Raw genomic sequence first — 57,671 nt, forward strand, 5'->3', positions numbered from 1 at the left:
TTTAACAAAACTAATTCAATTGCTCGTTTCCTTGAAATAGAAACAGATGGAGAATTCATTTTTCAACAATTCTAATTAATATTTTAGAATAAAATAATTTGTATAAGTGATCTTTAATAAAGTTGTCAAAAAATTTATAATGGAGATTCACAAATCGCTTCAATTGTCCATTTCAACGCAACGAGAACAGATGGAGAATTAATTTTCAACAATTCTAATAAGAGCTCTTCCAAAATGCGGAAACTCATACAATATAACGGCTTTTGTAGGAGCTCACGCATTTTGTTAAAGACTTTAAGGTTTTGGAACAAACTTATAACATACCAAAACGAACCTTCTAAATTTTATTCGGTCGGTTCTAATTGTTTTATCCCATTCTGCTCGTGTCTGTATTTTGCGATCGTTTCATATGCAACTTTTCGAATACGATTGATTCCTCCTAGAGGTCGGTGTTCCGCCAAAGAATGCCAAGGATTTAATGAAAGATTTTCACAAAAACGATCCTGCTCCGGAATTGCAAACTCTTGTTTAGGGATTTCTATTTTAGCGACCGCAATAAAAGGAGAATCTTTTTCGTTCCAATGAACAGCCGGATCTTCAATCGGCATAGAGATCGGATTTCCCTGTTTCTGAATCATAAATTCAAAACAAGCGGATTTCTCTTTAAGATGAGAAATCATTGTTTGGCGAAGATAATCGTCCTCGGGATTTTTGGGGATTTCCAAATTTTTAGTTTCGCAGGGTATCGCGGAATATTTCACAGCACTGGTTTCATTTCCCAAACGATACGGAGTTGTACTCCAATAACGAATTTCTAAAACATCTGGAATTTTCTTTCTTCGAATCGAAATCGATTCCTGCAAAGCAGTCAACTTCCAGTTCCAAGGCATTCCTCCCAAAAAGTAAGACATAGGCTTTTTAGCAAACGCTGCTTGAAACAAAGCCAGATACTCATCCGGTGCGCCCACGGGAAGAACGGGATGATTGATCAATAAAAAATCCTGGGTTTTATTTTCATCCGCAGACAACTTAGGTCCGTCCACACCTAAAAGTTTAATTCCCATTCCCCTAATATCCCCTTCTTGATCCGTTTTTTTTGTAATGGAACCGTTTGAAAATCGAATCCAAGCAGGATACGTTTTAGGAGATTTGAATATTCCAAATTTAAATTCTTCTGGAATAGAAGAAGAAACCGTAAAACTCGCTTTAACACAACCGTGTGCAAACGGATGTGCGTCCCGTTTTACTCCACCGGGTTGGTATTTTTCTTTGAGGGAAGAAATCAAAAGAGAAAGAGTCTCTTCGGTGATCTTTTCCTCTCCAGGAAAAACAAATTCCGCCCCAGGCTTTATATCCTTGGGTATAGAAACCCTAGGACCTTGTCCGACCCAATAAACTAACAATAGTAAAAGTAAAATTCCAAGCGCGACATATCCGATTTTTTTTCCCATCATTGGCACCTCGATTGATCTTAAAGACTCAAACCCTAATTTTTAAAAAATTCTTCCGTTTTATTTTTATAAAATAAGAATTCAAGCTCTTTATCTTATTACTCGTATATATCAAAAATTAATGATCTATTTTACCAAAGACGCGAAAGTTCTCAAAAATTACTTCTAACTCAGAATTGTTGTTGTTTTGAAAAAAATCCACATTCTAATTTTGAAAATGGAGTTGTTGAAAAATTTCATAGTTCAATTAGCAAAACTGCTTTAATCGACCGTTTCCATGAAATAAAAACAAATGGAGAATTCATTTTCCAACAATTCTAACAAGTCATTATAATATTATCTTTATATACCTAAATGCAAATTTTAAATTGAATTTAGAAACTATCATTTAAAATACAAAAAACCTTATTATTATATTCTGAAACTATAAATCTTTTTTCTTTTACTAGTCCTTAAGATTTTACTGATTTCTATAAAATTGAGATCTTAAATTTTTTTACAAAACCCAGTTTGAACGTAAATCTGTGGGAACTACTGCAAATTCGAATTTTACAGATAAATTCTGATGTGGGAATTTATTCGGAAATTGTGTGATCCAAATGAGACAAAATCTGTGGGAACTCTCACAAATTTAAATTTTACAGTAAAACTTTAAAATGTGGGAACTACCACCAAATCGCGATTTTACGAACAAATTGTAAAATTGTGGGAACTCATATTTTTAAAAAATTCTTTCTCATTTTTTTGCGTCGAATTTCTCATATTATTCTATAGTTCTGAGTAAGTTCAAAAACTTCAGAACCACAAACCATCCAAAAATCCGGTAAAAAAGCACATCTGAAACTATGTTTTAATTTGAAATTTGCGTCTCTTGCAAATAGCAAAAATTTTTCGTGAAAAAGTAGCAGTTCCTACAATTCGGTTCAAAGAAAAAGATAGATTTTCGCAGTTTTAAAATTCGATAAAATCCAAAAAGAAAAAAGATAAACTTTGGCAAAAATGAAGATTTTATCCTTTAGGGAAGGCCAAATTCCCAAAAAACGCATCAAAATCCGATTCCGAACCTATTTTTTGGTTGAAAAACCGTACTCAAACAGCCAAAGAAGTAACGAACAACTATGGAAATAACTGTACAAGACGATATTCATATTATAAAAATTGCAGGATCCATTCTTCAATCCGATAGTGAGGAATTAGACCGTAACCTAAGCGAACATAATTTTGATCCAAGTCCTAAGATCATTATCGATCTGACAGAAGTGAATCACATCTGTTCTACCGCGTTAGGCATTATTGTTTCTTATAAAAAGAAATTTAAAAGCGCGGAAGGCGATATTATTATCGTAATCAACGATGAAGATCTGTTACAGCTTTTCGAAATCACGATGTTGGACAAGGTTTTTAAAATAGTTCCGAATATCGAAGATGCATTCGATGAGTTTAAACTGAACCCTTGAAGCGGCGATTCGCTCTCGCCACAAACAACCCAAACAAAGTAAAAGAAGTAGGCTCCATTCTCATGGAGCTAGGAATTCAAATCCTTACGCCAAAGGATCTGAAAGTTTCTTTTAATCCTGAAGAAACAGGTTCAACATTTAAAGAAAATGCTCTTATCAAAGCGAAAGAATTATTTCGTTTAACTAGAATTCCTTCAATTGCGGACGACTCTGGAATTTGTGTTTCTGCCCTCAAAGGTGAACCCGGAGTTTATTCGGCTAGATTTGGAGGTCCGGAACTGAATGACGAAGGTAGGGCACTTCTTCTTTTAGAAAAACTGAAAGGAAATCAAAATCGCGAGGCCTATTATGCTTGTGCGATCGCTTATGTGGACGAATCTACTGAACAAAATTTCGAAGGCAGATGTGAAGGATTTATCTCAGAAGAATATGATAGAATTGGAATATACGGTTTTGGATACGATCCTATTTTCATTTTCCCACCACTTCAAAAGCCTTTTTCACAAATCCAAGAAAAAACAAAGAACTCAGTTTCTCATAGAAAGAAAGCTCTAGACGAACTTTTGAAATTTCTTAAAACGAAATCATAAAAATCTATTTGAATCCAAAACCTAAAAAACTTAGGGACTCTTGTCAATGCAAAAGGATATTCAAAAATATCTCCGCTACTGCTCGTACGCATAAAAATATTAACAAAAGTTAACAGGCTATTTTACCGAAGATGACGCAAAAGGAATTGATGTGAGGGAACTTTAGCAGAACGCTCTTATCATAACCTTACCCACAAGTATTTGGATCTTAATATTAAATCTGTGGGAATTACGACAAATCCTCTGTAAAACTGAGTTCCCACCCCACAACGCGATCCATAGAGAGCGTTGTGCTTTAGTTTTCCCTATTTTTGGGTGGGGCAACTCAATGAATTGCTTCCCATGGGTCGCAATTCAGGTGGAGAAATTCGGAAGACTTTTCTCTATCAGAAAAACATGCTTTTTGCAAGTAAAAAGACTCATTCTTGTCGGAACACTTGAAAAATGTGCGTTTTTGAGCCTTATGATTCTAAAATCCTATTCAACTTGTGGGGTTGATTATGGCTCTCTATGGATTGCGTTTGAACTCAGCAGAACGCTCTCTATGGATTGCGTTTGAACTCAGCAGAACGCTCTCTATGGATTGCGTTTGAACTCAGCAGAACGCTCTCTATGGATTGCGTTTGAACTCAGCAGAACGCTCTCTATGGATCGCGTTTGAACTCAGCAAAACGCTCTCCTAAGGGTCGCGTTTTATATTAAAACTAAAGATGATATAGTGCATTACGTTTCTTTCATACAATTGATTCACCAGAGGCTGAGCCTGGTCCGGTTACCGTGGCAAGCCGGATTTACCAAATTTTCTTACGCCGAACCCACGTTAAGATACAAAAGTGTTCAAAAATTGAGTCTGACCCAGAATTGTTAGCTTTTTGAAGTAGGTTCTACATTCTAAGTTTTTTAAACAAACTCAACGTAGTATTATTTTTATACGTACAAGTTACTCATAACTATATAATAAAGTACCTAATATTTTGTATGGAACCAGTGTTTTGTGATAAAATTAACGGTACTCAATTTTATAGAGATCAGCAGTAAAAGAAATAATCTATGGCAACTGTACGTTTTGGCTCAGGCTAAACGTATCGTAAAGATCAAATATTTGCGTAAAACCACCGTTTGGCGAATGTAATTAAATTTACTTAATAGAAATTCATTTTATAAAACTCTTAAAAAGATCCAAAAATAAAGTCCGTTTGAAAACAGTTTATGATTTTTTCGAGAAATGTTCCCGGCTAAATTTAAAATCCTGGAACACAAAAGTTAAGATTATAAGAGTGATCATTTCCATTGACTTTAGAGAAATTCTTTTTTAACTTGGATGAGGGAATTGTTATGAGCAAAGAAGAAAAACTGAAAAGACTGGGGCTGATGCAATCCGAAGTTTCTGCATGTAAACTCTGCAAACTCGAAACTACTCGTACTCAAACTGTTTTTGGAGAAGGAAATCCAGATGCGGAATTAGTTTTTATTGGAGAAGGTCCCGGTAAACAAGAAGATCTCACCGGTCGTCCTTTTGTGGGAAAAGCGGGTGAACTTTTGACAAGGATCATAGAAAAAGGAATGGGAGTTCCTAGAGAATCCGTTTACATCGCCAATATCGTAAAATGCAGACCAACCGTGGATATGAAGTTTGAAAAGGATAGGCCTCCCGAAGAAGAGGAGACTAGAGCTTGTGCTCCGTATCTTTTAAGACAGCTCGAAATCATTCAACCGAAAGCAATCGTTACTTTAGGAAATCCTTCTACAAGATTTATCTTAAATACTAAAGAAGGAATTACTAAACTCAGAGGAACCTGGGGATCTTTTTTCGGAATTCCTGTGATGCCTACGTATCATCCTAGTTTTGTGATTCGAAACGGAGGAGAGAATAGTCCTCTCAAACGAGACGTCTGGGAGGATATTAAAAAGGTTATGGATTTGTTGGGTTGGAAAAGACCTTCGTAGTTTCTTTTAACCAATCTGCAATCTTTTGATAAATATCGGAAGGCGCGTCTTCGTAAGCAAAAAGTCCTAGATGATCATAATCGATTGAAGTTCCGTTGTCCCTCCCCGCTTCCCAGTATTCTTTTTTTCCTTTTTTTCTTTGATAGACCGGATAAATACTTTCGGTAGGAGACACATTGTCGATTCTACCTCCAATAAAAAGTGTAGGAAAATTCGATGTCTCGAACGGCTCCCAGGCCTTCGGGTTTTCCTCCAAAGTCGGCAAATAGTTAAAAAGATTCTGATATACGAATAGAGTTGTAGGATCGTCCTCGTCCAAAGAGATAAAACGTCTACAGAAATTATCCTTGTTTTTACAGGAAGCGCTTAAGTCGGTTCCCAGTCTTTTTTCCGATTTCATCCTTTCCAGAAAACTATCGTTGTATTTGTAGTCCATTCCAGTTCCTAAAAAGAACACTTTGGAAACATCTGTAACTTTTTTCGCTTTCAAAGAATTTAATATAGCTTGGCCTCCCAAGGAAACTCCGCCCAGAAAAAATTCTTTTTTACCGGTGACTTTTTGGATTTTTGCAATAACTTCGGGAATTAGATTTTCTCCCACTTCTTTTAAATTTACGGATTTATAATCTTCGAAGTGTAATAGCCAGACCGAAAATCCGTTTCCGTTTAACACGCCGATCAGTCCGGATTTACTTCCGAGATAGAGGGCCTTTTTGTTGATAAACACAGGATCTATTAAAAGTATAGGAGGATGAGAGGAATTTTCATACGAGAACGTTGTCAAAAATACGTTTGGTCCTAGGTTTGCGGTTTGTGAAACAAATTTTTGTTCTGTAATAACCACATAACGTGTACAGTTCAAAAAAGTGATTAGGTAGAATAAGATTGATAGTTTTTTTGTAAGTTTCATTTTTAAATCCAAAATAAAATTATAAATTCGTTTTAAGATGAGTTTAGAGTAAGTTCTATAACTTTTCAATTTTTTTGTTTTTGAGTTTGTTACCTCCATCTAGATTTTTGCTCTGACTTATGATTCAATCAAAACTTTCAGATTTTTTGTGTGAACTCCTACAATTGAAATTTTGATTCGAATTTTCTCTTTGATTTTAAGTTTCCTAAACTATATTATATGATTCTAATTTCTTTTATCCAACCAATTAGCAATAGGAACAAAAATATCCTTATCCGCGTTTTTACCGACGATCAAATCCGTGTGACCGTAATCTTCAGAATGGTTGTTTGCTTTGGAGATGATAAAAAGTGTTTTGTCTTCTGAGGAAATTTTATCGTAAACGTACCGGATCGAATAAGTCGTTCCTAGTTTATCTCTTCTTCCGGAAACTAACAAAGTAGGAATTTTAATATTTTTGAGTCCGTTCGAATAGGAAATTTTACGATCCAAACTTCGGATCTCTCCGTTTTCTACAAGTTCTTGAAATTGAAGGACTTCTTTTTCGGTTGCCGGATTGATCGAAGTCGTTTTTACTCCGGAAAGAATCGAAGGGTCTATATTTTCTTTGTGCCATAAAAGTTCTTCCAAGGATTTTTGTGGAAGAAATGGTATTCCAGTACCTCCTTGTATACCGATCCAAGTTTCTGCCGGAACTACCGGCCAAAGATTACTCAACCAAGCAAGCGAAGCCAAATTTTTGATAGAAGCACTTGGAGAATCTAAAATTCCAGATGATCCGATTGTGACTAAGTTTGCGATTCTTGTTTCTCCCAAACTTCCAATTCTTGCATAAGCGATCATCCCACCCATACTATGACCGATCCAATTTACTTTATCTTTTCCCGTAGCATTTAACACGTGTTTGATGGCTGTATCCGCATCGTATTGGATGTAGTCGTCCATTCCGTAAGTAAATTTTTTATCTCCAAAAAATAAGGAAGGATAACCTGCATCCCTTCTTCCTCTTAGATCCAATAACCAGACATCGTAACCTTCCTTCTGAAGTCTTCCGACAATCGAACTCTTTTCGTTGATCTTCAAATAGGTCCTATTAGCCATCCATCCGTGACAGAGTATGATCGGATATTTTTTAGAAGGAGCACCTAACGCAGGTGGAAAATGTTCTAAGGTCAAATCCCAATCATCCGACGTTTTAGGATGATGAATTTCTCCTTGGAGTTGTATAACCGTCTTACATTGAAAGAGGAAAAACCCCAAAACAAAAATCTGGAACGCTCTTCGAATGTTTGTATTCATTAGTAAATCAGATTATAGATTTTTTTGGAAAGGATCAAGTAGAAATTCATAATATAAATTAGAAGCCGTCGTAAAAATACTTTATCTTTGTTTAAAACATCTATTTTAAATCTTTTTATGAATCCCTAGAAAATAGAGTATCATAAATTTTGAGATCAATTATAGTTTAGAAGCAGACCTTTAAACACTTCTATTTTAGAATTCTGAGTAAAATGTTTTTTAAGACGGTTTTTAATTTGCGCTTTTGACTTTAAAACCGGTTTTGAGATATTTTTCGATTTTAGGTTTGATCACATAATGACAGTAAGACTGTTCTGGGGGTTGGTTCTGAAGTAATTTTGATGATAATTTTCGGCAGGATAAAATTCTTTCAGTTCTTCCACTTGAGTTATAATTGGATCTAAAAAACGTTCTTCCGTTTTTCGGATGGACTCTTCAGCTTGTACTTTTTGTTCTTTAGAATGATAAAGAATGACAGATCGGTATTGGGTTCCTATATCATTTCCTTGCCGATTGAGTGTAGTAGGATCATGACTGATCCAAAAAACTTCTAGGATTTCGGGATAACTGATGATTTTGGGATCAAAAGAAATTTGAATCACTTCCGCGTGCCCAGTAGTACCGGAACATACGGAGCGATAATCCGGATTTTTTGTCCTTCCTGCCGCATAACCAGAAGTTACCGACTCTACTCCTTCCACCATTTGATATACCGCTTCGAGACACCAAAAACAACCGCCGCCTAATGTTGCTTGTTCCATAGGAGACGATTCGAGCTTAGAATCGAAAGGTTGCAAGTAGTTTTGAGAAATGTTTTTTTAAAAGTGGTAGTTCCCACAGATTACGTCTCTTAGAAATAGTTACTGTTTTGTAACAATCTATTTCGCAATTTGATTTTTGTAATAGTTCCCAGGTTGTTTTGGATAAATCTCCGTGATTCTCAAACTCAAGTCAGATAAGAATTGTCTAAATTTTAAATGGAAATGTTTCCGCATTTTCAAAGTTTAGAAAAATCTTATACTTTTTAAAAATGGTAGTTCCCACAGGTTTCAAAACATGGATTATATTTTAACCGAAACCGCAAAAACGATAAACTTTTCCTCTTTGGATTTGGATCGATCTCGATCAAAAACAGCGTCGTAAGAACGAAAATATCTTCCTTCCAGCCGAACCAAGGCACTTTCGTTTGGAATATAATCCAAAGTAATCGTGGCACCCGAAGTTAAAAATCCATTTTTAGAACCAGTTTGAATGATCGTTTGTTCAGGATCAAACATCCTTTCTAAACGTAAAGAAGTTCTGAACTTTTCGACCGGCCTCCAAGTAATCCAAAACGTTCCATGATACCATTGTCTATAAGCTTGAATGCCTGGATCTGGAACTCTTTGGATTCCTACGTCTCCAGAACCTGCGATAATAAAATGTTTTGTAAAATGATATTGAAGAATTAAATTATTATAATATCTTGTTTGGCGAGCCTGACTATCAGGAGCCTCGTTTCCTACGAAAGTATTGTGAGTAATTTTAAGTTTATCGGTGATTTTATAGTCAATTTGAGATCCAACCGCCTTATCTTTGTTAGTTTCCGTAATGTTGGACCAACCGTTCATTAGATGAAGTTGAAAGGAAAGTTTTTCCGAATATTGAAACGAAAGTCTAAAACCGCTCGAGTAATAAGGCACGTAATCCAGAGCGAGCGCCCTGGAATAATTCCAGTTGTTGTGAGAGATCCAACTTTCAAGTCCAATATTGCCAAAATAAATTCCTCCGTCTAACCATAGATTTTTTGCGAGTTTGATTCCGGCATAAGCTTCTTGGATATTTCTAACCGAAATTTCGTTAGAATTTTTTTCCGAACTGACTTCGTTTTTATAATTCGAATTTACAGAATTTCCAAATTGGAAGGCAACTCTACCTCTATATTGATCCGTTTCGATCTTACCGTCGACGTAAGCAAGGTTGACGTTGATTTCATCCCAACGTGCGGGTTGAGTGAGATAACGATTATCCCTTGAACTGGAACGATAAGGATTGTGAGCGTAATAAGAGTCGATAAAGAAGCCGAATTTAGGAACCTGTTTGTTTTCTTCCGGAGTTTCTTTGGAAGAAGAATCGTTTTTAGAATGATCATTTTTTTCGATCTCGTCTTTGGATTGAAAATCGTCGTTTTGTATCTGTGAAGAATCCTTATCGATTGATTTTTCATTCGTTGGCGATTGAAGATTTGTCAAAAAGGTATGAGAAGAATTTAGAACTTTTTCTTTTGTTTGAGTCGTGGATGAATCTGATTTTTGAGAATCCGCAGATAGAGAAAAAATAGAAATACAAGAATATAGGATTGTAAAAATATATTTCTGAAAAACGAACTTGTTCAATAAGTTTTTTATTAAGAAATCCGAACCGAAATTAATTTGAGTCCGTCTTTTAGAACATTCTAATTTTTGAAAATTCCGTTTTTGTGTCATGATAAAAGTATATAAAATTGAACTCTTGTAGACAAGCCCTGGAACTACAATTTGGAATTAGAATTTTCTTTTAGAAGTTAAGAAATGATTAAGAGAACGTTCTATAAACACCTAAAGAAAACGATTCTACTTATCGATTTCTATAAAATAGACTATGGTAAATTTTGATTGCAAAACCCTATTTCAGCGTAAAACACTGGTTACTTTATTTTATAATTCCGAATGAAATCCTAAAATAGAACGTTCAAAATTCTGTCTCTAAAACCGGAACCTCCGTCTTAAAAATCCTGAAAACACTAATTCTGTAGGGATCAAAATTCTGCATAAGATTACAATTCATCAAATTAAAAATTCATTTTATAGAAATTTACTTAAGAAAATTTTTCAAGTTATGGATTTTGAATTTGTTTCGTTTTTAAAAAAGGTTTAAAGACTTCTATTCTTTTTAAGTTCGTTTTTTACTTCTCTTTGTCTTTCTGTTCTTTTATACTGACTGATTCAAGGGAGAATACAATGATTCAAAATAATTATTTTTCAGACAATCAGGACATCCAAGATCATTTTATAAACATTCTACCTTGGACAGAAATTATACTCGATTACGAAAACGATTTTTCCGGTGTTGCAGAGGGAGGCCCCTCTAATCCTTCCGAAGCAAAAGAATATTATAAAACCGTGTTGGAAACAGTCGGAGACTTGGCCGGGAATATACTTTCTCCTCACGTTGCCGATTTGGATCGAGAGGGTTTAAAATTCAAAGACGGAAAAGTAGAATTTCCTCCCAAAATGCTCGAATTGGTTTCTAAAGTCGTAGAGGCAGGAGTTCAGGCCTACGGATTTTCTAGAACATACGGAGGATTAGGAATTCCTTGGACGGTAAAGTCCTTTATATCGGAAATTTTCTATAGAGTGGACGCGTCACTCGCCATTGCCATTGGATGTGTAAATCTTGCAGAAATTTTAGAACGTCATGCGACTGAGGAAATGAAGAACGACTGGATACCAATTCTTGCCAATGGAAAATTTGTTTGTGCGATGGGACTCACAGAACCGGACCACGGTTCCGATCTTTCCAATTTAAGAACCAAAGCCACAAAAGATAAAAATGGAAATTGGAGATTAAACGGAACCAAACGTTTTATTACACATGGTTGTGGGTTCGGAGATCTTCCCGCGGTTTTATTGACCCTGGCTCGTTCGGGCGAAGTAAATTCCGGTGCAAGGGGACTTTCTTTTTTTCTAGTCCAGAGTACGGATGTACAAATTGCAGGAATCGAAAATAAACTTGGGCTTCATTGTTCTCCCACTTGTGAGGTGGTTTTTGAAAATTCTCCCGGACTTTTGATCGGTGAAGAAGGATACGGACTTATAAAATATACGATGGGAATGTTAAACGGAGCTAGAATGGGGATCGCACAACAATCCACGGGTCTTGCAACTGCAGCATATTATGAAGCCCTAAAATACGCAAAAGAAAGAATTCAATTCGGAAGAGCTTTGATAGAAATCCCCGCGGTGAAAAAGATATTGGATCGAATCGAAAGAGAAACATATGCTATGAGATGCCTGACTCTAGAAGGATCCAGGGTGATGGATCGTTATTATTGGAGAGCGATTCGACTTGAAAAACAAGGAGCTACAGAAAAGGAAATTAAAAACGATACAGTGGTTCGTTATTGGGAGAAAATCGCAAACATTCTTACACCGATCAGTAAGTTTTATTGTTCCGAATCTTGTTTAAAAACGGTCAGTGACGCCCTTCAAATTCATGGCGGTTCCGGTTATACAGAAGATTATGATATTTCTAGAATTTATAGAGACGCAAGAATCGTTACGATCTATGACGGAACTTCACAGATTCAAATCAATGCGTGTATCGGAGGAATCACTTCCGGTTTAACTCATACGTTTGGGGAATACGTATCCGAATTGATAAGCCGATCCGATTCTTCTTTGGCTCATAAGCTATTTAACGGATTTCAAGAATTAGTAAAACTTTATAAGGAACTTCCGGAAAAAGAAATGAAAGATACGTATGCAGAGGAGATCGTATTGACCTGTTCCAGACTTTTAGCGGGAATTTTATTTGAACTTTCTTGTAAAAGACTTCCGGAAGAAAAAAAGTCGATTCGACTCAAACACGTAAAAGATTATCATATAGATACTCTATCCGTTTTGGAAGGTAATCTCGCAAAATTAAGAGAAGTAAATAAAATTAAGATTTTATAATAAATTACTCATAATTATATAATTAAAGTACCTAATATTTTGCATAGAATCAGTATTTTGTGATAAAATTAACGGTACTCAATTTTATAGGCATCAGTAATAATATATATGAGTAAAAAAGAATATTCTAAAAAAAATACGGAACAAATCGATATACTAAAAAAATTTCAGACTTTGCCCGGAGTAGGTAAATCTGTCTCGATGGATTATTGGAATTTAGGTTTTAAAAGTTTGGAAGAAATCCGGATAGCAGATCCGGAAGAATTGTATGTCCGTTGTTGTAAGTTACACGGAGGATATGTGGATCGATGTATGCTCTATGTATTCCGTTGTGTTCATTATTCCTTAAATACTAAAAAGCCAAATTCAGAAAAGCTAAAGTGGTGGAATTGGAAAGATACCGAAAGAAATCAAAAATCCAAACGATAATTAACTCCGACTTGAACATAAGTTAAAATTGTTTTAGATTCGTATAACATAGGAATCAAAATTTTCGGGCCGAAAATTTTCAATGCAAGTTGATCAGGATCTCCTTCGTTTTCGGTGATATAACCGTTTTGAAGTGTGTTCTTTAAATTCATGTTGCTCGTTTCTAAGAACAAACTCCAGTTTCCTTTTAACTTTGTGGAAAACCTAAGATTGATTTCGGTTCCAACGGATTTCCATCGGTAATCCAAACCGAATTGATTTAAGCTGAGCATTTGATTAGAACTATCTATTCTATATTCATTATTTCTAAAAGAAGAAGGGCTTTTCATATCTAGATGGAGAATTTGACCTTGTAGTGTAAATCGTTTCAAAAAATTCCATTCAAATCCGATTCCAAGACTATATCCCTTGTGATGACTAGAATATTCGCGAAAGCTAATACGACTCGGATCGATTCCACTCCCAGTTTTTTGACCGATACTATCTACTTCTTGACTGGTTCTAGTCCAGATTCTTTCGATTCCTCCCAGAATTTGCAAATCTAAAGTCGGATGTGGATAAGGAGTAAAACCGACACGAGAAGAAACTTTTTGAAATTTAGTGTTCATCTCTCCTAAGATAGCATTAACCGTTCTTTCTCCGGAAGATTCTGATTCGGAACTAGTTCCGAATGCAAGAGTCTGAAATCCGTTTACGTCTATATTTCGTTTTGCTTCCGTTCCTCGTAGTTCTAACGTTAACCGATTCCAAGCATATCGAAGTCGAGTCGTAGAACCACTGTTAGGTGTTTTATAAGGATTGGTGAGGATTTCCGCCTGCCCCGAACTGCTAAAGGCCAAACCGGCATATTGAATGGTTTGGTAAAAAGGTCTCAACTCTGATTGTTCGGTGCCATCTCCAATTCCAAAAGAAACATCCAGATAATGTCTTTTTGAATCAATCAGTTCTTGTTCTCTTTTTTTAGAATTTTCTAATTTGGATTTTCGTTTTTCGGCTAACTCGGCGAGTTCTTTTGATTTTCTCTTTTTTTCTTCCTCTTTATTTTTAGTTTCTTCTTTTTTAGAAATAGGCTCCGTGATTTTCGAAAAAGATATTTTTTGAATGTTCGATTTCTGAAAAACTTTTGTGGTTCCGTCTGAAAGCCTAAACGTGACCGTTTCTTTATCTTGGTTTAGTATATTTCCTTCAATTTTTTTTCCGGATTTTAAAAGAACGGTTTCGCTTTGAAGTGAAACCGTTGTGGTTAGAAATATTATGATCGAATAAGAAATAAATTTTTTCATAAAATTTATTTTTACAAATAAGGTATCGGGAATCATAACACATTGTTTGAATCCTGCAATACGATTTAGTTTTCTTAAAATGAATTTTAACGAAAAAGAGCTTAAAACTTTTCGTTTTTTTTGATTTTACAGATGATTTATGAAAAATGATGAGTCACTTTTTTATAACCGTGAGGATAGAATAGAGACAATTTCTATCGTCTAACAGAGTTTTAAAATAAAGAATCAATTTTTATAATACTTTTACTTATAACTATATAACAGGCATCAATATTTGGCGTTCAACTACGTATTTGTCACAGAGTTTATGATACTCAATTTGATAGAGATCAGTAGTATTATAGTTTTCAAAAAATTCCATAGTGAAGATTGGCAAAACTGCTTCAACTGTTCGTTTCAATGGAACGGAAACAGATGAGAATCCATTTTTCAACAATTCTATTATATCTTTTTCAATATTGATTGCTGCTACTTTTCGGAGGAAGAGAATTTGCCAGTTCTGTTCTTGGAACCTGCCGAATATAGTTTTCTTATGTATTATAATTTATGAATATGTTTAAAAAATTAGAATATTTTTGAAGAGATTTTCTTTTGTATAAAAGAGATTAATTTTTCTTCTTTATCTAACTTACTTTTTAAAAGAAGAATTCTTAATTTCTTTGGCGGATTAGAAATTTTAACTAGATCTTTTTCAGTACAAACTAGGAAGTCGAAATTTTTTGCGATCGAGTTGAAAACGTTTTCATCTTCTATCGTATAAGAATAGTGATCTCGAAAGGTTCTCGTTTCTAACTTTAGCGGTTGAAACTTACGGATCATCGAAAAAAAAACTTCTGGATTTCCGATTCCAGTAAACGCATATACTTTTTTACCGGATAATATTTTAGGAGAATCAGATTCTAAATTAGGAGATAAAAGTTTATCCGGTTCCAAAATAAAACGAAGGATTTCTTTGGAAAATTGATTTTGAATATTTTGAACGATCCTTTCGACGGAAGGTTCATATTTAGAAAATACGATCTGGTCGGCTTTTGTTAAAGAAGAGATAGGTTCTCTCAAATTTCCCGCAGGAATTAAAAAACGTTCTTTAGAAATTTTACTCGAGTCCAATAAAACAAGATCGACATCTTTTTCTAAAACGTGATGTTGAAAACCGTCGTCTAAAATTACGATCGAATTTTCTTGTATCTTTAACTCTTCTCTAAAGTGAATATAAGAAGAATACCTGTCTTTTCCAATCCAAACTTCAGCAAACGGAAGATGTTTTTTTAATAGAAGAGGTTCGTCCCCTGCCTCCATCGGAGTTGAATGTTGTCCTACACGATGTCCTCGTCGAGAACCTTTAGCGCCGTAACCTCGGGATAAGATGATGATTTTATGATCTGGAAATTTTTTATGAATTAGTTTTGCAAGAAAAATGGAAAACGGAGTTTTTCCGGTTCCTCCCATGGAAAGGTTTCCAACACTAATTACAAAAGCGCCCGGAAGTTTTTTCTTTTTTGTAAGTTTCTGATCGAGTAAAAAAAGACCTCTATATAAAAAAGAAAATATATATAAAATTGGAAAAAGTATAATTTGTAATATAGATAGAGTAGAAAAAGAGTTCATAAGAATATTAAGATTCTCTTTAGTTATGCGTTTTCCGAAAATTGTATGTCGTAAAGTTTTTTATATTTCCCGTCCAGTTGAAGTAATTCCATATGAGTTCCGGATTCTACAATCTTTCCGTCTTCCATCGTAAAAATACGGTTTGCGATTTGTACCGTAGAAAGTCTATGCGCAATGATGATCACGGTTCTGTTTTTATAAAGAGACTCTAAGGCTTCTTGTACTAATCTTTCCGATTCTGTGTCAAGTGCGGATGTCGCTTCGTCCAAAATCAAAATTTCAGGATTGAGTAATAAGGCACGTGCGATCGCAATCCTTTGTCTTTGACCTCCGGAAAGCATGACTCCTCTTTCGCCCACGATCGTGTCTAGACCCTCTTCGAATGATAAAATAAATTCCATCGCAAAAGCCTGTTCGCAAGCGGTTCGAAGTTGTTCTTCAGTTACGTTTTGATTTCCGTAGCAGATATTTTCTCGAATGCTTCCGTTAAACAAAAAGACTTGTTGAGATACGATTCCGATTTTTTTTCTAAGATTACTTAGATCTAGATCTCGAATATCAATTCCGTCTATGAGAACCTTACCTTCCTGAGGATCTATCAATCTAGGCACAAGATCAACTAACGTGGATTTGCCAGCTCCGGAGGCTCCCACCAATGCGATTGTTTCTCCTTTGGGGATCTCTAAATTGATTTCTTGAATGGCAGGATTTTTGGCACCGGGATACATATAAGTGACGTTGTTAAATGATAATCCTGTTTCCATTTTTTTAAGGAACTTGGGATTTGCCGGATTTCTAATATCCGTTTCCTGATCCAATAACTCGAACACCCGATCCCCCGCCGAGATTGCGCTTTGGATCGAATTGGAGAGCATGCTCATCTGTTTAAAAGGTCGCATTAAAAAAATCAGCGTTAAAAAGAAGGCCATAAACATACCACGGGAGAATGTTCCGTCTTCCATTAAATAAGCGCCGAAACTTAAAAAGATCACGGCTACAATCGAGCTAAACAACTCGGTTAACGAAGGACCCACCTGGTGATAAAAATGTCCTTTGAAGGTTTTGTCCGAAAGGTCTTGGTTAAATTCCCAGAATCTTTTTGCTTCCGTTTTTTCCATGGAAAAGGCGCGGATCACTCTGATTCCGGAGATTACTTCCTGAAGATGTCCGTTTAACAAAGAAAGACGTTCCTGTTGATTGCGTGTTGCTCTGCGAATTTTGTCGGCAAACGCGGATACCGGACCCATCACGATCGGAACGATTATAAAAACCGCAAGAAACATCTTCCAACTTAAATAAAGAAGAAGAAGTAAATGTGTGACGATATAAAAAAAATCAGTGATCGCGTCCTTCAAGTCCGAGCTAATCAATTTTCCTAGAACTTCTACGTCATTGATGATTCTACTCATCAGAATTCCCGTTTTTTCTTGTACGAAATGATTGAGAGGAAGAATCTGAGCTTTTGTGTACAATTCCAATCTAAGATCTCGAATCGCTAGATAACCCGCCGAGTTGATACAATACACCGCGGCGGCTAGAAAGATTAGTTTTAAAAGATAAACGGGGAAAACGATAAAACAAAAAAGTAGAACAAGTTCGTCGTGGCTCATCTTCTTTAGAGAAGAGTTGAGTTGTATCTTCCACTGAGCGAGTTTGAGTTCAATGGATTCAACACTTGTAAAAGGTTCTTTTTCTTCTAAACGTTGTAAAAGTATTTTATCCTTTTTAGTCAGAGAAATTTCGAAGTTCGTTTTTTCTCCTGTTCCTAAAGAATCAAAGATAGGAATCAAAGAAGTAAGAGAGGCTCCGTTTAAAATCGAAACGAGGAAGGACAGTACGATTCCCAAAGTCAATCTATATTTGTACTTGAAGGAATACTTTAGGAGCCGTTTATATATGTTCATTGGACGGGTTTAGTCTTTTGAATACTTATCTAACCTTTTTTGCAGGAATCCTCGTTTTGTCCCTTCTTTTTTCCGGTTGTAAATCTAGAGAGGAAGATCCTGAAGAATTAATTCTCTCCATTCCATCTGACCCGATCAGTTTGGATCCGCTTTTCTCTACCGATTTATCTTCTCGCACTCTCGGAAAATTTTTATATCCGTTTTTATTCCAAAAAGTGCAGAACGGTAAACCTAACTATCAACTTGTGGAATCGTTTCAATTGGTAGGCGCCGGAAAAATTCGTTCTCTTAGACTCAAGCTTAGAACATATACTTTGTCTAATGGAGAAGAATTAAAAGCGGAACAGGTTCAAGAATCTTTGGATCGTTTGGTGAATACTCCTGGTCCTAAAAAAAACCAATACTCTTTTATTAAAGAAATCAACGTTCTTTCGGAAAAAGAAATAGAACTAAAAATTACGGGTGGACTTAGGCAGGCGGTGGATTTACTTTCCTTGCCACCTGCCGGAATCGTTTGTTGCAAAACCGCAGATTCCAAAACATTGGAACCTGAATCGTTTGAAACATTAGAAAAAAAGAATGTATTAGAGATTCCTAAGGCCGGAAAATATATTCTGAGAGAATGGAAAAAAAATAATTATATACTTCTAGAAAAAAATCCTTATGTAAACGAAAACCTTCCCAAAAAGATCCGTTTGAGAATTTTGGCTTCCGCTTCCACGGGTGTGTTTCTTTTTTCCAAGGGAAAAATGGATCTGATGCGTATCCCTAACTTCTTATTAAAAAATCCTCATATTCAAAAAGAGGATCTTCGGTTTAGAAAAGGGGGAGGTATTCAATACATAGCGATCAATGCGAACGAACCTTGTTTCGATTTGAACTTTAGAAAAGCCTTAAATACTTCCGTAGATGCTGATCTCGTAATCCGAAAACTATTAGAAGGCAATGCGGATTTAACCTTCGGTCCGGTTCCTTCGGGGACTGTCGGACCATCTGAAATTCGAAAGATTGTAGAGGAAAATCCGGAAATTCTTTCGATCCAAAGTCATTCTCAAGAGAAAGCGAATGAATATCTGAAAAAATCTTCTTGTTATCCGAAAATTTTAGAAAGGGAAATCGATTTTAGAATGAGAGGAGACGAGGAGAATAACGCGAACGGTTTGGCTTTGGTTAGTTTTTTGAACAAACTAGGACTAAAGGTTAAAATTCATCCTATGGAAAAAACGACCCTTTATAAAGAAAATTCAGAAGGAAAAGGAGATCTAACGTTACTTTTTTGGTACGCAGATTTACCGGGAGCTTGGAACTTTATAGATCCCTTATTTTCCGGCAGAGACAAGGGAAACGGCGGAAACAGGGCGCACTATGAAAATCGGGAACTTGAAAATTTACTTTCCAAAGTTAGAAATTCCGATTCCTTGAACTCGGAAACGACCCAGGCTTTGAGGATACTTCTCAGAGAAAATCCTTGGATCTTTCTCTGGTCACCGTATGAGGTTTTTCTAATATCCGAAAAAGCAAAACGTTATTCTAATTTGGAGGATTATCTGTAGTTTCCGGAAGTTCTAGTTCTACGGAATCCCCGTCTCCGTCTTCTGCTTGAGGAAAGTTTGTGGTAGTTCCGGGTTCTTGTATTGTAGTAGTTTCCGGAATCGTAGACCCAGTTGGTTGTTCTCCGATGTAATAATATTGACCGTACAAAGGATACATACAAGGAACGGAGGAATGTAATTGTAAACCGGTTTCTCCGCAGACGTCCACCTGCACAAAATCGCCGTTAAACGGTTTGATCAGCGTATCCGAAAATCCTATATTCTTTGCGATATAATTTACGTAACGAAACCAGATGTTTCCGCTGATCGCGGAACCGGAACCTTCAAACGGAGCCCCCACGTCATTTCCGATCCAAACGGTTGTGACTAAATCTGGATTGATTCCCGCAAACCAAGCGTCTCTCACTCCTTTGCGCGTTCCCCATTTTTTACGGGCTTCTTTGGGAGATTGTACTGTTCCGGTTTTGCCTCCCATAGGAAAAGAATCTTCCCCTTTCAGTTTGAGCTTCATCGTTCCTTGTTCGCTTAACACCGCTTCTAAAAGATTGATCGTTTCTGCGCAGGCAACAGGATCTAAAATCTGAACCGCTTCATTCAGATCTTTGAGAGGAGCGGAGAACATTTCGCTACCTTCAAAATCCGTAATTCTAAGAATTTGAATCGGAGAAACTTTTTTGCCTCCGTTTGCAATCGTTGCGTAAATCAAAGCGAGTTCCATAGGAGACAATTCCCCCGAACCTAACGCCAAAGAAAGGTTGGGTTGAAATCTTTTTTCAAGAGTCGACTTGTCTATGTCTAAGATCATTGAAATTTTTTCTAAAAATTCATTCACACCGAATTCGTTTAACAATTTGACCGCGATTGTGTTGATCGATTGTGCGAAAGCGATTCTTGCTGTAACTTCTCCCTTGTAACCTTTATACCAATTTTTAGGAGAATAACCTCGGATGTTAATTGTTTCATCCATTACCATAGAAGAGGGAGTTATAATTCTATTTTCGAAAGCGATTGCGTAGACCAAAGCCTTGATCGTAGAACCCGGCTGTCTGAGCGCCGAAACGGCTCTATTCAGCCTAAATATATTAGAAATTTTGTAACTGCCTACCATCGCTTCTATATAACCGTTTCCCGGATTGATTGAAATCAAGGAACCGTTCATATTGTCTATGATCGATTGTTGGATTCTTGTTTCCTCAGAATTTCCTTTTTTAGAGTAGAAAGCTTTTGTTTCATTCAGCTTTTTGCGAACAGATTCGATACCTTCTCTTAAAGATTTTTCAGCAGCTTCTTGTTTATCATAGTCCAGAGTTGTATAAACGTTCATTCCTCTCGTTTCAATGTCTATTTCGGAGAACGTATCTAAAATATGCTGACGAATTCCATAATTAAAATCGGGCGCAAGATTTACGGTGAAGTCTTTATCGAAACCGTATCTAGCAATATCAGAAGAATAAAATTCTTTTTCGCCGTCTTTAGTGATTTCCACATTGTAGAAGGATTTGAATTTTTTCAGATTCGAATCTATCTTACGAGGGAAATTTTTATCGATGTTTGAGGGATTGGGATGTAGATGTTGATTTTGTGCCATCGGAGCCAAAACGAGCTTTTGTCTTTTCAAAGCGGTTTTTAAACTTCGAACCGGGTTATAATTGGAAGGAGCCGGAATGATACCCACGAGCATAGCCGCTTCTTCCGGAGTCAGTTCCGTAGCGGCCTTGTTGAAATAATAACGGCTCGCTTCTTCTACTCCGGTGTTCCCTTCTCCTAAAAAGATTCGATTGAGATACATGGAAAGAATCGTGTTCTTATCGAACTGGCTTTCGAGATAAAAAGTACAGTAGAATTCCGTAATTTTGTTAAATATGTTTCGTGCTCCCAGATCCAAGGTAAGTTTTGCAAGTTGTTGAGTGATCGTGGAACCACCTTGTTTTTGAAATGTGGTCAAATTGATAAAGATTGCTCTTAGAAGGGCGGTGTAATTGATTCCGTGATGGTTGTAAAATTCCCTATCTTCGGAAGAAAGAAGCGCCCAGATGATGTTCCCGTGTTCGGTGAGATTGTCCGTGCGAATCGGTTTAAATTTTCTTCTGGAAAATTCTCCGATCAATTTACCGTTTCTATCTAAAATTCGAATTGGACGAATCTGGCTGACTTCGTAATAATTTGTGACCTCGTTTTTAAACTTATCTAGATTGGAAACGACTTCATCTTTTTTGGATAACCAAACCACATAAGAACCGCCGATTAAAAAAGAAGTGACCGAAATCGTTACAATGATCGCATAACGTAAAATTTTTCTCCAATGATTTTTTGAAAAATGGAGAATCTTTATAAAACTTTTTTGGATTGGATTGAACACTTTCTCATTACCGGATGTCATCGTTTCCTCTTATTATCCATTTGGATCTTAGAGAAAGACAATAGAAACGATACGATCTTTGTAAAGTATTAGAAATCTTTTCCGTTTAATTTTGAAGCGGATCAAAAGACTATTTAAAGTAAAAAACTCGTCCTAAATCGGAACAGAGTTGGTCCTAGCAAGATGAATTGTTGAATTTACACATTTGATAAAACAAAGTAAAACTTGGGGAATGCAGATCAAAGTTATCCTATAACTAGTTTAACCTTGTATGTAAAATAAGACTCTAACGAACCTTCCATTTTAAATATACCTTGTGTTATTAGGACTCGCAGGCGATATTCCCAAAATCTGTCTTGTATCAGTTGTTCGTAATTACCTAGGGCTGTTCCAATCAATCGAATCGCATCACAAAAAGAGTTTTGAGCATCTAATTTTTTTGCACATTCGATTATAAATGAATCCAAATGATTTTCTTCGGCTGAAACGACTCGATCTCCTTTCCGAATTCGAAGTAAATTTGTACTGTTTAAAAACGTTTCCCATTCTTTTTTTAAATCTGTTTTTTCAAGATCCGTTAAAAATGGAATTTCTTTTGACTTTTCGTAAATTTTTGAAATTTCTTCAAGTGATAATTGTCCCGTTCTGAAAACTTCGTATTCTTTATGGAACAATTCTTTGTAAACTTTCGAAGCGTGAATGACGCGGATTTGGTTTTGTCCTTCTAATAATGAAAGTATAAAACAAAATCCAAGATGATCCCCTGCACAATCTCCTTTCCATATAGTCATTGGTAAATCTTTAGGAATAGAATCGATTTCTTTCAAACATTGCGTAAAGTCTGAAAAATAATCTTCTTCCTTATAATAATCGGAACTTATATTTTTAAAAAGCCATTGTTGTCTCTTTTGTTGCCCAACTTCCGTATTGATTTGATAAATAGGACCTATGGAAAGATCATCCCAACAAAATGTGGTTACTTTCTGATTGAGTCGTTTTAAATCGTAGGTAGTTGTTTCGGAAAAAGAAATTTGAATTTCTGAATATTCTGTTTTTTTCATGTTTTAGGGGTGAGTCATTGTATTATAAGAGTTAGAAGGGAATTTTTACGCACTGATCTGAGCTGCATAATAAAGTATCCAATCCGATAGTCTACACTAAATAATGCGAATTCTGCGTAAGAAAGTTTAGGCGAATCCGGCTTTGCAGGACCGTGCTTTTGGCTCCAGTCAATAAATTTCATAAAAGAAACCTAATACAATATCTCGTCTTTTATTTGAGAGAACGTTCTGCTAAAGTTCCCTCGTATCGATTTCGCGTCCAGAGGATAGAAGCTACTAAACCTTTCCTATTTCTGGTCTCAAAAATGTGGGAACTCATACAAATCGTGGATTTACCAGTAGTTCCACACTTGAATACGATAAGTTATAAACTTCTATTTTTTAAATTGTGGTAGTTCCTACAGATTACGTCTCTTTTTATCTTTTTTGCGATTTTAAATCATACTTTTCCGAACGAAATTTTGCAGTAGTTCCTACATTTAAAGAATCGATCTACAAAGTCCAGATCCCAACTTTTTCAAAATTATAGTTGTTGAAAAAAATTCCATAGTGGCGTTTAACAAAACTATTTCAATTGCTCGTTTCCATGAAATAGAAACAGATCAAGAATTCATTTTTCAACAACTTTATTCTAGATTGGCTTCAATTTGTCCTTTCTCTCCTTTTAAAGAAGAGAAAGAACCCTTCCAAAATGCAGTTATGGAAGAATTCGAAAATGGTTTCAATCCACTCTCCTTTTAAAGAAGAGAAAGAACTGGTGACAAAGTATTTTCCGGATGAGCAAGATAGGTTTCAATCCACTCTCCTTTTAAAGAAGAGAAAGAACAGCGGCTTGATAGGTAGAAAAATTATATATTATAAAAGCTTTATTGGCTTTTATAGACATAATAATTGCGAACCTACTTTTGCCATGCTGAACAAATACTAAGCGAAACCGTTCAATCGCCAAACAGAGAATCAATACAAGGGTGCGAAAGGTTCGTGATTGATCGGGAGAAACAGGTTCGCAGAAGCGTTTTCATTATAAATGATCGGCTTTTAAAAATCTATAATATAGTTAAAGAAAGAATAGAATTAGAAATTTATAACTATCTAAAGAGACGTAATTATGAAAACCACTGTGTTTCGTATTTTGAATTATAGAGTTGTTGGAAAATTAATTCTTGATCTGATTGGAATGGACAATTGAAGCAATTTTACGAATCGCCACTATGGAATTTTTCAACAACTCTATTAAATATCTAAAATATAGAAAAGTTTTACTTACTTTTCTTCAGAATGGTAAAATTGACCCTTCTATTTTTTTTACGTGCTTCTTCGGAATCATTTTTACTCAAAGGAACGCTGTCCCCAAAACCTTTGGTTTGGATTCTTGCCTTAGAAATAGAATGTTTTTGAAAAAGATATTCTGCGACCGCCGCCGCTCTTTTTTCGGAAAGAATTAGATTATCCTTTTTTTTACCAACGTTGTCAGTATGACCTTCTATCTGAATTTCAATATCTGGATTTTCCTTTACGATTTCCGCGAGACGATCCAGTTCTGGAGCGGATTCCGGGGCGATCTGAAAACTCTTGGATTCAAAAAATAAATTATTGATTTGAATGGAACCTCTATCCCGGATCGGAGGAAGTTGTAAAATTACTTCCACTTTTTCGGAGAATTTCTTTTTAGAGGTTAGATTCAAATTTTGTGATACTGGCAGATAACCTTTTTTTTGGGCGTAAAAACCGTAATTTTCACCGAAGGGGAGAATGATCGAAAAATTACCGTTAGACGGATCGCTTTTGGCACTACCGATCTTCTCGTGAGACTTTAAAGATTCATAATGTATGTCAGCGGAAAGAGGATTACCATCCGTATCTAAAACCTTACCGTTTACAACCACAACCTTTTCGGGACGCATTTCTTTAGGAAGATAAGCCATAAACAATCGGCCGTCTTTGCTGATATAAGCCCAGTCGCTATTTGCGGGAATGGAAAAGAAATTCACACCTTTTAGATTTTCGGAGACTTCCACAGGTTTGGTCCACTGATCCCAACCTTCTCCGATTCTTTTTGTCATATAAATAGAAAGTCCCTTATGACCGTCGCTGGAAAAATAAAGGGTTCTATCATCGCTTGCTAAAAAAGGAGCCATCTCTTCATGAGTTGTGTTGATCACTTCTCCTAAGTTTGTTCCTAAAGGAAAAGATCCGTCGTTTAACATTTTGCTGACATAAAGATCCAATCTTCCTTTAGAGTCCTTGTGTTGAGAAGAATAGATTAAAATTCTCCCGGAAGAAGAAAGAGTGGATCCACCGAAAATTTCTTGGCTTGAATCGTTTCTTTTTCTATAAAGATTATAAAAATCAGGAAATTTTAATATACTCGGTTTAGACCAGGAATCTTTTTCTCTAAAACTTTTATAAAGAGGAACCCTGCTTGAAATTTGTTTCGTTTTTTCGTCATATTCCGCTCTCAGTTCTTCTATTTTTTTTCTATATTCGTTTGAATTTTTAGAAGAACGAGCGGCCAAGTCAACCTTCGTTTCGAAATTTTTACTGAGTTCGTCTAAAAGTTCTTTTTCGCCAAACGTCCCAAAGACGAAAAGTTCGTTACCGCCAGGGAGTGCAGAGATAACAGCGGAAGGCATTTCATTATTTAAAGGAGCGCTCATCTCCTTGCCATCTTCCCAAAGACCCTTTTCGTCTAGTTTAGAATACCAAATCTTTTGAGTTCCGGATTTACCTCGTTTGACATAAGCGGTCCAAAAAAGATATTTACCGTCCGGAGAAACTGTGGGATTGAATGCAAAAATATTATGATTTACGTAATCAGGAATTTTTTTGATCGTCCAAGGTTTGATTTCTTTAGAATCCAAAAAGGGATAAATTCCATAACGTATAGGGTTGCAGGTCGAACCTTTCATACTGCATAAAATTCTTACGGTCTTGTCGTTAAGTAGAGAAAGTTCGGAAGTGATTTCGTTGGACTCGATGGGGACGTATGCGTTTTCAGAATTGAGTAATTTTCCGAACTGAAGAATTTTTCCAGTTAATAATTTATAGCCAATCTCTAGTTTGAATGTTTCGTTATGAGAAACGTTTTTTAATTTTTCTCTTTGTGATGCGAGTTGAGTAAAATTCTCTTTAGGAATCCAAGAAGCGGAGTCACTTAGTTTTTTTGAGGAAGAATTTTTATCCTCAGACTGAAGACCGGAGAAAAGCAAAAGGCTTAAGATCAAGGTCAGCAGAGTTTGTAAGATACGCATACGTTTTCAACTTCGGTAGAATTTCAAAAGTACTTAATTCTACTTTTTATTGGCAAAAAACCCTATTTTGAAAATCATGGTCATCAGGCAGGTATCCTAAATGATCAGCACTTCCGGATTGACTCTAAACTTTGGTAAAAAGATACTTTTTGAGAATGTTACCGTAAAGTTTAAGGAAAATTGCAGATACGGATTGATCGGAGCAAACGGTTCTGGTAAATCCACGTTTATGAAAATTCTCGCTGGAATGGAACAAGCGGCGAGCGGTTCTATTTCTATAGACGCGGGTTTAAAACTAGGATACTTAAAACAAGATCACTACGAGTATGAAAACGAAACCGTTTTGAATACGGTCATCATGGGAGACAAAGAACTTTGGGAAGTTTCTCAAGAAAGAGATGCGATCTATTCTAAACCTGAGATGTCCGATGAAGATGGAATCAGAGTTTCCGAGTTAGAAGAAAAATACGGAGAACTAGGCGGATACGAAGCGGAAAGTACCGCAGGGGAATTGTTAGAAGGATTAGGAATTCCTACATCAAGTCATACTCAAACTCTCGCATATTTAACGGGAGGATTTAAACTCAGGGTTCTTTTGGCTCAGGTATTATTTCAAAAACCGGATATACTTCTTTTGGACGAACCTACCAACCACTTGGATATTAAGACCATTCATTGGTTAGAGGAGTTTTTAACCAACTATCGCGGAGTAGTGATCGTAATTTCTCACGACCGTCACTTTATCAATTCGATAGCGACTCATATTGCGGATTTAGATTATCAATCATTGACAGTTTATCCGGGCAACTACGATGACTTTATGGAAGCTTCCACGATGGCCCGCGAACGTTTGTTAGACGAAAACAAACGTAAGAAAGAAAAGATCGCCGAACTACAAGATTTCGTAAATCGATTTAGTGCAAACGCGAGTAAGTCTAAACAAGCTACTTCCAGACAAAAACAGATAGAAAAAATCAAGTTAGACGACGTTAAACCCTCTTCCAGGGTTTCACCTTATATTCGTTTTAAGATGAAAAAGACACTCGGAAAGGACGTGATCCTAGCAGAAAATATTTCCAAGTCTTATGATAGACCCATTTTCAAGGATTTTACGATCAACATTACTAAAGGTGAGAAGATTGCAATCATTGGAACTAACGGCGTCGGAAAGACCACTCTTTTAAAAACGTTGATGAAACAGATTGAACCGGATACAGGAAAGGTGGCGATGGGAGATTCGGTCACTTCTTCCATTTTTCCACAGGATCATAGAGAAGGTATATTAGAAGATGCTGATACACTTGTGGACTGGCTTTACAGATACGCCGATCCAGGAACCGAGATGGAGGAAATCAGGGCGATATTAGGAAGAATGTTGTTCAGTGGGGATATGGCCAAAAAACCAACGAATGTACTTTCTGGAGGAGAAAAATCCAGACTGATCATCGGAAGGATGATCATTTCCGGAGATAACCTTTTGGCCCTGGACGAACCTACAAACCATTTGGATTTGGAGACGATAGAAGCTCTGAACTATGCGCTTTCCATATTTGAAGGAACTGTAATATTCGTTTCTCATGATAGAGAATTCGTGTCTTCACTCGCGACCCGTGTGATCGAGGTTTCCACTGAAGGAATCCGTGATTTTAAAGGAACTTATGAAGACTTTTTAGAAAGAGAAGGGGCTGAGTTTTATAAACGTTTATCCGGTGGTCCCGTTTTAGCTGAGACTTAAGAATCTGTCCCAAAACTGTCGAACTACCTAAAACGCTTTCGTAAAAAGCGTTTTGCTGAGTTTCAACGCTTTCGTAAAAAGCGTTTTGCTTTAGTTTCAATGCTTTCGTAAAAAGCGTTTTATATTAAAACAAAGACGATATTTTATATTACGTTTTCTACATGCAATTTATTGACCAGGCTAAGGAGCCCGGTCCAGGTACCTGTGGCAAGCCGGATTCGCCTCGATTTCTTACGCGAACTCACGTTAAATTACTTAATTCTATAAAAATCTGTAAGATCATTCTTTCTGGATTTTATAGAAGTTTTCATAATTTCCAATCAAACTGAAAAATAAAAAAATTTGAATATTCTCGTGGTTCGATCGAGCAGATTATTGTATAAGAACCAAGGATCAATAAAATCTAATTTTAGTCGAACTTCATACGTTTGATCGTTTTTAAAATTAACTTAGAATGAAGTTTACAAGCTTCTTCCAACCCTTGATACAAAAGAAAACTTTTTTTAGCGATTCCTAATCTTTCATTTTTCTTTTCTTCCAAAGTCAAACCACCTTCATAACCCTCCGTGATCATCAAAACGGTTCTTTGAATACTTAAACCTAAAATTTCAGTAAGTCCTTTACGGGAAGAAACTTCTTCATCAATACGGTCCATCTCTTTTAAATTTTTCAGAATCTGATCTTTAAAACGGTTTTCTTCTTTTACTTGAAAATACAGACGCTCCGAAAGAATTCTACCTTGAGTTACTTTTTCAATAAAACCCTTTAATTGATCAGATAACACATTCAATTCGGAAAGAATTTTTTTCTTCGATATAAATCGGGAAAAGTTTTGTGCAACATCGTCTTCGTTTTTTGAAAATGAATTTGTTTCGCTAACATACGCTTGTGAGAAATGGGATTTATAGTTTAAAAAATCAGATTCGAGTCGTTCTTTTTCGGAGATAAAAAGAATTTGGTTCCGGATCGATTCCACAAACTTCAAATCACATTCATTTTCTTGAATGTATTTTGAAAAGTCCATATTAGGAATTCCATCTAAAACAACTCCGTCTTTTCCGAAATTGAACCAAGGGCTTTTTTTAGGATGTTCCTCGAACCATTTTTTGAAAATAAGAAGTTTTTCATTAGTCCTAATTTCTCCACCTCGAATCGAAACCGCTTTTTTTACGGGAAGAGCGGTCATCTGTTTATGATTATGATATTCCCTTCTCAGTTTTCTGGATTCTACATGATTAAGTCTCTCTTCTAAAACGGCACCCTTACAATGTGCAAGTTTATTTGGAAAAGAAAGATCCTGACCCACAAGAAGAATATTCCTTGCTTTCATCTTTTCCGCAAGACTGACAGCGTTAGTCGAAACAGATCCTCCAAAATCCACAACTCCAATTTCTTCTTCTGGTTTAGAAGAAAGAATTCGAATCAAAGGAAACGGAGAAGAAGTAAAAAAACCGTTTTTAAATTCACCGGGTAGTCTCAAAGAATGATACGAAGAAGTAGGATCGAAAACGATCTTAGCATTGCCGTTATAACCTTCCAAATATTTCGTATTAAGAACCTGAGGATCGACAGAAAAAACCAGATCCGGATCAATTCCAAAATTCCAAAGAACCATCAACGCGGTATCCACAGCGATTAAAATCAAATTCTTTTTATAAGTTTTAATATCATTCAAAGAAAGAATCAAAGAAGGTCCGGCCCCACAAACGAGAATGTCCGCCTTACCTTTACAAATTCCGAATAAAGAACGTATCGGCTGCATCGATGTAAGTTGAGGAAGATTGGAAATAAAATTCCGAGTCCAGATCTTTTCAAAACGAGTTAAAGTGGAAATATTTACGTCCTTTTTATGGAAAAAACTTTCAGAGATAAAACGTAGTTCTTCGTATGAATCTTTTTTCCATCGATTACTTCCTCGATGCGGAATAAAACTGATCGGAAAACCCGAAATCCCTCTAAAAGCGGAATAAAGATCTTCTTCTAAAATAGGAGACAATAAAATCCTAAGTCTACCGGATTCTAAAAAATCTGAGTAATCAAAAATAGAAAGCGCATAACGTAAAACTTCAGGAACAACTTCCATCCAAACGGCAGTTACATTCTTAAACTTTAAACTTTCTTGAACTACATAACCGATTCCGGCACCAAAAAAAAGAAAAACTCTTTCCTCATCCTCTTTTTTTAAACCTTCCAGAAGACGTTTGGATTCAGTGATCGGATCCATTAAACTGTGAAGCGCGATACCTTCTGCAATTAAAACGGGATGTCCGGTTTTGGAAGTTTTGATTTCTAGAGAAGAACTAAAAGTTGAAACCTGAGAAATGGAAAATACCGGAGAAGCTGAAGTGTCAGTTCCTTCTAACTGGGATACATTCGAAGAAGAAGTTGCAATCGATTTAAGAATTTTTTCCCGTATCAAAGGGAAAACAATGGATAAACTTTTTAAGTTTTTTTCAAGAACCGACGAAGTCGAATAGATCATAATTTTAGAATATACTATTTATTTGAAATATAAATTAAGTCTTCTATCTCCGGTCTTTTTTCCAGGAGCGGGTTCCTGCTCGTAACAAAATCCGCTTCCATGAAATTTAACCGAAATTCCGAGAGGTCTTACTATTTCTAAAACTTCTCGTTTGCTTTTTCCAATTAGATCCGGAATCCCATCAACATTAGTCTCCTTTATGTTCTTCCTTTGAAAACGTTTGAGAGAAACGTTTAAGGTTCGTTCTCCTTGTTCAATAATTGGAATGATATTTTCCACAACTTCTTTAAAAACCGGAGCGGCCAACCCTCCTCCGGAATGAGTTCCACCTTTCGGTTCGTCAAAAAGAATCAAACCCACAATCTTAGGTCGTTCCGCCGGAAAAAATCCTAAAAAAGAAGCGGACCACAAACCTTCCACATAACCCTTTCCGGAGACGGCTTTTTGACCGGTTCCAGTTTTGCCAGCGATCGAATATTCCTGAATGTAAGCGTTTTTTCCGGTTCCGGATTGAACCACTCTAGTCATCGCTCTGAGAATTTTTTCCGTAGTGTAGTCTCTAATTCCAATCGGAGTTTCTTGAGTTTTAAACTCGTGAAGAATTTCTCCGTAAGAATCGCTGAAATGAGAAACCACTCTAGGAGTTAACATCCTTCCTCCATTGACAACGGAAGCCGCCGAAGCAACCAATTGAATCGGTGTCACCGAAATTCCTTGACCGATCGCCATAAACATAGAAGTAGCGGGAGTCCATTTTTTCAAAGGAGGAAAATAACCCGCGGATTCGTTCGGTAGAAATCCTGTTTTTTCTCCAAATTGAAACTTCTTCATATAATCATAAAGTAATGTTTCCGGGATTTTTTGAGAAGCCTTGATGATTCCAACGTTGCAGGAATATTGAAGGATTTCCTCTAAGTTCAAATGTCCGTGAGCTTCCGTACATTTGATTTTTGTTTTTCCAAGTTCCACATATCCGGGACAGTGAAACTTCTCGTCCGAACGTATTAGATTTTCATTGAATAGTACGGATGCCAAAAAAATTTTCATCGTAGAACCCGGTTCGTAGACGTGACGAATCGCCCAATTTGTATGGGAATCTTCTCCCGATTCGTTATATTGATTTGGATCGAATGCAGGAAAGGAAGCAGATGCAAGAATCTTTCCGGTATTGATCTCCATTAAAATTCCGATGGCTTTTTTAGAACCGGTTTCTTCGAATCTTTTTCCGAGAGCCTTTTCAAGTTTATACTGGATCAAACCATCAATAGTCAGATGTAAATTACTACCTCTAGACGAATCAGATTCAGTTGGAGTCATTAAGTCTTGATTGTATTGAACTTCCAAACCGGAAAGTGCCCGGTCGTCGTCCATTCCTGTAAAACCGATCAAACTGGAAGCGAGATTGCCATGTGGATAAACTCGTTTATATTCCTTTTCTCTTCTTACACCTGGAAGTGCAAGATCCATAATTTTGTTACCAAGAGATTCGTCGATTTCTCTCTTTAAAAGAAAATAACGACTCTTTTCTCGAATCATAGCTTCGATTTTTTCGGCAGACATATCCAAGTAAGGAGCCAATTGAACTGCTGTAAAATTTGGATCGTAGATATTTGCTGGATAAATTCCGATCGTTGCCGAATCCACGGTCATAGCGAGTTCGATTCCTCTTCGATCGTAGATCGCTCCTCTCATGATTCTATCTCCAGTTTTTAGAACCACTTCTCGTTCATTCCAAAACGTGAGGAAGATAACTCTTCCGGTTAGTACACAAAATAAAATACAAAGAAAAGAAAATAGAATCGTGAGTCTGGTTTTACGGGAATTCATTCTCTTTGTACAAGATCGGCCAAAACTTAAATTTTGAAAAGAGCTGTTTTAAAGTTGTAATGAAATCATTTAGATTATTACTCAGAACTACATAATAGAGCATCTACTCGGACGCATGATAATAATTCTATTCTTAAGTCTATTTCAAAACTTAAAATGTGGGATCTCACACAAAAAAGCCAACGATTCTAGGTTTAGCACAATTTCGAGAAGGTTTCTTTTAAAAAAAATCCCCGTTAATTTTAGGTACTATTTTTATGCTTCCAATTACTGATCTCTATAAAATTGAGTACCGTTAATTTATCACAAAACACTAATTCCATGCAATATTTTAACGTGAGTTCGGCGTAAGAAAACCGGGGCGAATCCGGCTTGCCACAGGCAGCCGGCCGGGCTCTTTAGCTCTGGTGAATAAATTGCATACAGGAAACATAATACAACAATCGTCTTTAGATTCAATTTAAAACGCGATCCGTCGAGCGCCAATAGAAGCGAGACGCTTTAGTTTGAGAGAGCGTTTTGCTTTAGTTACTTCGAACGCATCGATCCCTTTCGCGTTACGCCCTGCTCACGTTATATTAAGTACTTTATTATATAGTTATGAGTAACGTGGATTCGTTTTATAGAAATCTGATTTTTTATAAAAAATATTAGAAACTAAAGCACAACGCTTTCCTCAATGCCGATCCTTAGAGAGGCATTCGCTGAGTTTCTTGAATCGCGTTGGAAACTCAGTTTTACAGAGGATTTGTCGTAATTCCGACAGATCTATATTGAAATCTAAATATTTGTGGGGTTGGTTATGGTAGAGAGAGTTTTTACTGAGTTCATTCACCGATCCCTTTCGCACTAACCGTATTCACGCTAAATAGCCAGCTAATTTATCATTATAACTTAATGGTGAGAGTTTCCACGTCCATGTTACAAAATTTTATCGTAAAATCGTGGTTTGCATGCAGTAGTTCCCACATTTTAGAAATAGATCTACAAAACTCAGATTCCAAGTTTTTTCAGAAAAGTGAATCTGGCTGAACCCACGTTTGATTTCACAGTAAAACTTTGAATGTGGGAACACATACAAATCTCACCCAAACTACCCTCTTTAATACCCAAATAAGAATATTATGTCACTTCTATCGGAATTTTTCCGGCACTCTCCCCTTTTTAATGCTAAAAAAAATAGGATTTTAAATCCAAAATGGGATCAGATTACTTTCTTCCTTGACATTTTTAAAAGGAATTCAGAAACTAAATGTATAAATTAGCACTCTAACATTCAGAGTGCCAAAACCAATGGATTTAACAGAACGCCATAAAAGAATTCTAAAAGCACTTGTAGACGAGTTTATCCAAGAGAATCGGCCCGTAGGTTCTAAAACACTTTTTGATAAACACGATATAGGGCTATCACCCGCTTCAATTCGAACCGTATTGAAGGACTTAGAAGACTTCGGTTATCTTGCGTCCAAACATACTTCGGGTGGAAGAATTCCGACAGAAAGAGGTTATCGTTTTTATGTCGATTCTCTTGTAATTTTATACGAGTTGACTCTGAAAGAAAAACAAAGAATCCAACAAGAATACCTGAAGATGCAATTTAAACTCGATCAGATATTAAAGGCAACCGCTTCGGTACTTTCCTCTTTATCGAACGCCGCGGGAATTGTAATCGGACCCGCAAAAAATTTAGATACTCTGAAACATATAGAACTCATACACGTTCGTGGAGACGAAATTCTAATGATACTCGTAATGAGATCGGGAACCGTATTACACAGAAATATTTTCGTGGATCAAAATTATTCTCAAGAAGCGCTTTATCAGGTTTCTAAATATCTAAATGATAATCTCAAAGGTTACGATATATACGAAATTCAGAATGTAATCATTCCGAAATTGACGATCCGAAAAGACGGACCGGAAGATTTTACTAGAATCGCAGATCTGATTTCTTCCGCAATGACACCGGATAATTCCGAAGTAACTTTATATATAGATGGATTTAAAAATCTTTATGCGAATTTCAGAGACGAAGAACAACAACTTTCTCAAGTCCTCTCTCTTCTGGACGATCAAGGATTTTTAAAGGCATTTTTTTCCGAATACATCGACCAAGATGGGGTATTCACGATCATTGGAAAAGACGGAGATAGAAGTATGTCCGGAGTTTCTATCATCACTTCGAACTATAGGATGGGAGAAAAAAAGATCGGAGCCTTGGGAATTATAGGACCTCAGAGAATGGATTACAACAGAGCCTTACCGCTCGTTGACTTCACGTCAAAACTTGTCTCCGAGATGGTGACTCGCATTAGTAAATAAGGGAGAATACAATATGGCCGAAACATCAAACAACAAAATTTCGGAAGAAGTAAAGGCCAACGGGAAAAAATCCCAATCAGAAACATTAGAGGAAAGTAAATTAGAAAGTATGAATTCTGAAGAATCGACTGAAACGACACAAACTGAGTCAATGAAAGAAACGGAAACTCCGTTACAAACAGAATTGGAATCCGCAAAAAAAGAGATAGAGTCTTTGAAAGATTCTTGGGCAAGAGAAAGGGCTGAATTTCAAAATTTCAAACGTCGGTCCGCTCAGGAATTCGTTTCAATCCGTAAGGAAGCGGTCAAATCTCTTGTAAGCGGTTTTTTAAATCCAATTGACAACTTAGAAAGAGTGGGCGCGACTCAGACCAACTCGGAGGAATTAAAACCTTTCGTGGATGGAGTTACAATGATTTTAAAGGAATTTTATTCCGTATTAGAAAAATCGAATGTAATTCGCTTCGATCCAAAAGGAGAACCGTTCGATCCTATGTCCATGGAAGCTCTTTCTTCGGAAGAAGGCGATCAATACTCGGAAGAGACCGTAATAGACGTCTATCAACCGGGTTATTACTACAAGGAAAACGAAGATAAGTTTACACTTCGACCTGCAAGGGTTCGAATCGGTAAACCGAAATCATAATTAGAATCTCAGGAAATATAAAGGAGAAAACAAATGTCCAAAGAAAAGATTATAGGTATCGATTTAGGAACTACTAACTCGGTCGTTTCCGTGATGGAAGGTGGAGACCCGGTCGTTATTCAAAACTCAGAAGGAGCGAGAACCACTCCTTCGATCGTAGCATTTACCGCAAAAGGAGAAACCCTAATCGGTCAGTTCGCAAAAAACCAAGCGATTACGAACGCGGTAAACACGATCCGCTCCGCAAAACGTTTTATAGGACGTAGGTTGAACGAATGCGAATCGGAAATGAAACACGTTTCCTATAAAGTCATTCGCTCCGGAAACGAAGGAGTTAAGTTTGAAACCTCCGCCGGAGAATTTACTCCCCAAGAAATTTCTGCTCGTGTGCTTATGAAAATGAAACAAACCGCGGAAGATTATCTTGGTCAAAAAGTTACCAAAGCGGTAATTACCGTTCCGGCTTACTTCAATGACGAACAACGTCAAGCGACTAAAGACGCTGGAAGAATCGCCGGTTTGGAAGTGGAAAGGATCATCAACGAACCGACCGCGGCCGCTCTTGCTTACGGTTTTGATAAGAAAAATGTAAATTCTAAAATTGCGGTTTACGATCTCGGAGGTGGGACGTTTGACATTTCCATCTTGGAACTCGCGGACGGCGTCTTTGAAGTAAAATCCACAAACGGGGATACTCATCTTGGAGGAGACGACTTCGACATGGCGATCATGGAGTGGATGATTTCCGAATTTAAAAATCAAACCGGAATCGACATTTCCGCAGATAAAAATACGGTTCAAAGACTAAAAGAAGCCGCTGAAAAAGCAAAAATTGAACTTTCCGGAACGATGTCCACTCAGATCAATCTTCCTTTTATCACCGCGGACGCTTCCGGTCCGAAACATTTGGACATGACTCTTACTAGAGCTAAGTTCGATCAACTTACAAAATCTCTTGTGGATCGCACTCGTATTCCTTGCGAGAACGCACTTCGTGACGCGGGCCTAAAAGCTTCTGACATTAATGAAGTGATTTTAGTTGGTGGTTCTATCCGGATTCCTGCGGTTCAAGAACTTGTAAAACAAATCTTCGGAAAAGAACCGAACAAATCCGTAAACCCGGACGAAGTGGTTGCGATCGGTGCGGCCATTCAAGGCGGGGTCTTAGCGGGAGAAGTTTCAGATGTTCTTCTTTTGGACGTAACCCCTCTTTCACTTGGAATCGAAACTCTTGGAGGAGTGATGACCAAGTTGATCGAAAGAAACACTACAATTCCTACTAAAAAATCGCAAGTGTTCTCCACTGCTGCGGATAACCAATCCGCGGTATCGATCCACGTTCTGCAAGGTGAAAGAGAAATGGCTTCCGCAAACAGAACTCTTGGACGTTTTGATCTGATTGGAATTCCACCCGCACCTAGAGGAGTTCCTCAAATCGAAGTGACCTTTGACATAGATGCAAACGGAATCGTTCATGTATCTGCAAAAGACCTTGGAACCGGTAAGGAACAAAAAATCCGAATCGAATCTTCTTCCGGATTATCCGAAGACGAAATTCAAAAAATGGTCAAAGATGCGGAAGCACACGCAGCTGCAGACAAGGCTCAAAGAGAAGTAATCGAAGCGAAGAACGAGTTAGATACTCTTGCATATTCCTTGGAAAAAACCGTAAACGAGGCGGGAGATAAAATCGGCGCGAACGAAAAACAACTCGCAACCGACGAAATCAAACGCGCAAGAGAAGCGATTGAAAGTAACGATAAAGCAAGAATAGAATCCGCAAAGGCTTCTCTTTCTAAAATCGCCACCGATATTGCAGGTAAAGTTTATTCACAAGGTGCACCGGGAGCAGAACAAGCCTCTGCAGGAGGTCCCAACGGCCCCGGTTCGAACGATCAAGGCAACTCTGCGAACAATAACGGAGAAAAGGTCGTCGACGCGGATTACACCGTAGTGGACGATGAGAAAAAGTAAACGTGGAACAATTACAAAGAGCATGACACGTGAGTTTTTCGAAACGATTCGTAAAAGCACGTGCAAGTTTTTTGAAGTTTAGTTCGTAAATGAAGGAAAACCATCGGATCCATAGTTATCGTTTTGTGAGTCAATTTAGATTTCAACATTGTGAGAATTCTCACACTTGTGAACTAAATTCTACAATCAAACTTAAACGTATGTGTAACGTTTCTACACAACGATTGTAGATTGCAAAATCTTGGCTTTGATAACTGTGGTTCTTGATGTTGGAAATTTATTTTACGGAATAGAATTTAAAGTTTCGAAACATCGAAAAACTTTTAATACAAACCGCGTATAAAACTAAAAACTTTTTACGCGGCTTTTTGGAATCATCGAAAGTGTTGAAAACAAAGTCGAAAAGTAAGAACGAAACATTCAACGCAAGTTTGGAATGAAACAATGAGTGAAAGAAGTTACTATGATATTCTTGGGGTTTCCAAGAGCGCTAACGACGAGGAAATCAAATCCGCATATCGTAAGTTAGCAATCAAATACCATCCCGACAAGAACAAGGGAAATAAAGAATCCGAAGAAAAATTTAAAGAAGCCACCGAAGCCTACGAGGTTCTAAGAGATCCTAAAAAACGCCAGGCCTATGATCAATTCGGAAAAGCCGGTGTCAGCGGAGGAGCTGGAGGTTTTGGTCAAGGGGCCTATACTGACTTTTCAGATATCTTCGGAGACTTTGGAGATATTTTCGGTGATTTTTTCGGCGGAGGCAGGAGCAGCAGCTTTGGAGGCGGAAGAAGATCGGGTCCTCAAAGAGGTTCCGACTTACGTTATAACTTAGAAGTTTCCTTAGAAGACGCGGCGCTCGGTAGAGAATATAAAATTGAAATTCCACGTTTAGAATCTTGTGGAGATTGTAACGGTTCAGGAGCGAGTAAAGGAAGTTCACCTGCTACTTGTCCCGATTGTGGTGGTTCGGGCCAAATCAGAAGAACACAGGGATTTTTTTCCGTAGCTACAACCTGCCCTACTTGTAGAGGAAAAGGAACGATCATTTCTAACCCTTGCAGATCCTGCGGCGGACAAGGCCTTCAAGAAAAACGTAGAACAATCAATATCAAAATTCCTCCCGGAGTGGAAACCGGTTCCAGATTAAAAGTTTCTGGAGAAGGAGAAGCCGGACCGAACGGCGGACCTCACGGCGATTTATACGTTGTAACCCATATCAAAAAACACGAACTTTTCGAACGTCAAGGAAACGATCTAATTCTAGTTCGAAAAATTTCTTTAGCGCAAGCGATCTTAGGCGCGGAAATCGAAGTACCTACGATCGATGGTAAAAAGGCAAAGATGAAAATTCCCGAAGGAACGGAATCTGGTCAAGTTTTCCGTTTGAAAGGTCATGGAATGCCTTATCTAGGTGCCTATGGTAAAGGAGATCAACACGTAATCGTGAAGATCGAAATTCCTAAAAAGATTACAAGAAGACAAAGAGAATTGATCGAAGAATTTGCAAGAGAATCCGGAGAAAACATTCCAGGATCCAAAGGAAAAATCTTTACAAAGTAAAAGGAATTCGATCTTTTTCATTCTTTAATTTGAGAATACAAAAAAGATCGGTTTTTACTCTCTATAAAATGAATTTGATGATCACAAAATGATAGGAATTTAATTAGACGATCGTTGTCTTCGGATTTTATAGAAGTTATTTAAAGGTGAAATCCTATCTATTTCTTAATGATGAGGAATTGCCAAACTGTAAAATTTTTAGAACAAACCTTCGTAAAAAATCGAGAAAACATTTCTAGAATAACAAGCTGATCGCAGAATTAAAAGGAAATACAATGACAGAAAGAGTTAAACTCGGCGTGATCGGAACCGGTCATATGGGCCAGTATCACGTAAACGTTGCCAAAACCCTTAACGACGCAACCCTAGTCGGAATTTACGATTCGGATCTAGAAAGAGCAAAACAAATCGCGGAAAAACACAAAACTTTGTCTTTCTCTACAATCGACGAATTAATTTCAAAAACGGATGCGGTTGTAATTGCGGTTCCCACTTTTTTGCATCATGAAATTGCCAAAAAAGCATTAGAAGCCAACAAACACGTGTTAGTCGAAAAACCCATCGCTGAAACTACCAATCAAGCCAAGGAACTCGTAAAAATCGCTGGAGAAAAAAACCTAGTTCTTCTTGTAGGCCACGTGGAAAGGTTTAACGGAGCAGTATTAGAATTAAGTAAAATTGTAAAGGATCCTTTGTTGATCGAATCAAGAAGACTATCTCCCTCTAATCCTAGAATCAAAGACGTCGGAGTTGTTCTAGATATGATGATTCACGATATCGATATTGTGCTGAATCTGGTAAATTCTCCGGTTAAAAAACTTTCCGCCTCGGGTAAAAAGGTATCATCTAATCACGAAGACGTAGCAAACGTGTTACTCGAATTTGAAAACGGATGTCTTGCAAGTATTACTGCGTCGAGAGCGACTCAAGCAAAAATCAGAACCTTGAATATAACCCAGAAAGACGTCTATATTATGCTCGATTTTACGGATCAAGAAATCGAACTACATAGACAAGCCACTTCGGACATTCTTCTTTTATCCGAAGAGATCAAATATCGCCAAGAATCGATCGTAGAAAAAATATTCGTTCATAAAGACAATCCTCTCAAACAAGAGCACGAACATTTTATCCGTTGTATCAGAAAAGAAACGGAGCCGATCGTAAATAGAAATTCGGACGTTTCTACTTTAGAAATCGCTTATCAAATTCTTTCGGAAATTCACGGAATTTCTAATCAGTAATCCCGTCTAAAATTGGTTACAATATGGAAGATAATTACAGCGGAAAAATTTTAATCTCCAATTCTTCGATCGTCATGGATTATTTTAATCGAACCGTCATTTTAATGGTGGAGCATGATCACCAAGGAGCCTTCGGTTTAGTTCTTAATAAAAGACAAGAGGCTTCCATAGGAGAAGTAATCCAAGGTATTCCGGATCACGTTAGTCGAAACCTACTTATCTATTCAGGTGGTCCGGTAGATCCTACGTTTATTTCCGTATTACATGAAGATAATAAAATTTCTCAACCCGGAATCGAGATAATTCCAGGTTTATATCTTGCGAGAAGTTTTGATACTCTTCTAGAATTATTAAAATCTTCTTCCAAATTTCACGTATTCCAAGGTTATTCTGGCTGGGGCGCGGGGCAATTGGAAACGGAAATGAATCGCAAGTCTTGGGTAATTCATGAAGCTTCTAAAGACTTTGTTTTAAATCAAGATCCTGAAACAACCTGGCAAGAAGCTCTCAAAAGCAAGGGTGGAATTTATAAATATTTCGTAGAACATACAAAAGATCCTATGTTAAATTAACGTAGATCTGATTTAGATTGCGTTCCATCTAAAAGAATTTCATACCCAAAAACTTCAGAGTCTAAAAACTCCTATCATTTAAACTTCGCTTTTAAAAAGCGTTCTGAACGTAAGTAACAATACTCTTTATGATCACAGTATTACTTGATCCTATAAGATTGAGTATCGTAAATTTCCTTTACAAGTCCTGATTCAGCCAAAATATCCAGAATTTATTATATAACTCTAAAGTTAGCCACCAAACAGAGACTTTATGAAGAAATTTGATTTTTTAAATCTTTATCTTTTATAGAAATTCCTTAAGAAAGTTGTTTATCTGATACTTGCAGAATAAAAACTCTTTTGAAATTTTAAAACAGTTTCAAAGTTTTTTTTAACCTTTACAACAAAGTCAAAATTTTTAAAATCAATCCATCAAGGGGTTAAGTTATGAAAAAATTTCAAGGCCTGTTTTTTATTTTCACGATTTTAATTTCTTTATTCCTGATTGAAGATCTTTCCGCAGACGGCTGTTATATTTGTACTTCCGGTTCCACGGATCTTTGTAGAGATTATTGTAGATACACCGGCTCCGATACATTTGATAACAGAAAAAAATGTCAAGACAAAGGTTGTAAAGTAGGCGGAACGGCTTCTTGTCCCACTGCTTCCAATTATAAGGTTTGTTCTGCTCAAACGAGAGTTTCGACATCTGAACGTTTCGCCTCAAATCGATAAGATTCTCAATCAATATAAGAAAAACGTGAATTCGGTATAACGCGAAAGGGATCGATGCGGGGTCAATAAATTGAATCTAAAGACGATTGTTGTATTATATTTCCTGTATGCAATTTATTGACCAGAACTAAAGAGCCCTGCCGGATGCCTGTGGTAAGCCGGATTCGCCCCGGTTTTCTTGCGCCCTGCTCACGTTAAAATAGGCGAAAGAGTAATTGTTTCAACGCTACTCTCGCCTTTTTTAACCGCTTTTTGATTTTCTTTCCTACTTGTCGTGAGTTTGGTGTAAAAGATTTGTTTTATAAAAACCTGATTTTTTCATAAAAAATAAATGTTTAAATATTTGTAATACGACTTAATCTGTGGGAACTCTCACAAATATCAGTTAAACTTTGAAAATTGTGGGAACTACTATGAGATACAAAAAAACATCGTGCATCCGACTTTTGCATAAAACCACTGTTTTACGGCCATTATCAAAATTTAAATCCCAGTTTAACATGAGCAGTGCGTAAGAAAGACTTTTCTAAAAGTATGAGTTCCTCTAATTTCAGAATTTGTTCGTAAAATAGTGGCTTGCAGTAGTTCCCACACTTTAGGAATCGATCTATAAAGTTCAGGTTCAACTTTTTTCAGAACCACGGCAGAACTCACATTATTAAAGTTGTTGAAAAATTCCATAGTGAAAATTCGTAAAATTGCTTCAATTGTCCATTCAATCCAATACAAACAGATCAAGAATTAATTTTTCAACAACTCTATTTCACATTGATATTATTACACTTTCTCTGTACAAACAGTTTTGAGACCGGCTCTTAGTTGCGTTGTTTATCTATTTCTGCGTCTAAAAGAGAATTCAGCGTTTCTTCCACTGAACCTCTTACCAACTCACTCAAGTTCTTTTTGAGTTGAGCCTCATCCACTTGGATTACGTTCAAGTATGTTTTTTCTTCTTCTGCCCTCATGAAGGTTCTCCTTTTCCTTGAAATTTGTTTGGTCACAATCTCAATTGGCAAGGAGAGTTTTTTTTATTATTAAATATGCCGAAGGCCGCAGTTAGAAGAAGTGCCCTTAATCTAAACCTGTAACTAATTTGAGACCTACTTCAACTTCATTGATCTTACTTGATTTAAGCTTTCCCACTCGTTCAATAAACCTTTCCTTATCTAAAGTCACAATTTGAGAGACATTCACAACTGAATCTTTTGATAAGCTGGATTCTTTCTTACCGATCAAAACGTTGCCAGGAGCTTCAGACAAATTTAAATTTGATGTAATCGCAATCGATACGACAGTACTGATATTACTTTGATTAAAAGAGTCATCTTGAATAATCAAAACTGGACGCTTAAACCCAGGTTCACTTCCGAATGGAATTCCTAAGTCTACCCACCAGATCTCACCACGAATCATTTTTTAAACTCTTGCGTAATAACTCTACAGATAAATCTGTGATATTACTTTTAAGTTCTTTGGATTTTCTGTTATAAATTTTATTTAATTTCTCTGTTACAGATTCTTTACTATGGGATTGAATAAATTCTTCTAATGCTTTTGCAAAGAGTTGGCTTCGAGGTATTCCAAGTTTTTTTGCCGTTTTCTCAGCAGCCTTGAATAATTCATCTGGAATCGAAATTGCAGTTTTCATATCATTGGTATAACTGTGGTAATACCAGTGTCAACTTCAAAATACGCAATTTTATCCTAAATTCTTAAAATAGAGTTGTTGAAAAATTCCATAGTGAAGATTCGTAAAATTGCTTCAATTGTCCATTCAATCCAATACAAACAGATCAAGAATTAATTTTTCAACAACATTATTATAAAAACGTAAAATACTAAAAACTAAATTTTAAATCGCCTTCATAAAACTAATGGGAGGATTTTTCCATTCTCCTCTTAGATTCAGATAATAAACCGAAGTAGTTGCAAAAATCGTAAATATATAAACAAACAAGTATTCAAAAAATGGATAAGACATTTCCATTTCTAAAACCTGTCCGCCTATCAAAACGCTCGCAATCCAAGCCAGAAACAAAGCCAACAAAAACGAAAACGTACCTAAAAGGATTCCTTCCCACAAAAAAACCTTTTTTAAAAAAACGGAAGTTCCTCCTATAATACGCAATAAAGTGGTCTCTTCGATTCTTTCTTTACGACTTGAATTTAAAGCGGTTAAAACTAGCAATAAAGAAGCACCTAAAATCAATCCAGTCATCAGTCGAATCGTAAAGGAAATCTTTTCTAAAATTCCCAAAAACGCACGCACCGCCTTATCCGTATCGATGATGGTTAAATTCGGATATTTTGAAATCAGATTTTTTTGAAGGTCATATCTTTTTTCCTCCGATTCGATTCTTAAAGAACTCAAATAATAACTAGGCGCCTTTTCCAAAATTCCTTTAGAAAACAAAACCACAAAGTTAGGCCTCATATCTGCCCAGTTTACGGTCCTAAAATTTCGTATAACACCCGTTACTTCCACTCCACCAACTAAAAACGAAAGACTGTCTCCTAAGTTAACTTTCAGATATGTGGAAAATTCTTTTTCGACTGAAATCTGATCTTCTTCTCCTTTTCTCCAAAAGTCCCCATCTACTATTTTTTCCGTAGGATATGGTTCATTTCTATAGGAAAGAAAATATTCTCTTGTCCTTGCGGTGGATCTCCAATCCCTTCTTAACGCGGAAGATTCAGTCTCATCTTTTTTAACCGCCTCGCCGTTGATCTTAGATAATCTAGCTCCAATTACGGGCGCAACAATCAACTTCTCTGCTCCAAATTCCTTAGCGACTTCCTCGAAATGTTCTTTTTGTTCGGCTCTAATATCCAAGACGAATAGATTGGGTCTTCTTTCTTTGTCCTTGGCGCCGCTGTATTCCAAAAGACTTTCACTTACAATCAAAGATAAAAGAAGAATAAACAGAGAACTTGTCAATCCTATGACAGAAAGGGAAAGAGAAGTTCCAGGTCTGTCAAATTTACCGACGATAAACCGAACAAAAGGAGAAAAATCATTCCGGTCTCTCAGCCTAGATACAAATATTCTAATTCCAGAATATACTAAAAATATAATTAACGGAAGAACCAGTAAAATAGAACACAAAATTAAACCTTTTAAGACGCTTTCCGTTTCCCACCAAGCCAAAGCGAAAAATAAAACGAATAAAATCAAATAACCCAAAATTTGAGTGATTCTAAATTTAGGAATTTGATTTGTTTCTTCCTGAAATTCCTGTTTGAGCGCAAGGATCGGTTTTAAAGTTCTAATTTCGATCAACGATTCAATCGAAGAAAAAAACGGAATCAATACTCCAATCAAAAAACCCCAAAGCAAAGAAGAAAATCCTATCGTAGGTTGAAAACTTAATATTTCTTCTCCCGCTAGATCCGGAATCCATTTCAATAATATATTTCCAAATAATATTCCGAAAACAGATCCAATCAAAGAAAATAAAAATAATTCTCCCAATACGATCCAACTTACCGTTTTAGGACTTGCTCCCAAACATTTTAAGACCGCGATCGCTCCAGATTTTTCTCTGATCCCCGCTCTACTTACGAGTAAAATGGAAATTCCTCCTAAAAAGAACGCGGATAAACCGAGTAGACTGAAAAAATCCAATGTGTTGGTCAAAAATTTTCTAGAACCGGAATTGGTTTCTGTCGAATCGTAAAGAGTTAAGTCTTTTTGAATATACTCTTTGAAGTGATTTTCTTTATATTTTCCCGCAACCAAAGGATCTCTAAGTTTGACTGCAATCATATAACTGATCCTAGATCCTCTTTGTTCCAATCCAGTGGATACAAGAGAAGAACCGGATATGATCGAAGTAGGAGCCATTGAAAGAAAACTTCCCGCAATCCCCGGCTCTTTGATTACCTTTCCTTTTAAAATAAAATCCCTTTCTCCGAGCGAAACACTAGAACCGATTTTAAGTTTTAAATTTTTAATTAAACTTTCTTCTAGAAGAATTTCACCTTCTTTTAATTTACGATAAACACCTGCAGGTTCGGTAATGATTTCACCATAATAAGGAAATTTCCCGGACACTGTTTTAATCAAAGAAAGTGTGGTTTCGTCGTTTTCCTGATTGCGAAGCATAGAAGCAAACTGCACGAGTTCAGAGGTTTCAGAGCCTTTTGGTAACCTTTGAGACATAAATTCTTTTTGTTCCAAGGTAAAAGGAGAAGACGATTGAATGAGCAGATCAGAACCCATTAAACTGCGTGCTTCCTTTAAAATAGAACGACTTAGTTCTTCTCTATAAGCGTGAATGGCCGTAACGGAACCGGTTCCGATCACAATCGCCAAAACGATCTGCAACGCAGAACTTTTTCTAGATTGAAAGTCGCGTGTTATGGATTGAATTAATAATTTGAATTTCATCTTTTTTTAGCAGAAACTTTTCTTTTTGTAGAAGTATGTTTGGATACAGACTTTTTTTCCGAAGAAAGAATTTTCGGTTTATTTAAAGATTTCTTTTTCTTTCCATATATTTCTTTAATAATACGTCCATCACTCATTTCTAATATACGATCCGCAAGTTCCGCAACGGAACGATCATGAGTAACTACGATCAGAGTAGAAGAAGTTTTTTGATTCAACTCAGCAAGTAGATTCATCACTGTTTCACCGTTTTTCTTATCCAAGTTAGCTGTAGGTTCATCTGCAAAAAGAATTTTAGGATTGTGTATAAAAGATCTTGCAATTGCTATCCTTTGTTCTTCTCCTCCGGAAAGTTGTCCCGGAAAGTTGGACGCTCTTTCTTTCATTGAAACTTTTTCCAACCAAGTCAAAGCTCTATCTTTAATTTCCGTAGAACTCAATTTTGAATTTAAAACGAGAGGTAACGATACGTTCTCCAATGCATTGAGAGATTTTATCAACTGAAAATTCTGAAAGATAAAACCTATTTTCTCCCCTCTCAATCTAGCAAGTTCGTCTTCGTCTTTTTGAAGAAGTGGAATTCCGTCTAACATGATTTCTCCGTCGTCAGGACGATCCAAACCTGCTGAAATTGCAAGCAAAGTAGACTTTCCTGAACCGGAAGGTCCTATGATTGCAATGAATTCCCCTTCTTCAATTTGAAACGAGACGTCTTTTAACACCTCTAGTTTTCTTCCAGAAACTAAATAAGACTTATTTAAATTTTTTACTTGTAACAAACGAAACACCTTTCCTTATCGGATTAAAAAAAGAAATAAATTTCCAAATGTTCTACTATCATAGTTTGAAAACCTGCTTTTAAAAAAGTATTCCATTTAAAACAAAAGATCCGATTTTTTTTAAAAAAAATTCTACTGATTTCTGATCAACGTCGGCTAATTTTTTTTGACTCTAAACTACCTGGTTTTTATAACGTAATCTCCAATTCGCCGGGAAGGAATGTTGTTGGATCTCGTTTCTTCACGGATTTATTGACACACTGTAAATAAAACAAAACTTTATGGATAAATCTGGGAGTAAAATGTATCTACTCGAAGAACAACAAACACAATCGAAAGGAGACTACATCTTGATTTGCGCCGGATGCAGATCAAAAGTCGCACAACTTTACCAATATGATCTTTGTAAATCTTGTTTGAGTAAAACATTTCAAAGATTAATCAAGGTCATAGACTCAGTCAGAAAATAAGGATCGAAATGCAATATCCGTTTCAGGAAGTAGAATCTTTTTGGCAAAAATTTTGGGAAGAACACAAAAGTTTTCAAACAAATATCCGGTCTTCTAAACCGAAATTCTACTGCTTGGATATGTTTCCTTATCCTTCCGGAGCTGGATTACACGTAGGTCATCCGGAAGGATACACGGCAACCGACATTCTTTCCCGATTCAAAAGGATGAAAGGTTTTGAAGTTCTACATCCTATGGGTTGGGATGCGTTTGGACTTCCTGCGGAGCGTTATGCGATGCAGACCGGAATTCATCCTGCAATCACTACCAAGAATAATATCGATAACTTTCGCCGCCAAATCCAGATGATCGGTCTTTCCTACGACTGGTCTCGTGAATTTTCCACAACCGATCCGGATTATTATAAATTTACTCAATGGATCTTTATCCAACTTTATCAATCTTGGTTTAATCCCGAACTGAAAAAAGCGGAATCTATCAATGAACTCATTCGTAGATTTTCTTATCAAGGTTCAAACGGTCTGGATTACAGACAATTCAGCTCCGAAGAATGGAACCAATTCTCCTCGATCGAAAAAGAGAAAATTCTTTCTGATTTCAGATTGGTTTATCAGGCGGAAATTCCAGTCAATTGGTGTGAAGCTCTTGGAACCGTTCTCGCAAACGAAGAAGTGGAAGAATGGGTCGGTAAAGGTTACGAAGTAATTCGTAAACCAATGCGTCAATATATGATGAGAATTACCGCATACGCAGATCGTCTTTTAGAAGATCTTGAACTAGTCGAGTGGCCGTCCTCTACTTTAGAAATGCAAAAAAATTGGATCGGCAAAAGTGAAGGTCTTGAAATTACGTTTTCATTTTCAAAACCTCTGCAAAGCGGTTTAGAAGGAATCCGAATTTTTACCACAAGACCAGATACTATTTTCGGAGTGACTTATATGGTAGTGGCTCCGGAACATCCGATCGTTTCCGAAATCACAACTCCAGAACAAAAACAAAAAGTGGAAGAATACCAAAAAACTTCTTCCTTAAAAAGTGATTTAGATCGGATGGAACTGAATAAAGAAAAAACTGGAGTTTTTACAGGAGCTTTTGTTCTCAATCCTGCAGATCCTTCTCAAAAAATTCCGGTTTGGATCAGCGACTACGTGTTATATGGATATGGAACGGGAGCGATTATGGCCGTTCCGGCCCACGATCAAAGAGACTTTGAATTTGCAAAAACATTCGGATTAAAAATTCTTCCGGTTATTGAAGGTGAAATTTCAGACACAGCCTTCGATTCTAAAACTTCTACGTGTATCAATTCCTCTTCTTCCGAAATTTCGATCAACGGATTGGATTATACTTCGGCTTCTTCCAAAATTATTTCTTGGGCAGAATCTAAAAAAATCGGTAAGAAAAAAATCCAATTTAAACTGAGAGATTGGCTATTTGCAAGACAAAGATATTGGGGAGAACCAATTCCTTTGGTTCATTATCCTTCCGGAGTTACAAAACCGATTCCAGAATCAGAACTTCCATTAGTACTTCCTAATTTAGAAGAATTTAAACCTTCTGGCACGGGAGAGTCCCCCCTTGCACTCGCCAAAGATTGGCTCCAATACAAAGATCCTGAAACCGGTGAAATCGGAACAAGAGAAACGAATACGATGCCTCAGTGGGCCGGTTCTTGTTGGTATTATTTGCGTTATATCGATCCTAAAAACGGAAAGTTTTTTTGCGATCCCGAGTTAGAAAAGAAATGGATGCCGGTCAACCTTTACGTAGGCGGTTCGGAACACGCGGTACTTCATCTTCTTTATTCCAGATTTTGGCATAAGTTTTTATTTGATATTGGAGTTGTTTCCACTAAAGAACCGTTCGACAAACTGATTCACCAAGGTTTGATCTTAGGAGAAGACAAACGTAAGATGTCTAAATCTCTCGGAAACGTAGTCAACCCGGATGACGTAATCAGAGAATATGGCGCCGATAGTCTTAGGCTATTTGAGATGTTTATGGGTCCTTTAGAAATGGTTAAACCTTGGAGCACAAGAGGTGTGGAAGGTGTATTCCGTTTTTTGAATAGAATTTGGAGACTTTTTCATTCCGGTCCACAAGAATCTTTTCGTTTAGATGATATAGAACCTACTCCGGAAGAATTGAAAATCCTGCATAAAACGATCCAAAAAGTCAGCGAAGACATTCCGAACTTTTCTTTTAACACTGCAATCGCACAACTGATGATTTTTGTGAACGAATTTACTCCTTCAGAAAGAAAACCTAAAAAAGTTTTAGAATCTTTTATTCTTCTTTTGGCTCCCTTTGCTCCTCATATCGCGGAAGAACTTTGGAAACGTTCGGGCAAAACCGAATCTCTTTCCTATGAAAAATTTCCGGAAGCAGATCCTCAGTATCTCGTTGAGTCTGAAATTTTAATTGTGGTCCAAGTCAATGGAAAGTTAAGAGACGAATTCAAGGCCCCTAAAGACGTATCTCAATCGGATGCTATTTCGATGGCTAAAAATTTAGATAAGATCAAAGGTATCTTGGAAGGAAAAACAATTCGTAAAGAAATTTATGTTCCTGGAAAATTAGTCAATCTTGTGATTGGTTAAGTGTGTAGAATACAAAAAACACTTTTATTTTTATACATTCATTTTTTCTAAATTAGCATTTTAATTTCTAAAGCCATTTTACGTCTTCAAATGTGCTCGAAACACCTCCCTAAAATAAACCGACAAAGGAATCTTGGGCGTAAGGCCGAGCACGAAAGATGCACCTCGCAGCAGGTAAATTTCTAGGTCATCAGTTGCAGCATTGAAAAAATTGGTCTTCAAGTATTGTCAGAGTGAATAGGAATTTATCGATTGCGCGCTTTCTAAGAACAGCCGTATTTGGAAAGGTTCCACCAAATAAACCAAGATTTCCCGAAAGACTTTGCGATATTGTTGGGTTACTTTAGAGTTTGTCCCAAAACCGTCCTATGTGGGAACTACTACATGTCTATGTTTTATGGTTAGATTTTGAAAATGTAGGAATTCATACAATTTTCAATCACGAAAAATGGATATTTAAGCCCGTAATATGACTTAATTTGTGGGAACTCTCACAAATCGTGGATTTACCAGTAGTTCCTACACTTGAATACGATGTTATAAACTTCTATTTTTTAAATTGTAGTAGTTCCTACAGATTAAGTCTCTTTTTATCTTTTTTGCGATTTTAAATCATACTTTTCCGAACGAAATTTTGCAGTAGTTCCTACATTTAAAGAATCGATCTACAAAGTCCAGATTCCAATTTTTTTCAGAATTATAGTTTTCTTACATCGAATTCACGTTAATCAAGATAATCGAAGAACTTTCAAAAAAGCGAAAAGGACGAAATGACTTTCGCATTCGCCCACTTTTTGTCCCCTATCTTGTCAAAGTCATAGCTCGCGCTTGCTGTGTAATCTCCACTCTTAAAGTTGTAGTCTAAACCAAGTCCAAGTTTGTTCGTAAAGTTCGCATTTACGTTCATTCCCAGGCCTGCGTCAGCGTTGTAACTCATTCCTAAACTTAAGTTACTCATCTTCATCGCAGCGGCAAATGCTTTCATCGCTTCACCTAACGGTAATGATTTAGGCGAATTTCTCTACGCTTACGCTTCGAGAAAGCGCGCTCTAACTCAGTATTTCTCTCTATGGATCGAAATACAGTGCTGCAATCTGCAATGCAACATTTCAAATTTCTCGTATATTCTAATTTCACAATGGAAACATACATGTTGCATTGCAGGATTTTCACTAACTCAATGTTGCTCCTTACGGTCGCAACATAATGATCGCTTTCGCGGGAGTTTTATCTTTTCTTTCAAAAGTAACCAAAAAAAAGCCCGGTTATTCACCGGGCTTGATCCTTGCTAATCTCTACTTTTCAGGATTGCGTTTTACTCAAATCTTAGAACACAACTTCACACACGTTTGAAAAGTAGCTCCTCTTCCTTCTCTAAGTCTTCCGGAGAAACGTCCACTTTCACGAGTTTACTTGTTTCTAGATCATAATACACACAAGTAACTTCTGGATGCCAAGGTATATCTACATACATCACTTGACCTGTTACTTTGTTTCTTACTGCTTCACCCAACCTGTAACTTACCTTACTCTTCTTCTCATCTGCTGCCATTTCCTCTACTCCCCGAGTTGAACTCACTCCAATGGGTTTCGATTTTCCATAGACTTCCACTTAGACAACCATCCACGTTTTTCTCTTTAAAGGATGGAAGTTTCTTTATTTATTAATTTTTACTAATATTCTAATATTTTTTTTCTTTATTTTAAAATCACTGTTCTTAATATTTCCCAAATCCATTATTTAAGCAAAACACCCTCATCCGCCCGCTTCTTTGAAAAAGCGGGCCTTTTTTTGGGGTTACATATTACGAGAATACTAGCTGAATACGGAAGGGTTATTTTAAATTTCGATTTTGTTTTCCTCATTCACATGCACCCTTCTCACTTCAATTCAACAAGTTTGCAGTTCTTAATTTTAAACTTTTGAGCAGGGCGCATTCCCTTTCCATCTTCATATTGAGAAGACTGAATGAGAAAACCATCTACAAACTCGTAGCTTTTGTCGTCATCACGGCCATCAGATAGCATATATACCGAATTAGTACCGTCAGTTTGATTTGATTTTTTTTCACTCGCTTTGTCAAAAAGCTTCAATCTCATTCCGTTAACAATGCTTGCAAAACAATCATTTGAATTCATTACAGAAATTGTAGAATACCCGCTAGTACTGAAAACATGCTTAGGATATTCCTTTAACAGTAAATATACTTCTGTTACATTTTCCGCGTGAAATTCTTCTTTTGCGTTTCTGTGAACTTCTATCACCCCATCTTCCAAAGAAATTCGTACATTAAAAGAAAAATTGTAAGGACTCTTTACTGTGTATTCACCTGGAGCTACCTTCTTCATCGTCTCACCGGGATACAATTTCTTAACAAATAAAGCCATGTATTCCTTTTCAGTTAAAGGGGAATGGTCATACAACATTAGAAATTTTCCATACACCCAACCAGAAAGACCGCTTTTACTTTTGATCTTGTACCAGTATTCACTGTCGTTTTGAATATCTTCTTTCGCAGGAGAAACCGATTCGATTTTTACCACTTCGCTTTTTTTGAGCATCTCGATTTTGTCCGACGCAAGCTTTCCCTCCGAGCGAACATTCACCGAATTACCACGAACATATCCATACAACCCTGTCTCAGAAAAATTCGAAGGAGAAGAAGCCGAATCCTTTTGAATCGGGGCAGTCCCTCCACAATTCAAAGCAACAAGTAAGAAGATTAAACTAATTCTTAGTTCTAAATTCCTCATTTTGAATCTCAATCCCTCAGTTGTCAGGGCCAGGATCAGACTCTTGGCTCATCTCTTCTCTTGTATAGGAAGTACAATCGTCCAATGCCGAATTGAATTGCTTAGTTACACTTGTATATTGCTTCGTATCGTCATTTGAAGGTTTACTATTTTGTAAACTAAGCATTAATATCATATAAGGCCCTTTACCTTTCCAAATTTCATAATCGTATAAGAAAGCTTCATTTCCATGATACTCAATCTTGTGTTTTCCCTCTTCTACCTTGGACCACTTCATTGAAATGTCTTTGATTTCTTTCAAACCGACAAATCTCACAACGGCAGCATCCGGCTTTTGAATTTCTAAACAAATTCCACCGTAATCGAGCGAAAGATCTCCTTTAGTAAGATCTTTGAAAATGCGCCCTTCATGAACGCTGTATACCCCCTCCATTTCAAACGAAACTTCGGGCTCTTTTTGTCCTGACTTGCATTCTTTGCAAGAAATCAAAAAACCTAATATTAACAAACAATAAATAATCTTCTTCATTTTATCCCCTTCGGTTTGATATACGTAATTTTACGAATCTGTTTAAAGTAATCTTCTGTTAAAGGCTTTTCATGATAAACACTATTGTTATTGTGATCCATCATCATAAATTTACCTTTGGATTCATCCCAAGCAACAATAAAATAATGTTGTCCACCTTGGTCATAAGTTCCATTGATTTTACCTTTTGAATATTCCGTTTTGTCTATCCAAACCTTAAACGTTTTGATTCCCTGATCCTTCAAAGTCTTCATCGTATCAGAATAGTTCATCGGCTGCCAAACTTTATCATTCCAAGCGTCTTTTTCATTTACCTTATTACTGATATAATCAACCTCATATCCAGCTAACAAACCGTCTCCGGTTGCTTCTATCTTTCCATAAAATACACCTGCACCACCGGCCTGCGTCGTTGAGAAAGAAAGATTTCCTTTCTTCACTTGTTCACGATACCATACGTCAAACGGACGTTTCTCCAAATTGTTTGACTTTAGCATCGCGTAATCGCTCCAAGCGTAACAAATTCCACTTGCGATCCCTTTCGTTGTATCAATCGTATTATTCTTGTCGTTAAACCATTTCTTTGATTCCTCAAACGTCGCTTTCCGACTTTCGAAATAAGAAATCTGTGAATCCGCTTTCTTCAACAAAGACCCCGTATCAACAATCTGGTCCTTAATTGCCGATAAAGATTGTTTTCTATTTTCTAAATCGGTTACTTTTTGCGTTAACACATTCGGATCTGCATTCTTATCTTTCTTCAGCTTCGAAATCTCCGATGACAAAGAAGTGATTGATTCCGAAATTCCTTTCTCTTTCGATTTGAGCAAAGTTTGCAGATCATCTAAGGTCTGCTTGTTCTTCACTGCGGAATTTAATTCCTCTTGATAGTAATACGTCCCTTCTTTCAACTCTTGACGCATCATATCTACCGTATCGTGAAGTTTACCAGTCAACCCGGCCTTTCCCTCTTTCATCGTGGTATAGTTATTCGATTTGTTCTGATTTGAACTATTGTATTCCGTTAATTCAGATATTCCATCAAAACCTACGTATTCAGGATCTTGTTTCGAATATTTAATATCGAAATTCCCGTTCTTGTCATACACCATTTCCGAATCAAACTTTTTACGGAACGCGTCCTTTTGATTTTCAATCATGATCTTAGCTTCATTCTTGGCAGTTCGTAATCCTTGATTGATCTTCTTGTCGAATTCAGTCTGATTTGGAAAAGAACTTTCTGTCATACCACCAGCGGCTTTTTGAAGTAGATTCGAGACTATATTGCTCGCTTCACCTACATCCTTTGATCCGCTATAAATCTTGTTTAGATTGGTAAGCAATTTTGCCCGATCATCCGCTTCAAGTTCGTTGACCAGCTTGTTCTCACGAACATAGGACTCTATCTTAAGTTTTTTCAATTCGTCCAAAAGTTTAGTTCTGTCTTTTACTGGAGCATTAAACAACTTTTCTCTCAACTCGCTCGCTTTTGCTTTATCCTCATTGTTAAAGTGTTTATCAGAAGCGAGGTCGTTTGTAAAAGTATGTATAGCCTTCTGCATCTGCGTTAATTCTATTTCCTTTTTTGGAAGTAGTATTTTCTCTTTGAATTTTCTTTCGTTTCCGTTCGCTTCGAATACTACTACCTTTTCCTCTTTTTTACCAAAACCAAATTGATCAGTCCAACTTAGTTTTTGTTCGATATGATTGTCGTGTGTTATCCGAATCTCTTCTTTAACTCCTCGACTGTATTCCCGAGTATAACTTACTGCTCCGGTTCTCTCATTTATTTGTTTTTTGTATGTATTGTTATTCCAAGATATTTCCCTTGTACCTTGTCCTTCCCCTCTACGAAGATTTTCTGCTACCGTATGATCCAACGTTTTGGTTTCAGACGGAATACGAAGTGATGGCTTTTGATCTCCTACAGCATTTTGCGTCAACTTCGTTGGTTGTAAGAACACTTCTTCTCCTCTCGTATTGAAGTATTTTGTTTTCTCTCCGCTCAAAGTGTCTGCCATAAACTCACCTAACTGGCCTTTCCACTTGATCTTTTGTTCTATCAAACCGTCTTTCGTAATCCGAATATATTCTTTTGTTCCCTTCTCGTCGTAGTCTCTTACAAATACAGCGACTCCGTCTCCTTCTCCATTAACTTTCTTGTAAGTCTTGTCACCCCATTTGATTTCTGCTTTCTCGCCCATCTTCTTGTGATCTGCATAGGCTTTCTTTACTTCAGCTTCAGAAAGGAATTTATCTTTCTGATCTACAATATAGTTGTGAACTACATAACCTTTACCGGTCTCACTTCCACCCACAATGTAAGTATGATTGTCTTCTACTTCTAAGTTGTAAACTTTAGTGGATTCTGTGTTGTAATAATAGATTCCTGTTACAGTTCCCCAACTTCCGTCGGATCTTAATACTTGATCTCTTAAACGTAGGTCCTCTACCTTCACCCATTCAGAGGACAGAGGGCTGAGGACAGAAGACTGAACCTCGCTTGAATCTGCATCTCGTTTTTCTAATACAGTTCCACCTGGATTCATTACATGTTCATGAGTTGTAAAACTTCTTTCTACTCCTCTCAAATCAAACGGTTGAACTTCTTGTGTATTCTGCGTCTTACGTCTAAAAGGGTGGTTCCATGTCGTATGGATTTCTTCTTCGCCATCTAACTCTAGAAAAAAGAGCTGTGGAACCTCATGTACGAAAGTCTCTGTTACTCTCTTGTTCTCAAAAGTATTTGTATTCTCGTTCCAAGAACGTATTACATCGCCGATTTTTACGTCTTCAATCGCCTTGAAACCCGAATCCATCCGAATACTTGTTCCGGCAACAAAACAGGTGTCTAAGTGAAAAACTCCCTGTTCATCAACCATCTTACTACCGTCGTTTGCAAATCCAAAACTCTGAGCTACGTCTCCAACCAAACCAGTTACAAACTTACCAAATGTCGTTGTCGCACTCTTTCCGTCGTTAAATCTTACCTCTATTCCACTTCTCTCTCCGGCCCTACTTACTTCGTCCTTCCACTTCTGTAAACCTTCTGGAGTCTTTGACCTTGCCTCTTTGTAAGCATTCCACTTCTCTAATAACTTCTCTGGGTTGGCCTTCTCCATATCGATGTTACCATGTTCATCTTTCGGTAGTGCTTTGTCTATCTCTGCATCTGTAAACAATGGTTTGTCCATATTAGTACCTAAACCCAGTTCATTGCGCAAGATTTCCATCTGACCCTTTTGATGATTATACGCCGCACTCTCTGCTGCTCGACCCTGGTTAAACTCGTTCTGAAAATTGTAATTCAATGATAGTGGCTGGAAGCCATGTGTGTTCGTATCATACGTCAGCGTTCCGATCGTCGCTCCTCGAACCCCTTGGACGCTTAAGCCGATCAATCCATCATTACCAAAATCTAATGTCGCTCCGCCACCTCGTAACGCTTGCGGTACCAGTGTATTGCTATCGTTGTTGTAGGACACCGATATACCTGCATGGCCATTCTTACTCGCTGAGATCCCTATGTTCGCATTCGCCCACTTCTTGTCCCCTATCTCGTCAAAGTCATAGCTCGCGCTTGCTGTGTAATCTCCACTCTTAAAGTTGTAGTCTAAACCAAGTCCAAGTTTGTTCGTAAAATTTGTATTTATGTTCATTCCCAAACCGGCGTCAGCGTTGTAACTCATTCCTAAACTTAAGTTACTCATCTTCATCGCAGCGGCAAATGCTTTCATCGCTTCACCTAACGGTAATGATTTGGCTCCTGCAATGTTTGCACTAAAACCGCCTCCCCAACCGCCTTTTACTTCATGTTGGCCAGTTAACAAGTTTGCGTTCTGGTGTTTTGTATAACTTACGTAGCCTGTTATCGGGGTTCTGACTCCCAGCGTTGCGGTCGAAATCAGTCCGTTTATAAGCGCTGCTGCTGCCGCCGCTACTTGGACTATCATTTGCGCGTCTTTGAGTCTTTGTTCTCTCGCCGCTTTCTTCGCTTCTTTCTGGTCTATATGATTTTTTAATAATAAACCTAAGTTATGCGCTGCTTCTTTGTCTCCAGGTAGTAACGTCTCTCCAATCATATCAAACAACTGGTTACGCATCTCCGTTTCTATATGCGCTTTGTTAATGATACCTTGTTGTGCTCTAGCTTTGACGTCGGTTGACGTCATATCATTGTAAAAACTATTACCTTGTTGATACATCGAGTGACGAAAGCTATCACTCTTCGGAGAAATAAAATGCCCTATATCTCCTACCGTTGTGGTTACTCCTTTTACGGCTTTAGCAAGTAGTGTCGTAATCGCTCCGTTAAATATCGTATTATCTACCCAGGTTACAACCGGTATCGCTCCCTTACCGCCCCAAAAACCGTTTCTATGATGCAGCTCACTCTCTGCTTGTTTGCGAGACACAAACTCAGTCGTCATCTTCACCCAATTTTCCGTAACCGCCGGATCCAGATGCAGATCGTCTCCGACCGCTTTCACGATCGCTCCGTAAGCAGCCACGTCGTTGGCGGCGGCTTGTCTGATAATTTCCTTCCCTTCTCTATGTTTTAATATATCAATCCTTTGTTGTACACCTTTATCGTAGGTATGTTCGTAGTCATGGCTCGTGAGCCCTGCTTCTTTAGATATGTGTGCCAATCCTTTCAGCACAATTCCGCCCACTATTTCAGCAACCAGAGTTTCGATTCCGTTCAAAACTCCACGAACTACACTCCCAACCGCATTCAAAGAATACGCTCCGGATCGCATCCCCAATTCTTCTTTAACCGACTGCATTCTCAAATGGCTAACCACCGCTTGACCGATCGCAGCTGAGGCCTCCGGTGGTAACCCGTTTGCTTTTCCAATTTCTTGAATTCCAAAAGCATACGTTTGATATTTAAAGTCTTTCCAGTCTTGAATGGCGCGTAACTTTTCAGCGTTCGGACCTACATTAATCGATTCGAATAGATCACCGACGCTTAAGAATTTAAGATCGGACCTGTTAAGAGCTTCCGCCATTTCATGGATCGCATGGTTAATTCCTAAGTTTTGAACCGCAAAGGAACTTTTTTCATGTCGTGCTATTTCTCGTGTCATAAGAGCGCCGGACAAAAACGACGCCACTTCCGGAGAAAAATCAAACGTGTTTACAAGCGCCGTTGCCATTACGTCTTGCACCGCTTGTTGTGCTTGTTTTGTCACCCAAGAACTGGTCGACATTCCGCCGTATAACACCGCCTGTGCGTAATCTACGATCAAGTTCGCAATTTTTACTTTG

36 protein-coding genes and 5 pseudogenes (1 of these 41 cut by a window edge) are annotated in these 57,671 nt (G+C 37.2%); 16 read left to right on the top strand and 25 right to left on the bottom strand.

The window, feature by feature from the left end:
• Nucleotides 1–344: 344 nt before the first annotated feature.
• Complete coding sequence (locus tag LEP1GSC049_RS219250) at nt 345–1,451, bottom strand: catalase family protein (protein ID WP_004759505.1); 1,107 nt, start codon at nt 1,449–1,451, stop codon at nt 345–347.
• A 1,118-nt stretch (nt 1,452–2,569) separates the two neighbouring features.
• Here LEP1GSC049_RS219250 and LEP1GSC049_RS219245 point away from each other — a divergent pair.
• From LEP1GSC049_RS219245 to LEP1GSC049_RS219235, 4 genes and pseudogenes are all read left to right on the top strand, one after another.
• A complete protein-coding gene (locus LEP1GSC049_RS219245) occupies nt 2,570–2,908 on the top strand; it encodes an STAS domain-containing protein (RefSeq protein ID WP_000406975.1) in 339 nt (112 codons plus the stop codon).
• Nucleotides 2,905–3,498, top strand: coding sequence for an RdgB/HAM1 family non-canonical purine NTP pyrophosphatase (rdgB, locus tag LEP1GSC049_RS219240; protein ID WP_004778086.1), 594 nt, complete (start codon nt 2,905–2,907; stop codon nt 3,496–3,498). The genes LEP1GSC049_RS219245 and rdgB overlap by 4 nt, the downstream gene beginning before the upstream one ends.
• A 174-nt stretch (nt 3,499–3,672) precedes the next feature.
• Nucleotides 3,673–3,747 (top strand): annotated as a pseudogene (locus LEP1GSC049_RS2000000229340) (Imm7 family immunity protein); the annotation flags it as partial.
• 1,086 nt (nt 3,748–4,833) lie between these two features.
• Nucleotides 4,834–5,445, top strand: a complete 612-nt coding sequence (locus LEP1GSC049_RS219235) for a uracil-DNA glycosylase (RefSeq protein WP_001973894.1) — start codon at nt 4,834–4,836, stop codon at nt 5,443–5,445.
• Here the strand turns inward: LEP1GSC049_RS219235 and LEP1GSC049_RS219230 are convergent.
• The 4 genes and pseudogenes from LEP1GSC049_RS219230 to LEP1GSC049_RS219220 all read right to left on the bottom strand — a co-directional run bounded on the left by LEP1GSC049_RS219230 (nt 5,411) and on the right by LEP1GSC049_RS219220 (nt 10,119).
• On the bottom strand, nt 5,411–6,454 hold the full coding sequence (locus LEP1GSC049_RS219230; protein ID WP_016560637.1) for an alpha/beta fold hydrolase family protein: 1,044 nt from the start codon (nt 6,452–6,454) through the stop codon (nt 5,411–5,413). The genes LEP1GSC049_RS219235 and LEP1GSC049_RS219230 overlap by 35 nt on opposite strands.
• A 126-nt stretch (nt 6,455–6,580) precedes the next feature.
• Nucleotides 6,581–7,654, bottom strand: coding sequence for an alpha/beta hydrolase (locus LEP1GSC049_RS219225; protein ID WP_004760448.1), 1,074 nt, complete (start codon nt 7,652–7,654; stop codon nt 6,581–6,583).
• 231 nt (nt 7,655–7,885) lie between these two features.
• A pseudogene (gene msrA, locus LEP1GSC049_RS11785) lies at nt 7,886–8,415 on the bottom strand (peptide-methionine (S)-S-oxide reductase MsrA).
• Between the two features lie 300 nt (nt 8,416–8,715).
• The gene (locus LEP1GSC049_RS219220) at nt 8,716–10,119 is read right to left on the bottom strand and encodes a porin (RefSeq protein ID WP_004759531.1); all 1,404 of its coding nucleotides are present in this window, start codon (nt 10,117–10,119) and stop codon (nt 8,716–8,718) included.
• A 513-nt stretch (nt 10,120–10,632) separates the two neighbouring features.
• Between LEP1GSC049_RS219220 and LEP1GSC049_RS219215 the strand changes: the two genes are divergently transcribed.
• Nucleotides 10,633–12,348 carry an acyl-CoA dehydrogenase family protein gene (locus tag LEP1GSC049_RS219215; RefSeq protein ID WP_004753631.1) on the top strand — a complete coding sequence of 572 codons (1,716 nt, stop codon included), beginning with the start codon at nt 10,633–10,635 and terminating at the stop codon, nt 12,346–12,348.
• A 108-nt stretch (nt 12,349–12,456) separates the two neighbouring features.
• On the top strand, nt 12,457–12,777 hold the full coding sequence (locus LEP1GSC049_RS219210; RefSeq protein WP_016560580.1) for a helix-hairpin-helix domain-containing protein: 321 nt from the start codon (nt 12,457–12,459) through the stop codon (nt 12,775–12,777).
• Here the strand turns inward: LEP1GSC049_RS219210 and LEP1GSC049_RS219205 are convergent.
• The 3 genes from LEP1GSC049_RS219205 to LEP1GSC049_RS219195 form a co-directional block, all read right to left on the bottom strand.
• A complete protein-coding gene (locus LEP1GSC049_RS219205; RefSeq protein ID WP_416036991.1) occupies nt 12,759–14,060 on the bottom strand; it encodes an outer membrane protein in 1,302 nt (433 codons plus the stop codon). The genes LEP1GSC049_RS219210 and LEP1GSC049_RS219205 overlap by 19 nt on opposite strands.
• 564 nt (nt 14,061–14,624) lie before the next feature.
• On the bottom strand, nt 14,625–15,668 hold the full coding sequence (lpxK, locus tag LEP1GSC049_RS219200) for a tetraacyldisaccharide 4'-kinase (RefSeq protein WP_004759487.1): 1,044 nt from the start codon (nt 15,666–15,668) through the stop codon (nt 14,625–14,627).
• A gap of 23 nt (nt 15,669–15,691) precedes the next feature.
• Entirely contained in the window at nt 15,692–17,521 is a 1,830-nt protein-coding gene (locus LEP1GSC049_RS219195; RefSeq protein WP_004754744.1) for an ABC transporter ATP-binding protein, read from the bottom strand.
• A gap of 50 nt (nt 17,522–17,571) precedes the next feature.
• Here LEP1GSC049_RS219195 and LEP1GSC049_RS219190 point away from each other — a divergent pair, with 50 nt between their 5' ends.
• Complete coding sequence (locus LEP1GSC049_RS219190; protein ID WP_004778047.1) at nt 17,572–19,125, top strand: ABC transporter substrate-binding protein; 1,554 nt, start codon at nt 17,572–17,574, stop codon at nt 19,123–19,125.
• Here LEP1GSC049_RS219190 and LEP1GSC049_RS219185 read toward each other — a convergent pair.
• From LEP1GSC049_RS219185 to LEP1GSC049_RS219175, 4 genes are all read right to left on the bottom strand, one after another.
• Nucleotides 19,103–21,505, bottom strand: coding sequence for a transglycosylase domain-containing protein (locus LEP1GSC049_RS219185; RefSeq protein ID WP_016560544.1), 2,403 nt, complete (start codon nt 21,503–21,505; stop codon nt 19,103–19,105). The two genes, LEP1GSC049_RS219190 and LEP1GSC049_RS219185, sit on opposite strands and share 23 nt — an antisense overlap.
• 224 nt (nt 21,506–21,729) lie before the next feature.
• Entirely contained in the window at nt 21,730–22,545 is an 816-nt protein-coding gene (locus tag LEP1GSC049_RS219180; protein ID WP_004754437.1) for a DUF1835 domain-containing protein, read from the bottom strand.
• Nucleotides 22,546–22,559: 14 nt separating this feature from the next.
• Nucleotides 22,560–22,727 carry a hypothetical protein gene (locus tag LEP1GSC049_RS2000000227790; RefSeq protein WP_232397958.1) on the bottom strand — a complete coding sequence of 56 codons (168 nt, stop codon included), beginning with the start codon at nt 22,725–22,727 and terminating at the stop codon, nt 22,560–22,562.
• A gap of 1,077 nt (nt 22,728–23,804) precedes the next feature.
• Complete coding sequence (locus LEP1GSC049_RS219175; RefSeq protein WP_016560572.1) at nt 23,805–25,796, bottom strand: OmpA family protein; 1,992 nt, start codon at nt 25,794–25,796, stop codon at nt 23,805–23,807.
• Between the two features lie 100 nt (nt 25,797–25,896).
• On the opposite strand from LEP1GSC049_RS219175, the gene LEP1GSC049_RS219170 reads away from it, so the two are divergent.
• Nucleotides 25,897–27,531: an ABC-F family ATPase gene (locus tag LEP1GSC049_RS219170; protein WP_004778132.1), complete on the top strand. Its 1,635-nt coding sequence runs from the start codon at nt 25,897–25,899 to the stop codon at nt 27,529–27,531.
• 409 nt (nt 27,532–27,940) lie between these two features.
• Here the strand turns inward: LEP1GSC049_RS219170 and LEP1GSC049_RS219165 are convergent, their stop codons facing one another.
• The 3 genes and pseudogenes from LEP1GSC049_RS219165 to LEP1GSC049_RS2000000227795 all read right to left on the bottom strand — a co-directional run bounded on the left by LEP1GSC049_RS219165 (nt 27,941) and on the right by LEP1GSC049_RS2000000227795 (nt 32,273).
• Nucleotides 27,941–30,013, bottom strand: a complete 2,073-nt coding sequence (locus tag LEP1GSC049_RS219165; protein WP_016560635.1) for a motility associated factor glycosyltransferase family protein — start codon at nt 30,011–30,013, stop codon at nt 27,941–27,943.
• 18 nt (nt 30,014–30,031) lie between these two features.
• Nucleotides 30,032–31,840: a penicillin-binding protein gene (locus LEP1GSC049_RS219160; protein WP_004754491.1), complete on the bottom strand. Its 1,809-nt coding sequence runs from the start codon at nt 31,838–31,840 to the stop codon at nt 30,032–30,034.
• Between the two features lie 242 nt (nt 31,841–32,082).
• A pseudogene (locus LEP1GSC049_RS2000000227795) lies at nt 32,083–32,273 on the bottom strand (hypothetical protein).
• An 860-nt stretch (nt 32,274–33,133) separates the two neighbouring features.
• Between LEP1GSC049_RS2000000227795 and hrcA the strand changes: the two are divergent.
• The 7 genes from hrcA to LEP1GSC049_RS219125 all read left to right on the top strand — a co-directional run bounded on the left by hrcA (nt 33,134) and on the right by LEP1GSC049_RS219125 (nt 40,878).
• A complete protein-coding gene (gene hrcA / locus LEP1GSC049_RS219155; RefSeq protein WP_004753530.1) occupies nt 33,134–34,162 on the top strand; it encodes a heat-inducible transcriptional repressor HrcA in 1,029 nt (342 codons plus the stop codon).
• A 13-nt stretch (nt 34,163–34,175) separates the two neighbouring features.
• Nucleotides 34,176–34,808: a nucleotide exchange factor GrpE gene (gene grpE, locus LEP1GSC049_RS219150; protein WP_004753785.1), complete on the top strand. Its 633-nt coding sequence runs from the start codon at nt 34,176–34,178 to the stop codon at nt 34,806–34,808.
• Between the two features lie 33 nt (nt 34,809–34,841).
• Nucleotides 34,842–36,782, top strand: coding sequence for a molecular chaperone DnaK (gene dnaK, locus LEP1GSC049_RS219145; RefSeq protein WP_004754850.1), 1,941 nt, complete (start codon nt 34,842–34,844; stop codon nt 36,780–36,782).
• Between the two features lie 444 nt (nt 36,783–37,226).
• The gene (dnaJ, locus tag LEP1GSC049_RS219140) at nt 37,227–38,345 is read left to right on the top strand and encodes a molecular chaperone DnaJ (protein WP_004753816.1); all 1,119 of its coding nucleotides are present in this window, start codon (nt 37,227–37,229) and stop codon (nt 38,343–38,345) included.
• 275 nt (nt 38,346–38,620) lie between these two features.
• Nucleotides 38,621–39,589: a Gfo/Idh/MocA family protein gene (locus tag LEP1GSC049_RS219135; RefSeq protein WP_004755369.1), complete on the top strand. Its 969-nt coding sequence runs from the start codon at nt 38,621–38,623 to the stop codon at nt 39,587–39,589.
• A 23-nt stretch (nt 39,590–39,612) separates the two neighbouring features.
• The gene (locus LEP1GSC049_RS219130; RefSeq protein ID WP_004754121.1) at nt 39,613–40,161 is read left to right on the top strand and encodes a YqgE/AlgH family protein; all 549 of its coding nucleotides are present in this window, start codon (nt 39,613–39,615) and stop codon (nt 40,159–40,161) included.
• A 429-nt stretch (nt 40,162–40,590) separates the two neighbouring features.
• Nucleotides 40,591–40,878 (top strand): hypothetical protein, encoded by a 288-nt coding sequence (locus tag LEP1GSC049_RS219125; protein WP_004754874.1) that lies wholly within the window; start codon nt 40,591–40,593, stop codon nt 40,876–40,878.
• A gap of 818 nt (nt 40,879–41,696) precedes the next feature.
• Here the strand turns inward: LEP1GSC049_RS219125 and LEP1GSC049_RS2000000228215 are convergent.
• The 5 genes and pseudogenes from LEP1GSC049_RS2000000228215 to LEP1GSC049_RS219105 all read right to left on the bottom strand — a co-directional run.
• Nucleotides 41,697–41,843: pseudogene (locus LEP1GSC049_RS2000000228215) on the bottom strand (IS256 family transposase); the annotation flags it as partial.
• Between the two features lie 106 nt (nt 41,844–41,949).
• Entirely contained in the window at nt 41,950–42,291 is a 342-nt protein-coding gene (locus tag LEP1GSC049_RS0205325) for a type II toxin-antitoxin system PemK/MazF family toxin (protein WP_004755078.1), read from the bottom strand.
• Complete coding sequence (locus tag LEP1GSC049_RS219115; protein WP_016560582.1) at nt 42,278–42,526, bottom strand: CopG family ribbon-helix-helix protein; 249 nt, start codon at nt 42,524–42,526, stop codon at nt 42,278–42,280. The genes LEP1GSC049_RS0205325 and LEP1GSC049_RS219115 overlap by 14 nt, the downstream gene beginning before the upstream one ends.
• 204 nt (nt 42,527–42,730) lie before the next feature.
• Nucleotides 42,731–45,268 carry an ABC transporter permease gene (locus LEP1GSC049_RS219110; protein ID WP_016560543.1) on the bottom strand — a complete coding sequence of 846 codons (2,538 nt, stop codon included), beginning with the start codon at nt 45,266–45,268 and terminating at the stop codon, nt 42,731–42,733.
• Nucleotides 45,265–46,047, bottom strand: coding sequence for an ABC transporter ATP-binding protein (locus LEP1GSC049_RS219105; protein ID WP_004754327.1), 783 nt, complete (start codon nt 46,045–46,047; stop codon nt 45,265–45,267). The genes LEP1GSC049_RS219110 and LEP1GSC049_RS219105 overlap by 4 nt, the downstream gene beginning before the upstream one ends.
• A gap of 478 nt (nt 46,048–46,525) precedes the next feature.
• Here LEP1GSC049_RS219105 and leuS point away from each other — a divergent pair, with 478 nt between their 5' ends.
• Nucleotides 46,526–49,117 carry a leucine--tRNA ligase gene (leuS, locus tag LEP1GSC049_RS219100; protein ID WP_016560597.1) on the top strand — a complete coding sequence of 864 codons (2,592 nt, stop codon included), beginning with the start codon at nt 46,526–46,528 and terminating at the stop codon, nt 49,115–49,117.
• A gap of 757 nt (nt 49,118–49,874) precedes the next feature.
• Here the strand turns inward: leuS and LEP1GSC049_RS2000000228675 are convergent.
• From LEP1GSC049_RS2000000228675 to LEP1GSC049_RS219080, 5 genes and pseudogenes are all read right to left on the bottom strand, one after another.
• A pseudogene (locus LEP1GSC049_RS2000000228675) lies at nt 49,875–50,126 on the bottom strand (TIGR04388 family protein); the annotation flags it as partial.
• Between the two features lie 330 nt (nt 50,127–50,456).
• Nucleotides 50,457–50,669, bottom strand: coding sequence for a hypothetical protein (locus tag LEP1GSC049_RS02000000224555; protein WP_025175935.1), 213 nt, complete (start codon nt 50,667–50,669; stop codon nt 50,457–50,459).
• A gap of 329 nt (nt 50,670–50,998) precedes the next feature.
• Nucleotides 50,999–51,871, bottom strand: coding sequence for an SH3 domain-containing protein (locus LEP1GSC049_RS219090; protein WP_004760440.1), 873 nt, complete (start codon nt 51,869–51,871; stop codon nt 50,999–51,001).
• Between the two features lie 16 nt (nt 51,872–51,887).
• The gene (locus tag LEP1GSC049_RS219085) at nt 51,888–52,400 is read right to left on the bottom strand and encodes a hypothetical protein (RefSeq protein WP_004760499.1); all 513 of its coding nucleotides are present in this window, start codon (nt 52,398–52,400) and stop codon (nt 51,888–51,890) included.
• Nucleotides 52,397–57,671, bottom strand: partial view of a TIGR04388 family protein gene (locus tag LEP1GSC049_RS219080; protein WP_016560535.1) — the 3' portion only. It continues 3,431 nt past the right edge of the window; 5,275 of the gene's 8,706 nt are visible here — the last part of the coding sequence; the start codon falls outside the window, past its right edge; its stop codon occupies nt 52,397–52,399. Before LEP1GSC049_RS219080 ends, LEP1GSC049_RS219085 begins: the two co-directional genes overlap by 4 nt.

Source organism: Leptospira kirschneri serovar Cynopteri str. 3522 CT (assembly GCF_000243695.2).
Classification (GTDB): Bacteria; Spirochaetota; Leptospiria; order Leptospirales; family Leptospiraceae; genus Leptospira; species Leptospira kirschneri.

What these genes read in the sequence shown, in the direction of transcription:
- LEP1GSC049_RS219250 (WP_004759505.1), bottom strand. Translation starts at nt 1,451, where the DNA reads ATGGGAAAAAAAATCGGATATGTCGCGCTTGGAATTTTACTTTTACTA.
- LEP1GSC049_RS219245 (WP_000406975.1), top strand. Translation starts at nt 2,570, where the DNA reads ATGGAAATAACTGTACAAGACGATATTCATATTATAAAAATTGCAGGA.
- LEP1GSC049_RS219235 (WP_001973894.1), top strand. Translation starts at nt 4,834, where the DNA reads ATGAGCAAAGAAGAAAAACTGAAAAGACTGGGGCTGATGCAATCCGAA.
- LEP1GSC049_RS219230 (WP_016560637.1), bottom strand. Translation starts at nt 6,454, where the DNA reads ATGGAGGTAACAAACTCAAAAACAAAAAAATTGAAAAGTTATAGAACT.
- LEP1GSC049_RS219225 (WP_004760448.1), bottom strand. Translation starts at nt 7,654, where the DNA reads ATGAATACAAACATTCGAAGAGCGTTCCAGATTTTTGTTTTGGGGTTT.
- LEP1GSC049_RS219220 (WP_004759531.1), bottom strand. Translation starts at nt 10,119, where the DNA reads ATGACACAAAAACGGAATTTTCAAAAATTAGAATGTTCTAAAAGACGG.
- LEP1GSC049_RS219215 (WP_004753631.1), top strand. Translation starts at nt 10,633, where the DNA reads ATGATTCAAAATAATTATTTTTCAGACAATCAGGACATCCAAGATCAT.
- LEP1GSC049_RS219210 (WP_016560580.1), top strand. Translation starts at nt 12,457, where the DNA reads ATGAGTAAAAAAGAATATTCTAAAAAAAATACGGAACAAATCGATATA.
- LEP1GSC049_RS219205 (WP_416036991.1), bottom strand. Translation starts at nt 14,060, where the DNA reads ATGAAAAAATTTATTTCTTATTCGATCATAATATTTCTAACCACAACG.
- lpxK (WP_004759487.1), bottom strand. Translation starts at nt 15,668, where the DNA reads ATGAACTCTTTTTCTACTCTATCTATATTACAAATTATACTTTTTCCA.
- LEP1GSC049_RS219185 (WP_016560544.1), bottom strand. Translation starts at nt 21,505, where the DNA reads ATGACATCCGGTAATGAGAAAGTGTTCAATCCAATCCAAAAAAGTTTT.
- LEP1GSC049_RS219180 (WP_004754437.1), bottom strand. Translation starts at nt 22,545, where the DNA reads ATGAAAAAAACAGAATATTCAGAAATTCAAATTTCTTTTTCCGAAACA.
- LEP1GSC049_RS2000000227790 (WP_232397958.1), bottom strand. Translation starts at nt 22,727, where the DNA reads ATGAAATTTATTGACTGGAGCCAAAAGCACGGTCCTGCAAAGCCGGAT.
- LEP1GSC049_RS219175 (WP_016560572.1), bottom strand. Translation starts at nt 25,796, where the DNA reads ATGCGTATCTTACAAACTCTGCTGACCTTGATCTTAAGCCTTTTGCTT.
- LEP1GSC049_RS219170 (WP_004778132.1), top strand. Translation starts at nt 25,897, where the DNA reads ATGATCAGCACTTCCGGATTGACTCTAAACTTTGGTAAAAAGATACTT.
- LEP1GSC049_RS219165 (WP_016560635.1), bottom strand. Translation starts at nt 30,013, where the DNA reads ATGATCTATTCGACTTCGTCGGTTCTTGAAAAAAACTTAAAAAGTTTA.
- LEP1GSC049_RS219160 (WP_004754491.1), bottom strand. Translation starts at nt 31,840, where the DNA reads ATGAATTCCCGTAAAACCAGACTCACGATTCTATTTTCTTTTCTTTGT.
- hrcA (WP_004753530.1), top strand. Translation starts at nt 33,134, where the DNA reads ATGGATTTAACAGAACGCCATAAAAGAATTCTAAAAGCACTTGTAGAC.
- grpE (WP_004753785.1), top strand. Translation starts at nt 34,176, where the DNA reads ATGGCCGAAACATCAAACAACAAAATTTCGGAAGAAGTAAAGGCCAAC.
- dnaK (WP_004754850.1), top strand. Translation starts at nt 34,842, where the DNA reads ATGTCCAAAGAAAAGATTATAGGTATCGATTTAGGAACTACTAACTCG.
- dnaJ (WP_004753816.1), top strand. Translation starts at nt 37,227, where the DNA reads ATGAGTGAAAGAAGTTACTATGATATTCTTGGGGTTTCCAAGAGCGCT.
- LEP1GSC049_RS219135 (WP_004755369.1), top strand. Translation starts at nt 38,621, where the DNA reads ATGACAGAAAGAGTTAAACTCGGCGTGATCGGAACCGGTCATATGGGC.
- LEP1GSC049_RS219130 (WP_004754121.1), top strand. Translation starts at nt 39,613, where the DNA reads ATGGAAGATAATTACAGCGGAAAAATTTTAATCTCCAATTCTTCGATC.
- LEP1GSC049_RS219125 (WP_004754874.1), top strand. Translation starts at nt 40,591, where the DNA reads ATGAAAAAATTTCAAGGCCTGTTTTTTATTTTCACGATTTTAATTTCT.
- LEP1GSC049_RS0205325 (WP_004755078.1), bottom strand. Translation starts at nt 42,291, where the DNA reads ATGATTCGTGGTGAGATCTGGTGGGTAGACTTAGGAATTCCATTCGGA.
- LEP1GSC049_RS219115 (WP_016560582.1), bottom strand. Translation starts at nt 42,526, where the DNA reads ATGAAAACTGCAATTTCGATTCCAGATGAATTATTCAAGGCTGCTGAG.
- LEP1GSC049_RS219110 (WP_016560543.1), bottom strand. Translation starts at nt 45,268, where the DNA reads ATGAAATTCAAATTATTAATTCAATCCATAACACGCGACTTTCAATCT.
- leuS (WP_016560597.1), top strand. Translation starts at nt 46,526, where the DNA reads ATGCAATATCCGTTTCAGGAAGTAGAATCTTTTTGGCAAAAATTTTGG.
- LEP1GSC049_RS02000000224555 (WP_025175935.1), bottom strand. Translation starts at nt 50,669, where the DNA reads ATGGCAGCAGATGAGAAGAAGAGTAAGGTAAGTTACAGGTTGGGTGAA.
- LEP1GSC049_RS219090 (WP_004760440.1), bottom strand. Translation starts at nt 51,871, where the DNA reads ATGAGGAATTTAGAACTAAGAATTAGTTTAATCTTCTTACTTGTTGCT.
- LEP1GSC049_RS219085 (WP_004760499.1), bottom strand. Translation starts at nt 52,400, where the DNA reads ATGAAGAAGATTATTTATTGTTTGTTAATATTAGGTTTTTTGATTTCT.